This window comes from Lysinibacillus sp. NPDC093216, from assembly GCF_050280325.1.
GTDB lineage: Bacteria > Bacillota > Bacilli > Bacillales_A > Planococcaceae > Lysinibacillus.
The window spans coordinates 122307-179977 of sequence record NZ_JBNNVB010000005.1 but is presented as its reverse complement, the minus strand read 5'-3'; the positions used below and the strand labels follow the sequence as shown (position 1 = coordinate 179977).

The window sequence follows — 57671 nt, the reverse complement described above, 5'->3', positions numbered from 1 at the left end:
AAAATGAAAGATGATTAAGTTCTTTCATGGGAGTTGAATAGCAACAATCTTTTCGAAAACAGCCATTAAAAAAGATAGATTAGACAATTTATCATTCACAAACGAGAAATAACTTGAAAATAAAGGAGTTTTACATTTTCATTTCGCCTAACGTTGCTTCTGGTTCTTCTTCAACTAAAGCACTCCGTTAGTTGAAGAAGAAGGTTGAATAAGAACAGAGACGCTTATTATACTCCGAAAACAACACTACTACCTGAATTTTCAGAATATTAACTTTATTGTGTTAACTCCATGTTATTACTTGCTATCATTTTCGCTTCAGTTCGTGTTATTTTGCCGCCTCGCTACACCCCACTTGAAATAAAATCAGACAGAATAATAGTGATAAAAAAGTTGATTCCTTTTTATTTTCAAAGTTATCCTCCTTTCTACAACTTCTTAATACTTCCTCATTAACTTGCTCTAGAAAAGCAGAAGATTACACAATATGCCATAATTTGTTATAACTAGTTTCTCAAATCGAATACTATTTACACAATATTCAACCGATTTATTTTGATATGATAATTATAGAGGTGATTGATATGGAGCGACATCATAAAATTGGACAAACGATTAAATTCTTCAGGCAATTAAACAATATGAACCAAGATACATTGGCTGTTGGTATTTGTACAACGTCTTATTTAAGTAGAATTGAGAACGGATTAGTAGAACCAAATGAGACATTGTATAGAATGTTATTTGAAAAACTACAGTTGGATTTTACAACTTATGTAGAAGAAGGTAAAAACCAAGAGCAACTGATTGAACAAATTTATGAGAAGTTATTATCAAATGAAAAAATCAATGAAGAAGAGATGGAGCAGCTTCATTTACTTTATGTACAGCGTACTTCGCCAAGTTTACAGATGCAAGTAGACTTAGTTTATTGCCGGTACTTATTGAGTCAAGACTGCATGGAGGAAGCAGGTGGCATTTTAGCCTCATTAGATGACTTACTATCACCTAGTGGCTCAAGAGAGTGGCAATTATTTGTTGCAGTCAAAACATATTATGAACTAATGATCGGAAACTACGATGCGATTTTAAATCGAGAGTTCCAATCAAACAGCAAGTTTCACTTATCCAAAAGCTCTTCTTTTGAACAAGCAAATTATGTCTACCATTTAGCTTTTGCTAGCCATCGCGCTTATCAATTTTCACTCGCAAAACTATATATACAAGAAGCCATTCAGTTATTTAAACATCAATATAAGCCATTATTTCAATTAAAGCTCTATTCAATGTATGGCGTTATTTTAAATGGTTTAGGTCAAGTAGAAGATGCTTTAAAAGAATATCATGCAGCAATTGATTTACTACATCATGTCCCATCAATTGCTACAGATGTTCAGTGGTCATCCATTTATAACAACCTAGCATTTGCATACGAATCAGATAAACAATATACGAAGGCAATTACATATTACGAAAAGGCACTAACATACAAAAAGGATATTCATACGCTAATAAACTATACGCGTACCATATTATTTGGCGGTGAACAGGAACTTTTTTCAGAAAAACTTCATGAGCTTTCAAAAAATGATTTTACTCAAGGTACTCATCAGCAAATGCAATTCTTTTTAATGCAAGCGTTTGAACAAATTGATGGGCTAGAAAGCTTGGAGGAGTTTTACAAGATAGAGAAAAAAGTTTTTAAGTATTTTATAGAAGAACAACATATTGAATTGATTTTGTCTTATGGTCCTCTTGTTGCAAAAATGTATGAAAACTCGAAACAATATAAACGTGCAGTAGAACTTTACCGTCTTTTATTTGAAACAAGTGAGAAAATGCGACAAAGAGTTGCTGGAGGCTATCATTGATGAAGTGGTCGAAGCATTATGTGTATTTATTAACCGGTTTAGGTGTTTCACAGTTAGGTAACTGGATTTACTTAATTGCTTTAAACGTGATGATCTGGAATTTAACACATTCTCCAGCAGCTGTAGCTGGCTTATATATTATAGGTCCTCTTGTTCGAATCATTTGTAATTTTTTCGTTGGATCTTATATTGATCGTTGGAACAAAAAGAAAACAGTTATTACAACGGATTTGATACGAGGATTCTTCGTTTGTCTCATGCCTTTTGTTGACCAACTATGGCTTATTTATGCTCTAGTAGGCGCAACAAATATTGCAAGTACCTTTTTTGGTCCGAGCAGTACGTACTTAATATCTGTGCATGTACAAGAAGGACATAAGCAACGTTTTAATGCGCTTCATTCTACATTAAGTTCAGGTTCGTTTATGGTTGGTCCGGCACTCGCAGGGCTTATTTTAGCAACATTCAGTACAAGTGTGGCAATGTGGGTGAATGGAGTGACATTTTTTATTTGTGCCTATTTATTAAGCTTGCTTCCGTCTGAAAATAAAACGAATACAAGTCAATCATCAAAAATAACTCTGTTAACAATTAAAGAGGATTGGCAAATGACAATCACTTACGCTAAAAAGCTTCACAGTTTTACACGATTAATCGTGATTTATTCAATAGCCCTCATGATTGCTTTTGCATTAGATTCACAGGAAATGACGTTTCTGTTAGCACACCTTGAAATTTCTGAAAGCTTATACGGTATTACCGTAACCGTTGCGGGAATCGGAGCAATTGTTGGTGGGCTATTGGCTACTGCTTTTGCGAAAACTTTTAGTGTCATGGTTTATCTAAAGGTTGGATTTTTTCTTTCTATGCTTAGTTATTTAGGTTTTTATTTAGCAAACTCTTATGTTATAGCTGTCATATGTTTTGTCACATTAGGGATGTTTATGGCTTTCAGTAATACTGGATTTGCTACACTCTATCAATCAACGATACATCCAGATGTGATGGGGCGCTTTAGCAGCATGTTGAATTTAATTCAAAGTATTCTCCAGGTACTATTTACAGTTGTAATAGGGCTTTTAGCTGAATGGTTTTCACTTCAATGGACGGCTGTTATTTTCGCTAGTTTCGCTGTACTTTTAGCGGTAGGTACTTCATTTATAAGTTTAAAAGAACAGCAAACCTCATGATTTTTAATCGAGCATTTTAAAATGGAGGCACAAGATGATTTCATATAAAGTAACATGTATCTTTTGTAAGAAAGATTTTCAGATTCTAGAAGGAACAAATAAATACCGTGTCTACAAGCAGAATATGGCGGGAAGATATTCGTGTGATATTGTGACCGTATTATACAGCATGAAGCAAAGAAAGCTTTAATGGGCAAATTACAATAAGTAAACTAGACAAGTCGTTTTCATTAGCAAATCTAATCGTGTAACTCATTATATCTTTCTTTTTACTAACTTGTTCAACCAAATTACCTGTTAATTTAAGTATATTACTTCATAAACTCAATTGAATTTTAACATCAATATCCAAATACTTTTTATTTAAAGGTATTCAAGAAAATGGCCCGATTGTTGAACAAAAGTTAAACAACGCTCTTCAACTAATCTGCCCCGTTAGCTTAACAACTTCCTATATAGAAAGTTATGGTATAATTTTCTATAACTATAAGGAAATGAGGTTTTTTCTATGCCAGAAATTAAGTGGGGATCCCCATTGAGTTTAGCTTGTTTAGGTGTATTCCTTGCTGGACTAGGAATCTTTTTCAAAGCAATATGGAGTACTTTTTTGTAACAGACTATTTTAGTCTGTTTTTTCATTGAATAAACTGGAAAGATAATAATTCTTTTGTTTAGTAAATGACATAAAAGCTTATTGAGCTAACCTGCTCCGTTAGTATAATAAGAAAAAGAGCTGTCTAAAACAGCTCAATGATCTTCAAGTTAAGCACCCGTTAGCACAATAAGGGGACTCGTCAGATTTATGCGGATTTACAACGATAAGACTTCAATTTTTATACACGATTTTATTCATCAAAGACGATGGTGCAACATTACTTAATACAATTCCTTACCTTTATTAAATCCATCATTCAGCTACTTTTGGATGCAGCATAAATTGGACTGATTTTATCCATTGCTACTCCTTGTTTTTTATATTTAAAAATAAACAAGCCATTGACTAATAAAACCAATGATCCAAATGCCAAGGCTGCCATAGAGTTCCATTCAGAAATCAAACCAGATAGTATAGTCGCTAACATTGCTGCAATTCCACCTAAAACGTATATGGAACTTCGAACCCTGGCGATCAAATGGTCTGGAGTAATGCCCTGTTGAACAGTTATCTGAACAACAAATGCCATAGAAAGTGCCCCATCAAAGATTATCATTCCGAAACACATGACGATAAATGAATTTGATATCAATAATAAGATTCCAAATGAAGATATGATCATTAAAGTACTGAGAAAGTATAACCAGTTTGCATTTTTAAATTTGTTCATTATAAGTACGCCAACGACATTTCCTATACCAGCACAAGATAACAGTATTCCAATATACTCTTCTGAAAAATGGAGAGTATATTTAGAATGAATGATAACACTAAGCACAATAAAACTGGTTGAAAATCCGAGTACCAAAGCCGAAATCGTCGATACAATTTGAGCTCCATTAGCATAGAGGTACTTTACACCTTCTTGGGAATCCCGAATGAAACTCTTCAGTTTCTGTTTTCCCTTCATGGGCTTATCATCCGTTTCCTCACTTATATTTCGGTATTTTATAAGTGAAATAAATAACATTGAAATAAGTAATAAACTACCACAAATAGTTAAGGTAATGTTCGGGCCATATTTCGCAAGTATAATTCCACCTAAGGCTGGACCAATTAAGGTTACAATCGCATCAGCGGCTTCTAATGAATTATTAGCACTTAATAAACGTTGCCTCCCAACAATTTTAGGTACCATAGCTGAAAGGGCAATATTTAACATCAATCCCACTAAACCCATGAAAAATAATATTGGCCCAATAACAAAAAGGCTCGTTATATCGATTGTTATTAAATATGCCAATAGAAACAATAATATAGCATATATTAAATTACAGATCGAAGAAATCAAAACAAGGTTCTTTTTCTCAATCCAAGTACCTATTGGAATAGAAAAAAACACGGAACTAATTCTCTGAAATAAAAGCACTAATGAAGTCATTAATGGCGATCCAGACAGACCCAATATGATAATAGGTATGATTAGCTCGCGAAAACGTTCACTTAGAATTTTAGATATATTATGAAACCATAACTTCCCAAAATCAGCATTAATCATTAAATTATTCAATTTGAACACCTCTATAAAATTTGATTTACCACCTTCCTCTTATTTAAAATCTGAGTAATCAATCTACTATACTCATAGCATATCCTCCTTACAAAACTTCATATATATATTATTACATAGAATATTCCTTAGAATCGATAATACATATTTGGATTTATATTTCCCACTCTTATCCAACAAAATGGCCCGATTGTTGAACAAAAGTTTAACAACACTATTCAACTAATCTGCACCGTTAGTTTAATAAGGTATAATTTAACATCTTAATTGTACTACACTTTAATTTCGCAAATATATCTAAATTTACTTTTAATCACAAATAAAAGCTGAACCAATAAAAAATTAGTTCAGCTTGAAAATAACTATTTATAATGTTGCACATTTCATAAAGAATACTGATGTAACAAGTGCATTACTTTAACTCTTGACTTTTAATAAAATATAGTTGAGAAATCGCTTTTTCCTTTAAAGCTGATACAGCTTTGTATACTTTTCTTGTAAATAGTGTGCTAAATACTTTGCGTTTAGGCCTTCGCCTGTCGCATTCTGTAGCAATTCGAATGGCTTCTTAAGCGCACCGTATTGATGGACTTTGTCTGTTAACCACTCTCGAATTGGAAGAAGCTCACCCTTTTCTAACAGCTCATCAAAGTTTGGAAGATCTTTATCCATTGCATGTTTCCATTGTGCAGCGTAAATCATTCCTAGAGCATAGGATGGGAAATAGCCAAACATGCCCCCTGACCAGTGCATATCTTGAAGTACCCCTTTTGCATCTGTTTCAGGACGAATGCCTAAATATTCTTCGTATTTATCATTCCATACTTGCGGAAGATCTTTCGCTTGAAGATCGCCGTTGAATAGGTCGCGTTCAATTTCATAGCGAATCATAATATGTAGTGGATATGTTAACTCATCTGCTTCGATGCGAATAAACGACGGCTCCACCATATTAATTGCTCGTAGGAAGTCAGCTAATGCTACATCCCCAAATTGTGCAGGTGAATACTTTTGAAGTCGCTCGTAATTATGCTCCCAGAACTTTTCGTTCCTACCTACAAAATTTTCATAAAATAAAGATTGGGATTCATGTATTCCCATAGATGTACCCTTGGCTAACGGTAAACCATCAAGCTTCACATCGATATTTTGTTCATACATGGCATGCCCACACTCATGGATTGTTCCAAAAATTGCTGAGCGGAAATCATTTTCATCATATTTCGTTGTAATACGATTATCTCCATGATTTAAGCCAATCATAAATGGATGTACACTTTCGTCTAAGCGACCTGCATCAAAATCATAGCCAAGTTGCGCTAACATTTCTAATGATAATGCACGCTGAGATTCACGAGGGAAATGCTTAAATAAAATGCTTGTATCTGGTTTATTTGGTGAAGCTGCGATTTTTTGCACAAGAGAAACGATTGTTTCACGTAATTCACCAAAAACTTGATCTAAAACATCCGTTGTCATATCCGGTTCATATAAATCTAGTAATGTATTGTACGGAGAACCGTTTTTAATACCCCAATATTGTATAAATTTCTTCTGCCAGCTTATAATTTCCTCTAAATAAGGTAGGAATAAAGCAAAATTATTAGCTTCCTTTGCTTCTTCCCATGCTGTTTCTGCTTTAGATTGTAGAATGACGAATTTCTTATATTCATCAGCCGGAATTTTTTTATTTTGATCATACTCTTTACGTACTTCCTCAACTAAACGCTGCATAACATCATCGAGATCTGCCTTTTGCCCCTCTAGATCCGTTAGTAATTGCCCTAACTCTTCACTAGTTTGCATGTCAAATAAGGAGGCAGATAATGTTCCAACTACCTCTGAACGCTGAGCTAACCCCTTTTTAGGTGCACCTGTGCGCATGTCCGATACGAAAAACATATACATCTCTTGAAAAATGTAAACATCTCTACTGTGACACAACTTATATCTTCCGACTTTCGTTTTTGTGTCTTCCTTATTCTCCGAGTCTGGTTTCGCAAAAAGCTACTGCCATTTGGTATGACTCTCCAAAGGCTTAAATTCCGCAGTATCGTTGCGTACACATCTAAGGTTAAGTGTCAGTTAAATTCCTTAGATTGAGTAATTTGCTAAGTTAATGCTTGCGTTCAAATCTCTATCCAACTTTAATCCACAAGAACAGATAAATAATCTGTCTTTCAATTTCAAATCGGTTTTGATTTGTCCACAACTAGAACAAGTTTTTGATGATGGAAACCATCTGTCGGCTTCAACAAATTCAATTCTGTATTTTTGACATTTGTATTGAATTTGCCGTTTGAATTCATATAGCTTTTGCCCGGCTACCGCCTTCGCCAGATGTTTGTTTTTCATCATACCTTTTACATTTAAATGTTCCATTACAATACGAGATGGTTTGGTTTTCACAATCTCATTAGAACTCTGATGTAAATGATTTGTTCGGATGTCGTTAAGTCGCTTATATAAATTACGGATTGCAGTGTGTTGTTTTTGAATATTTTTCATATTCTTTAAAGGTGTTTTATAGATTGGCTTTCGGTTTTTAGTATACTCTTTCGTGTTGGCTTCGAGCTTACGAGCTTGTTTTCGTTGCTCTCGTTTTAACTTTTGCTCTAATCGTTTGACTTCTTTGGTTTTGTTGATGTTCTTTTTGAACTTGCCATCAGAACAAACTGCCAATTTTTTGCTCCCTACATCAATTCCTAAACTTTCGCCTGTCAAATCATATTGCTCAAATTCTTGCTCATATCCAATGGATAGGAACCAATTTCGTCCGTCAAATGAGATGCGTGGATTCGAATATTTTTGACCCTTTTTAAGCTTAGGAAGCGCAATGTAAGTTTTTACATTGCCAATCTTTTCACCTCTAAAACCTTCATTTGTTCGTTTTAAACTTTCATAATTTACATAAAAGCTAACTTTACTTCTTCGTCTGCTTTTGAACCTTGGCTTTTCAGTCAAGCCTTCGAACCAACGCTTTCTAGCAATATCGGCATCTTTCACCGCCTGTTTCATCACATTGCTTCCGACTTCCTTTAGCCATTTATGCGTTGATGGTTTCAGTTCGTTATTGATTTTCTTACGAACTTCGCCCTCTTTGACTGTACGCTTCTCATCGTGATAAATACGTTCGCTTTCAGCCAAGAAATAATTGTAAGCCCATCTCGCGGTCCCTGCAGACTTCCAAAACAAAACTTCTTGTTCTTTAGTTGGTTTTAGTCTTATTTTTGTCGCCAATATCATTGTTTTTCCACCTCGTCAATCAATCGTTTAGCTTTCTTTGGCCGAATAATTTTTTGACTTGGTGTACTGACTCGACAATAGCCAATTACCAACTTTTGTGTGTCTAGTGCATAGCCGAACTGTTTTAATTGTACAACAGAGTAATATCTCGTACCGCCAGAAGATACATTCTCGCACTTTGTTTCCATTCTTCTTAGCGTTACAACATTTACACCAACACGTTTAGCAAATTTCTCAATGGACATTAATTCCATGTGTACCACCTCTCTTTCACTATGATAAAATCACATTACCCTGTTTAGAGAGGTTGCTAACATTTTTATATTTACTTTGTATATATTTTTCTTGTTCACACGAAGGCGCAACCCTCAATGCAGTCTTTCTCTCACGAGTAGACCTCTTATGCTTTCACATAAGCGCAGACTATATCTTCATCTTATCTTCTAAATAAGAGCCACATTTTTCTTCCGCCATTCGCTTGCGGTTTTACTCTCCCTCAAGGAGATAGTCGTTGAACGTCTTCCATGTCTCATTAGAGATTTAGGAGTTCGCTGCTAAACATCCATTGCCAAAGCACTTAGCGCTACCGTTTTCCGTTGTCACGATGATCCTTTACGGACACTGAGTAATTTTTTTCAGCTTATGCTATCCTTGTTGTTTTTTCTGCTTTCGCACCGTTACGTCTGCCGTTTCCAGTTCCGCTTTGGTCACAAGGCTTTAGGAGTTAAAAGCAATTAACGTGGAGTTCGCACCAATCGCTTGATACGAAGGGTATTCTGTTATAAATCTATATTTCTATACATATTTGTATAGTTTTATCTAAATTTGTCACGACAGTTTAGTTACCCAATAAATCACACTTAATGCTTCTCCGTAGTGCTGCATTTTTTTTACATAATCAGTAAATTGTTGAACAGTCATACTTCATCCTCCTTTTCACGCTACTATTTTATCATATTTTCGAAAATTTTGTATATTATGGACTTTATAGTATTTTTATAGCAATAATAACTGTTCACAATTTTATATCTACAAAACTATTCTATTGCGAATGGCATATACAACCGCTTGTGTTCGATTCTCTGCACCAATTTTTTGTAAAAAGCGAAAGAAACATTTTAAATCCATATTTATTTCATCCCGTAAGTTGTTTGTATCTCATATAAATAATATACCGGCGAGCACATACACTACCAAGCGGTATAAACATAAGAGCATTCGTTAATGATATGACAGCATGCTCTTTTCCCCATTTTGCTGCAAGTAGACGCAAAAGAAGAATGCCAAGAAATAATATAACTCCAGCTACAGAGCTTTGTGTAGTTACGATTCCACTTTCATGATTAACACGAATTTTTTCTAATTTTCCTCTCCATATCCCGATACCTATGCCAATTATTAAACAAATGAAGTACAAGACAAAGCTTATCGGCGTTAATTTATCTGAATTTAAAACGGAAGTACACGTTATCCCAATTAACAAAATCGGTATTATCCACATTCGAGTTGGTCTAACTTTTTTCTCCCTTAACATAAGAAGAATAATGACTAAAAGGATAACCAAATAACTACTCATTTCTTTCCCTCTCTTTATTTAATAAATTCTTAATAAAAGTATAATTTAATAGAAGATAAAAATAGTCCATTTTTTAGATTATTTTTTGAACTACTGTCCTCTCAAAAAAACCTCCCCGGTTAGGAATGTAAATGACTTTTGCCACCTTTTCATTTCTACTCGGAGAGGATCAACTTAATTGTAAGATTGGGTATAAGAAGTTGTTATTTGGATAATTTATATATCTTCTTTTATGTACAACATAAATATTATAATACTGCTGGAATTATATACTCTTTAATTAATGGCCATCTATCTCGTGGATTCATGATGAATTCTGAACTTATTGCCACAACCATATTCTTCTTCGGTATACAACAAATCATATTGCCTCCATCCCCCATTGCTGAATATGTAGAAAGTCCATTTTCTTGTCGTAGCCACCATAAATAACCGTAATTATTATGGTTCATTTCCGTGGATTCACGAATCCATGTCTCTGAGAGAACTCTATTATCATCCCAAATGCCATTGTTTAAATAAAGGTAGCCAAATCGTGCCATATCACGAGTAGTTAATGTTAGCCCCCATCCACCTGTCGAATGACCGTATGGATCATGTACCCACCCCTTAACGTTTTTCCCGAATAAATCATCAAACCCATATGCGTTCATTTGATAGTCAGGAATTTCCTTCATGCCAAGCGGTGTAAACAAATGTTCATTAGCGAACGCTCGTGCACTCTTACCTGTACTTTCAGTAAGAATAGCTGACAATAAATGTGCGCCAGCTGTAGAATATTTAAATGCGCCTAAATCACCGTTTTCACCCATTATATCAAGTGTATATTTTATCCAATCCTGCTGTTGACATAGAACATCTAGTGGCTCATGCCAATCCTCAAATGGATATGGTACTGTCATCGTGAGAAGATGTCGTATAGTAATCTGTTGTTTCTGCTTATCAGCATCAGAAATATATTTAGGGAAAAAATCTAACACCTTTTCTTCAACGCTTTTAATATACCCTTTATCAATAGCGATGCCTATAAGCGCAGATATTACACTTTTGGTAACAGATGCTACATGGTGACATTTATCAGGACCTTTGCCGTTAAAATATTTTTCATAGGCTAAATGACCATTTCTAATAATTACAATGCCATTTATATTGTGATAATCACTTTTTACCATGTGCTCAAGCTTAGAAAGCTTTTCATTATTCATATATATGCTTTCAGGCTCTACCTTGTGCCAATTTATTGTTGTTTGCATAGGAACCTCCTAATGGTCGTTTTGTCATTTTTTCTTTACAGGAAAATATACCTCAGTAATATAATCCCCAGGGGAGTTTGCTTGATGTGGATCTGTTACATATATTTCATATGGCGGCAATATCAATTCATAACCCTCGTTTTCAATCCACTTCATCAAATTAGCATAGACAGATGTTAATTCGGGATATGCTCCCTTTAAAACGGATTTAGCACAGAGGCTACCAGGCAAATCTCTCGTTCCTTTGATAGACTCAGCTATTGGAATAGCGAACTCAGTATCATTACCAGTAGGATTAAATTCAGGGCTATGGTAAATTGTCATCGGCTTACCGAGTAAAGTGAGCTGCTCCTTCGCAATTTTTTCATATAACTTGCTAAAATAGGTACCGTATCCCGATGAATAGTCATCACTGCTCATTATTAGACGCTTAAAAAGGATATTTATTGGCTTTGTTTCAACCAGCTGTACTTCGATATCGTCAAGGTACGACATAATTGGTATACCCTTTTCTAAGTTTGCAATATCATGACTTAGTTGTTTAACAAGATATTCAAAAGCCTTTAGTTTTTCTTGAATTTCATTTTTCTTTTTGTTAAGGGCTGAACAAAGCATTTCTTCGGATTGATCCTCTTCTAATTCCATCATAGTTCTAATTTCTTCAAGGGAAAAACGATAGGATTTTAAACGGTTGATATAGAGCATCCTTTTTAGTTGTTCAATGGAATAATACCTATAACCGCTTTCAGCATTAATCACATCTGGATTAATTAATCCAATTTCATCGTAATATCGAAGTGTTTTTGTGGAGACACCACATATCTTCGAGAATTCTCCAATTGATAGCACAAAACCACCTCACTCTTTGATTTGTTACTTGCTACAATTCATTTATACACCTTTCCCTTAGGGCAAAGTCAATCAAGACTTATGCTTTACTACCTTTATCTTTAACTTTACTTGACTGAAAAATTTTATTGACCGTTTAGTACAAAAAAGATATTCTATTAATGTAAACGAGAGGTGGATAAATTTGACTAAACGAGGCAGACCCCGAGAGTTTGATTATTCCTCAATTGTAGATGTCGCTATGAAAACTTTTTGGATAAGAGGGTATGAGGGGTGTTCTACACAGGATTTATGCAATGATACTGGACTCGGGAAAGGTAGCTTATACAATACTTTTGGTAGTAAACATGAACTTTATAAACAAGTATTAGAACGTTACCATGAGTTTGGAATTAAGGAACAGCAGGAATTATTAAATGCTCCAATTCCATTGAAAGAGCGGTTTTGTAATTTTTTCGAATGGGCATTAAAGGAAGATTTTGAGAATATCGATCAAAAGGGTTGTTTATTAATTAATGCGAGTGTGGAAAGAGCTAAAAATGACGTAATGGTTCAAGAAATTTTCTCACGGCATGTCGAGCTTCTTAAACTAGCTATTGAAAAAGTAATGGAGGAAGGATTACGAACTGGCGAAATTTCAAAAAAGCAAACAGCTGAGGAATTAGCTAGTCTATTTTTAAGCAGTTATTACGGGTTTCGTGTTCTTAATGTTTCGATGCAAAATCGGATGTTGTCTGAGCAAATTATGAATGGAACATTGGAATCTATTTTTGGCGCTTAGTGCGCTCTTTTTTAGCATCATTTTTGTACCAATCGTTACAATAATAAATTAGGAGTGTTTTTATGCCATCGATTATTTATTTACTAGCTCTAGCAATTTTTTGTATGACTACATCTGAATTTATGGTTGCAGGTATGATGAACGAGCTTGCTCTTGCATTTCAGGTTCCTATATCTTCAATCGGGTATTTAATTACAGCTTATGCAGGAGCAATGGTGATAGGAGGTCCCATTTTAACGGCAATTCTCTTAAGAATACGCAGTAAACAAGCTTTATTATTTTTAATGTTTGTATTTTTAATTGGCCAATCGCTCGGAGCTATCGCTTGGAACTATGATAGTATGATGGTTTCACGCATTATTACCGGTATTGCTTCATCTTCAGCATTTGGTGTTGCCATATCCTTTTCTGCAACATTGGTTCTTCCTAATTCAAGGGGAAAAGCTGCATCTATTGTTCTTGCAGGTTTAATGATCGCAACAGTCCTAGGCTTACCTATAACAACAGTTATCTCGCAAAATTTTGGCTGGCGTACGAGTTTTTGGTTTGTTTCTATTCTCGTACTAGTTTCCGGGATTATGATTCAATTGTTACTACCATCATCGCCAAACAAAGCACGTTTAAACTGGAAAGATGAGCTCATGCGCTTTAAAAATATTCATCTTTGGGCAGCGTACATAACAAGTATGTTTATTATAGGTGGTACGTTTGCAGCATTTAGTTATTTCACGCCAATCTTTACAAATATCACAGGCTTTTCAAGCGCAAGTATTCCCTATTTACTTGCTCTCTATGGTAGTGCAACAGTCATTGGGAATATAATGATTGGCAAATTTGCTGATAAGTATACAATGGAAACACTCTTGTGTGGATTGATTATTTTAATCGTAGCATTGTCTTTATTTGCTTTAGGAGCTGAGAATAAATATGTTGCAGTTATTACTACTGTTTTTATTGGCTTCACTGGAGTGGCAATGAATCCTGCTATGGTGGCGAGGGTGATGAAAACTGCTAATAATGGCACGATGATAAATACCATTCATAGTTCTTTTATTACGCTTGGTATTGTTATTGGTTCATCACTTGGCGGCCTAGGTATTAGTAAAGGATATGGCTATATATCACCACTGTGGATTGGCGTTTGTTTAGCTACCCTAGGATTACTATCATTATTCCCATATTTACATAAAAGGAAGGAAAATTAATGAGTACTGCATCACATGTGTTCCGGTGACTACCAAGCCGTTTTTCAGCAGGTGTGTCTAAACATTCACCCTATCTTAAATTGCTCAATTTGAGTTGTATATACCAAAGAAGCTCTCCTCATCGTTTTCACGATCAAGGAGAGCTTCTACTTTTATATAAATACGGGGAGTTTTACTAGCTTTCAAGTCCAATGTTAGGTTTCCAATCAAACATTTTTAAGAGTTAAAATTTATAACAACAGATATATAGTTGGGGATCCTACATATCAAAGAAGTTAAATGTTTTGACAAATTGTTAACACTTGTTTAACGGCTTCTGCCGATTGATGGAGCGCCGCTTTTTCTTCATTTGTCAGGTGCAATTCAATGACTGATTCAATACCATTGCCACCTAATATTGTCGGCACCCCTAAAAATAATTCGTGGTAACCATACTCTCCTTCTAGTAGGGCGATAGAAGGAATTATTTTACGTTGATCTTTCATGATGATTTCAACCATCTGTGCGCAGGCAGCAGCTGGTGCATAATAAGCACTGCCATTGCCTAATAAACCAACAATTTCTCCGCCACCTTTACGTGTACGTTCTACGATTTGCTGTAGTCTATCTTGAGGAATTAGTTTTTCTAATGGGATCCCTCCAGCATAGGAATATCGAATTAAAGGGACCATTTCGTCGCCATGTCCACCTAAGACGAATCCTGATACATCCTCTGGTGCAATTTGCAGTTCTTGTGCTACAAATGTATTAAAACGCGCTGTATCTAATACACCTGATTGACCGATGATACGATTTTTCGGAAAGCCTGTTTCCTTATAGCAGACATAGGTCATGGCATCGACTGGATTGCTTAATATAAGGACTATGCTGTTTGGAGCATAATGTTTTATTTGTCTAGATACTTGTTGAATAATTTTTGCATTCGTCGTCACTAAGTCATCTCGGCTCATTCCTGGTTTACGAGGAATACCGGCTGTAATAATGACAATATTTGCTCCAGCAATATCCTCATAATTGCTCGTTCCTTTAATAGAAACATTAAACTTTTCGATTGGTCCTGTTTGTAATAAATCCAGCGCCTTTCCTTTTGTCGGATTTTCCGCTTCTGGAATATCTAACAGGACAATATCTCCTAGCTCTTTTTGTGCCAAAAATAAGCTTAAAGTTGCACCAGTATGACCAGCACCGATGACAGCAATTTTACTTTTTCGAAATGTCATTTTGCCTCACCTCGATTGTCAGTGGCTGCTGTTTCCGTCGTTTTTTTAGCACGTGTTGCTGCTGGTGCCGGCTTTTTCTTCAGTGCTTCCGGTCCTTTAATCATCTGAAAAACATCTTCATCAGGTCTCGGAATTACGTGAGCGCCTAATAGTTCTCCAACGCGTTTAGCCGCCTCTTTTCCAGCATCAACAGCTGCTTGAACTGAACCAACATCACCTTTAACTACTACAGTAACGATGCCACCATCAACAAATTCTTGTTTGACGATGGTCACATCTGCCGCCTTTATCATCGCGTCTGCTGCCTCAAAAGAACCAACTAATCCTTTCGTCTCAATCATTCCAATTGCGCTACCCATTTTCCTCACCTCGCATCACTTCCGTAGAATCAATAATACCTATAACGACCGCATCGATAGGCAATGGATTTTCTTTCATAATATATCGGGATGATCCACCACTTGTAATGAGCACATCATCTCCAATTCCTGCCCCGATACGGTCAGCTGCTACAATTTCTGTACGAATCGGCTGTTGATTGGAATCGATTGGTTGAATAATTAATAATTTTAAGCCATTCAACCCTTCTTCTTTACGTGTTGCCCATACACTACCGATCACTCTGCCCATCTGCATGAACTTCACCTCTTTATCCCGTATGGACTATATTTACTCAGAGCGAATTGTTAACGTCTTATTCAGCTCTCGTATTTTGTCATACGCCAATGCTGTCACAATTGTTTTTTTAGGAACCACAATTTCCTGCGCCTCTATTTCAAGCACTTCTACTTGCGAAAGTAGTTTCTTATCAAATTGATAGCTTAATGGTTTTTCAGCCTGACTTACGACTGGCGAAAGTTCTTGAACATTCATTTGTCCCTTAGCTTGAGCATTGACAATTTCCGCAAATGCACCTTGCTGGATTAAACCGGCATTTGCCTCATCTGTATCGATATGCATCTCCAATCGATAACGCTCTGAAACGCGAATCATTACATTTGATAAAATAATCGGTCTTATACCTTCTACTTTAATTTGTACCGATTGTCCGTCCACTACTTGGAACTGAGCACTGTCAGTCGGTGACATATGAATATGTGCTTGTGCAATAATGAGTCCCTCATTTAGCACGACACTGCCCTTTGGACCAATAAGTGTAACGGGGCTAGAGCCTTTAATATCTCCTGATACCCTTAAAGGTGGCTTAACCCCTAATTTCATCGCGTCTGTCCAGCTAATTTCTACTTGAGATAATGAACGAGCAGGGCCTAAAATGCGTACTCGTTCAATAGATCCCTTCGGACCAGCAATAACAACTGTTTCCTCAGCAGCAAATTGTCCTGGCTGCGAAAGCTCAAACTTAGGTGTTAATTGATAGTTTTCACCAAAAAGCTGCTCCACTTCCGCTTGAGCAAGATGAACATGTCGTGCTGATACACCGACAGGGATCTTTCCGTCATGCTGAGAGGAAGGCTGATTTTTTAAAACTTGTTGTAATACTTCTTCAACAATTTCTTGGATTAAATTTTCCTGCATCTAACCTCCTCCTTATGTCAATGATCTAATAATTCTTCCTTGGGCTTGTTGTTCAATAAAGCCAGCATTTGCTTCATCTGTATCGATATGCATCTCTAAACTAAAATCGTTTGATACACGAACTACAACCCCTCGAAATGTCACAGGTCGCTCACTATCAACTTCAACAAATACTAATTCATTATTTTGAACGTCCAATGCTAACGCATCTTCTTCCGTCATATGAATATGTGCCTGTGCAATAATGACTCCCTGCTTAATGATAATTTCTTGTTCTTGATTGATTAATTTGATGCCAGCTGAACTTTCAATATCACCCGATTGTCTCAAAGGAGGGGTTAATCCTAATTTCATTGCATCTGTTCGACTAATTTCCACCTGTGTTGCCGCTCTTACAGGACCTAATACACGTACATTGTGAAGAATACCTTTTGGTCCCTCAATAGAGACACGCTCTTTAGCTGCAAACTGTCCTGGCTGCGAAAGATCAAAATCCTTCGTTAGCGCTGCATTCGGACCAAAAAGTGCCTGTAAATCTTCTTCACTGACATGTATATGACGAGCTGAAATGGCCACAGGAAATGTTTTTGTCGCTGTATTCAAGTTAGCCACCTCTATATCTATTTCGCTATATTGTTATAGGAAATGAAGCAGGATGAGACGCAATGTGTAACATCCTGCCCTTCCGTTTATGATGTTCTATCTGTCGGTTCGAGGATTCTTTCCGTCACCTCGGACCTTCTATCCGTCACTTTGATTTTTATCCGTCGCTCCTGGGATTCTTTCCGTCGCTTCGGACCCTCTTTCCGTCACTTTGACTTATGTCCGTCACTCCTGGGATTCTTTCCGTCGCTTCGGCTTTTCTATCCGTCACTTCGTTGATTCTTTCCGTCGCTTCGGACCCTCTTTCCGTCGCTTTGACTTCCATCCGTCACTTCGGCACTTCTTTCCGTCGCTTCGGCTTTTCTATCCGTCACTTCGTTGATTCTTTCCATCGCTTCGGATCTTCTTTCCGTCGCTTTGACTTCCATCCGTCACTTCGGGGATTCTTTCCGTCGCTTCGGCTTTTCTATCCGTCACTTCGTTGATTCTTTCCGTCGCCTCGGACCTTCTATCCGTCGCTTTGACTTATATCCGTCACTCCTGGGATTCTTTCCGTCGCTTCGGCTTTTCTATCCGTCACTTCGTTGATTCTTTCCGTCGCTTCGGACCCTCTTTCCGTCGCTTTGACTTCCATCCGTCACTCCTGGGATTCTTTCCGTCGCCCCGGATCTTCTTTCCGTCGCTTTGACTTCCATCCGTCACCCCGGGGATTCCTTCCGTCGCTTCGGCTTTTCTATCCGTCACTTCGATGATTCTTTCCGTCGCTTCGGACCCTCTTTCCGTCGCTTTGACTACCTTCCGTCGCCTCGGATCTTCATTCCGTCGCTTTGACTTCTATCCGTCACTCCGACTTTTTCTTTCCGTCGCCCTTGTCTGGACAGAAATAAAATTAAGCTTCTGCTTTTGGTAAAATTAATTCTAATTCATGGTGTGGGCGTGGGATTACATGAACTGATAGAAGTTCTCCAACACGTTGGGCCGCTGCTGCACCTGCGTCTGTAGCTGCTTTTACTGCGCCGACATCACCACGAACTAATACAGTGACAATACCGCCACCAACATGTACTTTTCCTACTAAATTAACGCTAGCAGCCTTCACCATTGCATCTGCTGCTTCAATTGCTCCTACTAATCCTTTTGTTTCTACCATTCCTAATGCTGTACTCATTTGTCATTCCTCCAAATTATTTATTTTGTAATGTTATTTGTTTTAATACTTGATCAACAATTTGTTGAACTACTGCTGTATCCAAAGATGGATCTTGTGCCTTGATATTCTCTACTACTGGTTTTGCTAAAAATTCTGGTTTTGGCACTTCTACATCTTTAATGCCGTAAGCCATACGTTTAATATTCAATAAATGTCTCGCTGTAATGTTATCGGACGTAATATTGCCACCAAACGTACCACACCCTAATGTAAAGGATGGGGCCAATCCAGTAGTTCCACCAACAGCGCCGATGGATGATAATGTATTAACAACAATTCTAGACACCGGTAATTCAACTGAAAACTGCTCAGCTAAAGCTGTATTTTCTGTATGAATCGAGCATGTATGCCCGCGTCCACCTATGTTTAATAAATCAATCATCACCTGTTTTGCCTCTGTACTGTCCTCGACAGTGTATAACGCAAATATCGGTGATAGTTTTTCCAGTGAAAATGGAATGTTTTTGCCAATCATCGTTTCCATACCAACAAGTACTTTTGTATCTTCCGGCACGGTAATACCGATAGAATCAGCTAAGCAAGCTGCTGACTTACCTACAATTTGAGGATTTACCTTCCCAGGGATAGGAGAAATCAACTTCTCCATCTTCACCTTCTCTTCATCACTCAAAATATAAGCGTTGTTTTTCTTTAGCTCTGTTAAAACTTGTTCGGCAATGACTTTATCTACAATAATCGATTGTTCTGTAGCACAAATTGTACCGTTATCAAAAGACTTACTTTGGACAAGCTGGCGAACAGATTTGGATATATTCGCCGATTTTTCAATGTAAGCTGGCACATTTCCTGGTCCTACACCATAAGCAGGTTTGCCTGAACTATAGGCTGCTTTTACTAGTGCACCACCACCAGTCGCTAAAATTAAGTGAATATCTGGGTGCTTCATTAATTGCTGCGTAGCTTCCATAGAAGACATTGTTAAACAGTGTAGCAATCCTTCTGGTGCTCCTGCTTGTTCTGCAACTACTCTACAAATCTCTAAAGCTTCCTTTGTACAATTAACCGCATATGGGTGTGGGCTTAGTACGAGACCATTTCTAGTTTTCAATGAGATAAGTGTTTTAAAGATTGCTGTTGATGTTGGATTTGTCGTTGGTACAATGCCCGCGATGACTCCAAACGGACTAGCAATCTCTGTCACTTTTTTCATTCGATCGACACCAACGACACCAACAGTCTTCAAATCTTTAATATCTTCATAGACATCTCTAGAGGCTACCTCATTTTTCATTTTTTTATGATTAGGTATGCCCATTCCTGTTTCTTGAACGGCCATATTTGCCAAACGTTCTGCCTCTTTAAATGCGGCATCTGCAACAGCCTTGATGATATGATCAACTTGCTGCTGTGAATACTGCATGTAAGCAGCCTGTGCCATATTGGCATGTCTCACGGCGTCTCTCATTTCTTGAATTGCTAATAAATCTTTATCTAGTGTGGCCACTAAAGCCCCTCCTTTCTAAACAACTGGGTTTCTCGCTAAAATTTCAATAGCTTCTCTAAAAGCATTAGCAGCAGCTTGGCAGGAAGATTGGCTACCACTTACTAAACCGCCACCGAAATTGGTTTCAGATGGTGGACCAAAGAAAACCTTTAACTCTACATCTGCCGCTTTTAATGCAGCATCTAAACCAACTACAGCCTCAAGTGGCGGTGCAATTAAATATGCAAGGGCTGTTCCAACCTTTACGTTTGCTAGCTCTGCCAAATACGTACCACAGCTCGCTACAGTATGTGCAAAAAGAGCGTGGCTTTCATTTTGAAGAATGGCTTCAAAATACGTATCAAACTGGATTTTCTGCTGAATCGCATCGAAACCACTGCGTATTTCATCAGGCGAGCTACCAGCAATGATGCCAATGACCTCACCAGATAATGGCCCAGATGCGTGTGCCGCTCCAGCATAGAAGCTTTTTGCATAAACAACATCAACATCTGCTTTTTTCGTAGCCTCGTCCAGCGCTACATATCCAACATCATCTATTGTTAGAGTTACGAGTCCAATGCTATTGTGATATGGCTTTAAATCTAATTGCTCTGCTAATTCATTATTCACTCTTGGAATGATTTGCATTGCCAAAATTTCTGCCATAATTTTTTGAGGATTCATTGTTTGGCCCCCTAACTTTCTTTTGCCACAAGACCTACTCCACTTGCCTTGTAATGCAATATTTTTTGAACGACTGTTCCTAAATATGCACCTGCCTCTAATGGCGGGATACCACCTTTATGAATATTCGAAACGACCATTCGATCTGCTTCTACAGTGCCCATTCTAGGTTGATAGCATATATAGGCACTCATTGACTCAGCAGATACAAGTCCTGGACGCTCACCTATTAAATAAACGATTACTTCTGCTTGTAAAAGCTCGCCAATTTCATCCATAAGAGCAACACGCCCTTTATCAATATAGAAAGTAGTTCCTATTTCAATATTTAAATTACTAAGACTTTGCTGTAACGCTAAGTAAACATCTTGCACATTTTCTTCAATCGCACTTGCACTTAATCCGTTAGAAATAATGATTTGTACCTTTGGGTTTTTTCTACACTTCGATTGAATAAGTGTCTTTGCTTCATCTGATAAACGACGACCTAAATCCGGTCTAGTAATGTATTCTTCCTTATCTGTCACTCTTGATGTTACTTGAAAGACATCGAGCTTTTGTAGTAGCCCTTCTGTCACTTCTCCGTATACTGCATCTACTGCTGCCGCATGATCGAGTCGGAACTTTAGCCAAGTTTTTGTTTTAGGTCTTGTTCCAGCTCTGCCAACACCTATTCTTGCTGGTGTATGCTTTTTTGCAGCTTGAACACTTTCAGACACTTCATCCTCTTCAAATTTAAAAGCTGTGATAGGTACTGAAGTGTAAGTCGATTCATCATTACTTGCACTGTAATATGATTGTTCATGATTACTTGATTCAGTATGATAAAGTCTAATTAGTGGTTCATTAGATTGTTCTGTTACGCTCGGACTTGCTACTTCATCAGCATACTTAGCATTAGCTACTGTATCGTGAAACTTAATAAGTGGTTCCTTTTGGTCTTCTGTTAGCACTTCTATGTCATGAGAAGATTTGTCTAACGCATTATTGCCCATCTTTTCCATTACGAGCTGCGTAATCATCGATACTAGTTGGTCATTCAATTGACTCACCTACCTTTCAAATATAGATAAATCGCCAGCTCTTGCAGATAGACGACCATTTTCATAAATGCCCATTTTTTCTAACCACGCTAGATATTCAGGTGCTGGTTTTTTACCAAATGTTTGAAGTAATGTAGCGACATCATGGAAGCTCATGGACTGATAATTCAGCATGATATCGTCGCCCATAGGTGCAGCGATAATAAAATTGACACCAGCTGCTGTTAGTAAAACACTTAAATCTTCAACATCATTTTGGTCTGCCTTAATATGGTTCGTGTAACAAATATCAACGCCCATTGGGATGCCGTGCATTTTGCCCATAAAGTGATCTTCTAGTCCTGCACGTATAACCTGTTTGTTATTGTATAAATACTCGGGTCCAATAAAGCCAACAACCGTGTTCACAATATACGGATTAAAATGTCTAGCAAAGCCGTAATTGCGCGATTCAAGTGTTACTTGGTCAATACCCCTATGTGCCTCAGCAGATAGCTCCGAACCTTGTCCAGTTTCAAAATAGAATAAGTTCGGACCTGTTCCTGTTCCTTGCTTTTTCACAAGCTCTTCTGCTTCTCTTATTAAGTCAGCAGAAATGCCGAACGAGCGATTGGCAATTTCCGTTCCAGCAATACTTTGGAAAATCATATCGGCTGGTGCCCCTTGTTTAATAGCTTTCATTTGTGTTGTAATATGTGCTAACACACAGTTTTGTGTAGGAATCGACCAATCATTGATAAATTCCTTTGTGGCTTGCAATACTTTTTTCACACTTTCAACTGAGTCATCTACTGGGTTAATTCCAATGACTGCATCGCCAATACCATAGGACAATCCTTCTTTTAATGAGGCAATAATCCCGTCAATATTGTCTGTTGGATGATTCGGCTGTAATCTTGAGGAAAGTGTGCCCTTTTGTCCGATCGTAATATTACAAGTTGACAGTATTTCTACTTTATTGGCAGCATGGACGAGATCTAAGTTAGACATTAGCTTAGTAACGGCCGCAATAATTTCTGAATTCATGCCCTTGCTTAAGCGTTTTAATTCCCGGTCGCCTGTTTCGTTGGATAAAATATATTCTCTTAGTTGCTCGATACTCCAGTTTTTAATTTCTCCATAAATTTGCTCATTGATATCACCTTCAATAATGCGTGATACTTCATCATTTTCAGAAGGAACTAATGGATTTTCTCTTATATCCTTCACTAACAGCTCACTGAGAACGGCCTTTGCCGCAATTCGTTGCTGTACAGATTCAGCCGCGATTCCAGCTAGCTGATCTCCTGATTTTTCTTCATTGGCCTTAGCCATTACATCTTTTAATGAATTAAAATTATATTTTTCTCCACCAAATATCACCGATAGATTCACATTCATCCTCCTTACTTTGAATGGAAAGCAAGTGTTTTTACAACGACTGGGACAACACCAGATGGTAGTACTTCCCCAATGTCAATATAATCACCTGTTTCTACTTTGATTTGATCGATGCAAATGATGGGAACTGTTTGATTGATTGCTCGTATCGTTTGCCCAATAACCTTTGCATAATCTGATTGAATGACTATGATAATTGGTATTTCCTTGGAGCTTCTCATAGCTAAGTGCTTCAAAATGGCCTCACATAATATATGGACATCCTGGAAACTTAAATAGGGTAAATGACTAAAATAAAGTGCAAACGGAGAACGATTCTCCTGTATAGAAAAGAGAGCCTCAGCTCGTGCAACAGCTGTTTTCACCGCATAGTCGAATTCTTTGCTGTGCGTATCCATATGGCAATTGAAAACAGGCACATTTTTCAAAGGCAATACTTCCGCATCTACCTGAATCGTTGCACCACTAATCTCAGTTGTTTGCGTACCCGCACCAGTCACTGTTGCCCTCGCTGTTTCCTCTGGTTTTAACCATAAAAAGGATTGTAGCTGTTCATGCTGTAAAAGCTTTTTTGCCAATTTTTCACCGATATCATCATACTGTCGATTTATACATTCATTTTCATAAATACAGGCAGCTACCCCACCGGAAAAAACGATTGCATCAATTGGTTTATCCCAAGTTGGCAAATGTCCTAGCAATAAAGGATGCTGTTCTTCTGTTAATTGTCCGCTTAGCGTCATCGCTACTATATCCGCCATTTCTTGTATTAGTTGTATGACACGTACATCTTCTGCTGAATCACCAACCGTTAATGGCTTTGACCATTTCTCCATTAGTTTCATAATGGGTGGTGAAATCGATTGAACAATGCCATTCTGAAATTCTATAAGTCTTCCACCGACATGCAATGTACACGTACCCATTACTTCTCCGAATTGCATTACCGCAATATTTGCTGTACCACCACCGATATCGATGTTAGCGATAACTTTGGCAGTATTTTTAGATTGCTGTAATGTACCTGCGCCTTTTGCCGCAATAATCCCTTCCAAATCAGGTCCAGCAGTAGCAACTAAAAAGTGCCCGGCTGTATCTGCAATCGCATGAACAACCTCGCTGGCATTTTCCTTTGTGGCAGATTCGCCTGTTATGATAATGGCACCTGTTGAAATATCTGCCGGTGAAATGTGAGCCAATTGATATTGCTGAAAAATAAATTGCTCGATTTTTTCCATGTCGATAATTTCTTTATTGATAAACGGTGTTCTAATAATTGGACTTTGATGCAAAATCGTTTTTTCAATAATTTCTATGCGTGGCACATGCGTTACACCTGCAACGTTTTTCAACAGAAAACTACTGACAACCATCTTTGTTGTACTTGTACCAATATCAATGCCTGCACTATAAATTTTTTCTGTCTTCAATTTACTCTCCCCTCTCGCCACTACGGGCAATACATGAGATAAGGACTATCACGATCCTTCACAAATTGACGAATTTCTTCCTCAGTACTGAGCTGTATAAGTGGTGCAATAAATTTAATACCTAGCTTTTGCCACGAAGAGGTTTTCACAATAGGACCATGCGTCATGACATTTTGTAATAGCGATACTGCTCTTTCTACATCTGCAAGGGGTGCATCAATTTTTGTAATGACACCAATTTGTATTTTGGGAATTCCTAAGCTAAATTGCGGAGGAAAAACACTCTTTGATGAGGTGGCATCCTGCAAATAAATCACATGTGTCACTTCAAGCGATGTCGCCATAATGTTTCTGTAATACATCGGATTTTCTATATATTCTCCGGGTGTATCAACTATCCAGTCATCATAAACGAGCGCCTGTGTTTTATTGGCTTGTCTATCTTTCCCCAATAACGCATTCATCAGTGTCGACTTACCTGCTTGCACACCACCTATGATCATTACTCGATTTTTCATACAGCACATCCTATGACTTGGTTATTTTTGATGGCGTATAGCCTAGCATCGCTGATAGAAAACGATTAATCTCTAACATCGCCATTTCAACCTCGGAAACACTACCAACAATAACGAGACTGCCAGTAAAGCGATCTAAAAATCCTAGTCTTACATTGGCTGCCTTTGTTGCTAAATCTCCTGCGATAATAACTGTTTCACTCGGTGTACAAGTCATGATGCCTAGTGCACCGGCTTCTTGAATGCCGAGCTTTTGAAACATCTCAGGATCAGGATTTGCTATTAGATGACTCAATGTTAGTTGCTTTCCTGGCACAAACTCCTGAATAAAGCGTTTCTTTTCTTCACTCACACATCATCACTCCTTTCAAGATTTTTATCTGTTAAATATTCACCTTCTTTAATAATGCCTGCCTTGCGATCCTCTTGTTCTAGCCTTAGAGCTGTTGGAACAGATAATTTATAGGCTAAAATAATAGCGATCACACCCGCTAAAAACTTACCAGTAATAACAGGTAAAATAATTGTCGGCTGGAAATTAGCCGTAAACGATAAATGATCTCCTAGTAGGAATGCTGAACAAACACCAAAGGCAATGTTAATAACCTTATCTTTCGGCGGCATATGTCGAACGAGTGTAAACATGGCTAAAATATTGGCAATCGTCGCTAAAAGACCTGCGCTTCCTACTGATGATAAGCCTAATTTTCCACCTACTGCTTCTAGAGGTTTCGATGCATATTTTCTTATTAAGTACACCATTGGGAATGCACCCGATAACATAATACCGATATACCCTGCTGTTTCTAATGCCCGGAATTGATCGATTTCATCTGCCATGATCGGATCAAAGCCCCACGCACCAAAAATTTTGGTGAAAACACCTGTGAATATTTCTACAATCGAGAACACTAGCACAAGCTTGATAGCAGCATCCATCACGCGTCCAAAAATCATGAAACCTTTGATCATGCCATTCGGAATTAGTTTAAGACCTAGCGCAATTAACACTACGAAAATAAATAAAGGCAATAAATTAATTAATATTTGTAAAACAGAAATGGCAAACACGTATGTTGGTGCAGCTGTTGTACTAATCACTTCACGAACATCTGTATTAAACGTCACAATCATGATGGAAGAAATAAATGCTCCAATCGGAATTGTTAAAACACCTGCCATAATACCTAAAGCCATATATTTATGATCACGCTTATCTAACATGGCAAGTCCCATCGGAATAGAGAACACGATTGTTGCGCCTGACATAAATCCGACAACTAGAGCCATAACCCATCCTTCATAAGACTCTTTTAACGCATTCGCTAATTGGTATCCTCCCATGTCCGAGGCTAAAATTGTCGTTGCTGCAATTGCTGGATCTGCACCAATCAATTCAAAAATCGGACTAATAAAATGACTTATAAACCACGTTAAGTAAGGTATAGCAGCCATGATCCCTGCAGCAGGTACAAAAATATGTCCAACCGTATGAATACCATTCATAAACTCTTTCCCGATTCCATATTCAGCATCTCGAATTGCTCCGATTGCCCCTAAAACTGCACAGGTCATAATAATATAAACGATCACCGTTCCTACCATTGCCATCCTACTCATCCCCCCTTTAATTTTTCTATTTATCAATTTCGCCTTGGCGTAATTGTTGCTGTCGCTGCGCTTTCGCACAGAAAACACTTGTGGCTGGCGCTTTGTTTTCGCCACAGAAAACATCTCTGAATGAAGATAAAAAAAGACGCATTAAAGAGGAATTCTCTTTAAAGCGTCTTTGCTTTAACTATTTACTTGTAATGTATTTATAATGCGCCTTGCAATAAGCGCCATTTCCTGTTGAGTCTGCATACTCTCATTGCGAATTTTTTTATAAGCTTCGTCCTCGCTAAGGTTCTCTGACTGCATTAGCAAACCTTTTGCTCGTTCGATTATTTTTCGCTTTTCTAATTCTGTTTGTTTATGCAGCAATTCCCCGTTTAGACGGTTGAACTTATCAATCTGGTGAAATGCCACTTCCAACGCCGGAAGGACATTCCTCTCAGAAAACGGTTTCATAACATAGCCTAAAATATTGTCCTGCTTCATATACAGTAACAATTCTTTTTCACTATAAGCTGATATAAATAGCACCGGTATACCGAGCTGCTGTTCAATAATTTTGCTTGCCTTCAAACCATCTAGCTTTGGCATTTTAATGTCCATTAAGATTAACTGTGGCTTATGTGTAAAAGCCAACTCAATTGCCGATTCTCCATTATTCGCTTGTGCTACCACTTCGTAGCCGTTATCTTCTAGCATAAACTTCAAATCAATGGCAATAAGTGACTCATCTTCGACAATCATAACTTTCCTAGTCATTTAGGATAAATACCTCCTCACTTACAGGGAACTGAATTTGAGTATGTGTACCTTGTTCACTAGGGATAATTGAAAATGTGCCAGCTAAATCATATTCAACAAGCCTTGTAATAATCTCCATTCCAAATGATGCCTTCACCTCTTGCATTCCAACGCCATTGTCAGAAATATAAAGTGAAATAGTGGAAGCATCCTGTTGAAATTGAATATTGATTGTACCCTCCTCACGACCAGTAAAAGCATATTTCAGTGCATTTTGCAGTAGCTCACAAATGATTAACGCGAGCGAAACAGCTTTTTTAGAATGACAAAATAACTGTACATTATCATCATGAAAAGTCAACTGAATAGATGGTGTGTTGGATGTCCCAACCATTTTATGTCCAATTTTTTTAGCCAACGCGATAACGTCTACTTTCTCTTCAGCGTTATCCTCATTTTCTAAAATAAGTTCATAAACTGATGAAATACTATATATTCGATTTAACGCCTCTTGAAAAGCACTTGCACTTGAAGCTGACAAGTCATTTCGCATTTGCAAGCGCAATAGACTTGTAACTGTCTGTAAATTATTTTTCACTCGGTGGTGAATTTCTCGTATAGCAAATGTTTTCATCATTAGTTCATTTTCTTTTAGCTTAAGCTCTGTAAGATCATGAATAATGAGGAGTGTCACTCTATCGTTTTGATCACGAATAGGAATTTTCTTTACAATAAAGGATTTACGATCAATCGTAATTTCTAAGAAAAAGACATCATCGCCTTTATCATAGACCTCCTGTAAAAAAGGTAAAATCTTATTCAATGCAACGTTGTCAAAACGTTCTAGCCCTGTTAGTTCCGATATAAATCGGTAACCTGCAGGATTGCTATAGATCACTTTATTTTCATGATTTGTGAGAATAATTGATTCAACTAGCAAATCAGAAACTACTGGAATCGGTTGAGAATTTGGCTCTACAATATGCTCAATTAATGCAAAAGGCATATGACGAAAATCATCTTTAGGTGTTGTTTGCATTTCCACCTTTTTTTCCTGGATTAACACTGCAATAACCTGTTGGTGGTTATTAAAGAGAGGGACAACGTTTTGTTCAACCGTTATACCTTCCTGTGTGATTGCTCTAGTAATTGATGATTTTTCTTTATTTTTAAAAGCAGCAAATACTGCTGGCTCGAAGCTTTCAAAGACAAATTTGCCAATTACAGATTTTTCGTATAAGCCTCTTTCTGTTTTTGGGAAAGCTTCTGCCACAACAATTGCATGTGGTAAGTTTTCCAGCATGCAATCTATGAACATATAACAATCTGTCAACTCAGCATAATACGATAATGTAGCTTCTATTTCTATTAACTTTTCTACATCTGTTGCAGATAAGCTCGTAAATTTTTGGCACAGCGATTGAATGTTCGACAGGCTCAAACCCCCTATCATAGAATAATCAAAAATTAACGTTGATTATTCTTGAAATTTCTTGTCATCATTATAAACCTTTTGCAAAATTATTTTCAATATAAAAAATAATTTATTTTAATAATTTTCGTTACATTACAAAGAACTATATAGCTTAAAAGAGAAATATTCAACACTTTTTTTCAATCTCATCATTATCTCACGATAAAAATATTATATTAATATATAAAAAAGCGAGATTGCAACAGATGCAAACTCGCTTTTTTCTACTTTATTTCTGGTGTAACGGCTAATATATTTTCAAATGTTTCACGTTGCTTTGCTTCTTCTTCATTTAACAAGATATGAATATCTCCATGGTCGTTTGAAGTACGAATTAAACGCCCCATTCCTTGCTGTAAACGAAGTTGCATAAACGGTAATTCCACTTCTTCATATGGATTTTCTGCAAATGTACGTTTCGCATCAAATAATGGATCATGTGGTGGGAAAGGCAAATCATAAATAATAACTCGTGTTAATGCCTCCTCCGGCAAATCTAGACCTTCCCATAAATGATAGGAGCATAATGTTTTGATGGTGCCTTCTTGGAAATCACGAACAATTCCTGATAGTTCACGGTCCCCCTCAAACGCTACATACATCCGTTCCATAAGAGGTAACTCTGCTTTGAAATCTAACATTGCTTGTTTTGATTTAAACAAAATTAATGTTTTTTCACCGTCACGTAATAGCTGTTGAACACGCGCCGTTTTCCCCTTTTGAGATAGCTCATGTAAATAAATTCGCATAACTTCTTCATAATCGAATGGAGATGGAACAGAAAACGATTGATAATCGCGAATTCCTAAGCTATAAGCAATATAGGAGAAATCTTTGTTGACTGATAAAGTTGCTGAAGAGAATATTATTGGAAGTTTTTTAGAGAATAATTTTTCTTCTAAAACTTCTGTGATGAGACGCGGCATAATTACGAGCGTTTCCTCTCCATCAGTTTCCTCTAACCAATCGACTGCATCTCCCTGCGCTATGAAAATACGTAAGGATGCCTCGTATTGTTCTAAATACTCCTCTGCCATATTTAATTCATACTCTGGAATCATATACATTTCAGATTCAAAGACAAGTTCCTCGAGTAATGTTTCAACATCAGCAATAAGTTGTTTACCGTATTTCAATAAATTTGGCGATTTATTAATACGTTTACGCTCTTCTTCAGAAGCTACTAGATCATCTCGTAGCTGGTCAAAAAATAACTCATGGTCATCTTGTAATTTTTCCATCGCATATAATGTACGTTCTCGCACACCATCTACCATTAAACGCTCTAACAATGTAACAATTGTTGTCGCCTGTACTTTATACGTCATTGCTTTTTGTGCGGCATATTCTAATAAATGGCCTTCATCTAGCACCATCATTGACACTTCAGGTAATAAAGCTAATTGCCCTTCACGTTCACGAGAATCCTTTGTAGCTAAATGCTCCATTAAAAAATCTTGTGAACAAATAATGAGATCCGCCGATTTACGATAATGTGCACGATGTAATGTTTGACCACATCGATTACGTAGGTCACATACTGAACACTGCATAATCGAGTTGTAGTTTACTTTTTGCCAATCTTCATCACTGACAGTTGGATAATCACTACGTTCACCATAAGGTTGTATAGCAATCATCGAGCCTTGTGCATATACTCCATCAGGTATAGAAAACGCAATATCGTCGATCCATTCATCGGACACTACTTTTTCAGCTTCCTCAAAACGCTTTAAACATAAATATTGGTCTCGTGACTTTGCTAAGCGAACATCAATTTCAAGACCTAACGTTTTTTGTAGCTTATAAATATCGCCGCCCTCTTTTACTAGCTGATCGATTAAGGTTTCATCAGCACATGCGATCAGAGCTGGTTTTCCAGTATAGCGTGCATAAGATACTGCAGGTAGTAAATAGGCAATTGTTTTCCCAGTCCCTACACCTGCCTCTGCAAAAAGCACGTTTTTCTCTTTTAAGGCCTGCTCAATTTGATATGCCATAAAAATTTGTTCATCACGGCATTCAAAGCCCTTTTCAGGTAATTCATCGTAAAGGACGTCCCCCATCCAGTCACCTAATGACTCAAAAAATGAGCGGTCCTTCGTTAATACAAATGGTAAAGATTTACGCAATTGACGTTCCCCCTCTAACTATCTGTTCCTATTATACGCGACGAAACGGAAGATAAGAAAAATTCTTATCTTCCGTTACCGTTTGTTAATCTCTTTTAGACTTTTGTCCCCAGAACTGGTAATAATTCGTTTCAATAAAGCCATTGAATAATTTACGCTTCTTCGTCGATTGACGACCGTACAATTCCTCAAAGTTTTTCATTGAAGACAACATGTATACAGACCAAGTCGGATAGTTTTTCATAACTTTTCCTAAATCACGAATTACCTGTTCCACGACTTCGATGTCGCCAATACGCTCTCCATATGGTGGATTACCAATCATAACACCATCTGTTAGCAGTGTTGTAAAATCACGTGCTTGCATTTGCTTGAACGTCATCATATCACCAAAACCTGCTTCTAGTGCATTTTCTTGTGCAATACTCACCATACGATGATCTATATCAGACCCGATAATTTCTAATGGCTGATCATAGTTCGCTAAGCTATCCGCTTCATCTCGCACTGCATCCCAAATTATTGCCTTCATCCATGGCCAATTCTCTGAAATAAATTCACGATTATAGCCCGGTGCAATATTTTGTCCAAACATTGCTGCTTCTAATGCAATTGTACCTGAACCGCAGAATGGATCAACAAATGGTCGATTCGGATTCCACTTTGAAATTTGTACGAGTGCCGCTGCTAATGTTTCTTTTAATGGTGCTTCGCCCTGTGCTTGACGATAACCACGCTTATGCAAGCCCGCACCCGAAGTATCAATAGTAAGTGTAGCCACATCTTTTAAAATTGAAACTTCAATTTTATAAGTTGCACCAGATTCATCTAAAAATCCTAAACGCTTATAATGTTGTTTCATGCGCTCAACAATTGCTTTTTTAGTAATTGCCTGACAATCGGGTACACTAAATAATTTGGATTTAACAGATTTCCCCGATACTGGGAAAGCCGCATCAACTGGTAAGTATTTTTCCCAAGGTAGAGCTTTTACACTTTCAAATAACTGTTCAAAAGATTTAGCAGGAAACTGTCCTACAACGATTTTTACTCGGTCAGCTACACGTAGCCATAAGTTTGTTCGTGCAATGGCCGTCTCGTCACCTTCAAAATACACTTTACCGTTATCGACTGTTGTTTCATAACCTAATGCCTGTACCTCTTGTGCTACAATCGACTCTAATCCCATTGCAGCAGTTGCTACTAATTTATAGTTTGCCATACACTAATTCCTTCCTTGATGTTCAATTTCCCAATACTCCATAAACTCAATAAGTTCGTGAAGTGGCAACGGTTTGCTGTAATAATAACCTTGAATTATATCACAGTTCATTTTACGTAGTATATCCACTTGTTGTGCTTGTTCTACACCTTCAGCAACAACTTTCATTTTTAGGCGATGCGACATTTGAATTATCGCATCCACTACTGCCTGTTTTTCATCGAGTGAGCCAATATGCTGAATGAAGCTGCGATCGATTTTTAAATAATCAAGGGGGAAGCGAACTAAATAACTAAGAGACGAATAACCTGTCCCAAAATCATCAATAGAAATTTTAAAGCCCATTTTCTTCAGTTGCACAAGCTTGCTAACCGTTTCATTGGCACTGTTCATCACAGTACGTTCTGTAACTTCGATTTCAAAATTGTTAGCAGGTGTGTTATAACGCTCTAATATTGACTGAACAGAGTCTAAAAAGTTTTGTTGCTTAAAGTGAATGCTTGAAATATTAATAGCAACTGGCGTTTTGTAGCCACCTTGACGCATCTCTATAACTGCCTCACAAGCTTTTTCTATGATCACTTCACTTAAAGGAATGATTAATCCTGTTTCCTCTGCATAAGGAATAAATTCTGCTGGAGAGACAAATCCTAATCTTTCACTATTCCAACGAACAAGTGCCTCTAATCCTTGAATCTCTTCATTTTCCATAGATATTTTAGGTTGGAAATGCAGCTCAAATTCTCGGTTTTCGATGGCTCTTCGTAGTTCTGAATCTAATAATAAAACACGCTGAGAGTCAGTCTTCAATTCATCAAAATAAAACGCATAGTCGTTAAGCCCATTCTTTTTTGAATAAGTCATTGCCTTGTCAGCGCAATGAATCAATTGCTCCGTTGCTTCACCATCTAATGGATACATACTGATACCAATACTCGTAGAAATAAAAATATCTTGACCATTAATATCCAAAGGCTGTTCAATAATCCCAATAATTTGTTCAGCAAAATTTGCGGCTTCTTTAGCATTCTTCACGTTTGTTAACGTAATAATAAATTCGTCACCGCCATATCTAGCAATGATATCTTTATTTTTTAACAATGTTTTTAAGCGTTTCGCCACTTCGACTAGAATGGTATCTCCGACTGCATGACCTAACGTATCATTAATTTGCTTAAATCGATCTAAATCTAAAAAATAGACTGCATGCTGTACTGAATGAGAAATAGTAGAAGTTGATTCTAATAGATTATCCATTCTTTCAATATATGCAAATCGATTTGATACTTCCGTTAATGAGTCAGTTAATAAACGCTTTTCTAGTTCATTTTCTACTATTTTTCTTTCAGACAAATCTGAGAAAATACCACAGTAATTTGTAATTTCTCCCTCATCATTGGCTACACCAACAATTGTTAACCATTCTGGATATACGTCTCCGGTTTTACGGCGATTCCATATTTCCCCCTGCCAATTGCCTTCTTGTCGTATCTTTTGCCACATATCTAAATAGAATTGCAATTCATGAACACCTGACTGTAGAACGGCTGGCGTTTTTCCAATCACTTCATTACGCTTATAGCCGGTAACAAATTCAAATGCAGGATTGACCAATTCTATTCTTTTCTCTTTATCCGTAATCATGATGCCTTCCGATACATTTTCGAAGATTTTTGTCATTAATGCAGTAGGATATTTGGAAATCGAATTTAGCTTCTCCAGACTATCGTTCACACCGTTCATGTTTCTGCTCCATCCTATCTCTCTTTACTACCCTCATTTTTTAGAAAAGCGCTTTTGCGCCAGTCTACTCGTATGTAGACAATATGTACATCGTTGCGATAACAGTTTATTAGATGTTTATGTTTCGAATCGTAGCGACAGAGGCATGACCAACAGTGTACAGCCTTATTCTCAAACGTATATCGCGCATGCCTAGACATGATTAACAAGTAACTTTTTCTTACTTTATTCAAAAGAAAAGCTCTCCACCAAATTGGAGAGCGCTTGTCATTTCATAAATAAGCATCAAAAAATTCCATAAGCCATGTTTTGTTCCCGAGTACTCAAACAGCTATCGCCTCGTACGGCCGGGTAGTAATCATCTATCTACAGAGCGAACTCTGTCCCTCTATCCGTTCAATTCCTTCAAGAGAGTGCCCCTACCATAATTTGGGTTTCTCACTCGTGGGGTTTACCTCGTTCCACCTTGCATGTTTCCAAGCAAGCTACGTCACTGTGGCACTTTCAGGAAGTTTCAACCATATCATTAAGACTTAGGTTTTCCTTCCGCCGTCAGCCTTTACAGCTGCCTTACCTTATTTTTTCAGTAAGCACGAACACTACGGTCATCTCAGAACCGTGCGAGCATGGACTTTCCTCTACGACGTCTAGCGCCGCAGCGATTACCAGAATTTCATGATGATAAAAAGATTATACTAGAGTTTTATGATAAATACAATATATTTGACAAAAAATTATTCGTACAACTTACTTCCGAATACGTGTTTCTCTAAATTCGAAAGACGTTTTAAAATATCAAAGTTTGTCGTACCAGTAGCCGATGCGACAGGTTGTCTCTTAGGAGTATTATCAATTTCTTCTTTTAACTGTTTATTTTCTTCACGAAGTTGGGCCACCACTTTTTCAAACGCTTCATAGTCTTGTATTATCTCATCAAGAAATGAATCGACTTCTTCTACATTGTAGCCTTTAAAATTTTTCTTAAATTCCTTTTCAAGGATCATTTTTGACGTTAATTTAATATCCATTCACATCGCCCTTCCTCACACTACATGCGTTACATTATAGCATACTTCATCACATTATATCGTCTGAAAACATCAAATGTAAGGCTAAACTTGTCGTTTCTTGCGTTTACCTGGGAAATTATTTCTTATTTCCTAACCTGAGTAACCTCTTTTCCCACGAAATTTCCCATTTCTGCTTTTGTTCTACTCTCCATTGCTCATTCTTAATTAATTTTATGCCCTCTTGCGTATAATAAATGGCCTGATCATAATCTTTCATTTGATGCTCATATATCATAGCGAGCTGTTCTAATACATGCAACTTTTTTCGTAGATCAACGAAATGGAGAGCAGCCACAAATGCATCGATTGCTTCACTAAACTTTTTATTTCTTTTATGCTGGATTGCTAAATAATATTGTGCATTGCCTGCTTCAAGTGCATCAAATTGGGTCGTTACCTTTTCCAAAACTTTTACGCTTTGTGAACCCTCTTTTAAATCAGCATACCATTTCCCGATATTTGTAAACGTTTTTGCCGATTCTTCGCTTGTCTCTTCAAATAGCAAATTTGTAGAATGGACATAAAGCGTAATCAGTGAAAGTAAATCCCATTCATTATGAAGAAGGACTTTCATAAGCGCATCTGGAACACCGCTTTTGATTGCATCTAAATAAATAATTGGTGCAAGATATCCAGGTATATCTCCAATGCGTGAAAAACCAAGCTTCTCTTCTTCCACAGATTTTAATTTCATTCGTTCCATATCATTTTTCCATAAACGCTTTGAACTATGCAACAAATCAATTTGCCGCTGTGTACGCAATTTAGGTAATTCTTTTTGGTGGAGTGTCCAACGTGTTTCAAGTTGCGGCCAGTCAAAGCTTTTTCCATTGTAGGTAATAACCGTTGCTGTTTTTTGCCAAAGCTTTGATTCAAAAAGTAACGCGGTCTCATGTGCGGGATCGGCTAGAATATATTGAGTTAAAATAAAGCTTCCATCTTCTTTTGACACTTCTAAAAAGCCCAGAAGAAAAATTTGTGTACCTACACCCTTTAAGCCAGTAGTTTCTGTATCAAAAAACAATACCTTTTCATTCATTTCTAACGCATATGGATGTTCGAACTTTGCCTCTTGCCATTTTACTAATGCATCAAAATATGACTGCAACTTATAATGACCATGTTGAAAACTAAAAGGATAACGCACTTGTCGTTTAAAAACAATACCGAAATCATTTTCTACAACTGTCAGGCCCGCCTTTTTCCACTGCACAGTATAGCTTGGAGCAATAGGTTTTTGATAAGCAGGTTTTTCCTCTTTTTTTATAGTTGTTGTCGTTTTTTTACCGAGCATTTTTTTCATTTGTAAAATTTTATTTTCGTAAGACATTTACTTCACTCATTTTCTGCATGTAAAATTGCTAAAACTTGTAGTACGTTTTTCTTCGCTTGCTGTAAACTATTTTGAGTTTTTACCACAAGTATAACCTATAGTAATCATAGTGCAACTTTTAGCCATTGCACAAAAAGGAGGCGATTTTCAGAAGGGCTGGACAAGTGCTCTTGTCGCTTTACTTTCGTCGTAGAGTACGGGTGGATTTAGTGGATAAAGTTAATCAACACACCTTATATAATAATTGAAATCTTTTTCTGATAATCGAGAGTATATTTTTCGCTACAAATAGAGCAACCGTAAACTTATACGCATGAAAGAAGAGGGCTTAAAGGAATAGTATTAGACTTTTCCCTATCAAACCCTCTTTGTACTCTAATTTAAAATTTGAAGCAGCTCTATTACTTTTTTCTTCCCCTGCTGCAAGCTATCTTGAGCCCCAATACAAGATGGACAGCCAGACTCACAAGCACAGCTCACTACATGGTGCTGTGTTCTCGATAATAGCTCTTCCCACAGTTCATAAACTTTTTCACTTAGACCAATACCACCAGGATACTTATCATAAACAAAAAACGTCGGTTGCTCATTATGAGTTTCCTTTACCTGTGGAACAACTGCTACATCACTACTATCACATTGAATAAACAAAGGTATGAACGCATTCATCGCATATGCAACTCCTGTCATAGCATCTGTTAGCTCCGCCTCCGACCATTTTTCTAGCGCAGAGAATGATAGCCACGAAGAGCTTGTGTGCATTTCATCTGGTGGTAAATGAATAGGGCCAGAACCAATATTATCGTGTGTACCAAAGCGAATTTTTTTAAATATCGTTGCCTGCGCGACTAAGCCAACATCTCCGAAGCCAATAACTCCACCCTGATAATCTCGGCTCCGATCTTCCTCTAGCACCTTCATCTCGACCGCTAAATTAGCGTCAGTATAGTAATCGACATCTACTTCTCGTACAAAGGCTTTCTTTTCTTCCCAATCTAGCTTTTCGACTTGAAATTGAATGCCCTGATGCAAATAAATAGCCTCTTCATGTAGCAATGTCATCGCACTATGGCGATCCATTTCACCGATAACTTTTGTTTGTGCAGCAACAGTCATATCAATGATCACAACATTTTCTTGTGAAGCAGAACGAAGACTAATGTCATGTGCCGGGAAACGGTCACTCATCCAATGCCACTTCTCACTCGTTTTAAAAACAACGCCTTCTTCCGATAAATATTCCAGTAACTCCTGAATCTCATATTCACCATACGTATCATGTACGGAAAATGGTAGCTCAAACGCTGCACATTTCAAATGATCCATTAAAATCAACATATTTTCAGGATAAATACGCGCTTCCTCTGGTGCACTGCCAAGTAAAAAAAGTGGATGGTTCACTACGTACTGGTCAAGTGCTGCCGATTGTGCTACATAAATGATTAGCGCCTCGTCCTGACGACGGCCAGCACGACCAGCTTGCTGCCAAGCACTAGCGATATTTCCCGGGTATCCTGTCATGATACAAGCTTGTAATTGGCCAATATCAACGCCTAATTCCAGCGCATTTGTACTAACCACAGTTTGAATAGTACCATCACGAAGCCCTCGTTCAATAACACGTCGCTCAGATGGTAAATAACCACCCCGATAACCTCGCACCGATTCATCTAAAAGCTTATTGCGTGTAAGCTCCTTTAAATACGTTACAATCATTTCTACTCGCACACGACTTTTAGCAAAAATAATGGTTTGAATACCTGCTGTATATAATCTTTTCGCGAGATCGCTCACCTCTAAAACAGCACTTCGACGCACGCCAAATGTTTTATGGACGATAGGTGGATTATAAAAAAGAAATGTCTTTTTCCCAACTGGCGCTCCAGAATCGCTGATTAAGGCATGGCTTTCATTCGTTAAAGCTTCTGCTAACTCTTTTGGATTTTTAATGGTTGCTGATGTACAAATGAAAATCGGCTTACTGCCATAAAACTCACAAATACGCTTTAATCTTCGAATAACGTGCGCAACATGCGAGCCAAACACACCTTTATATGTATGCAACTCATCAATGACGATATACTGTAAATTTTCAAATAGCGAAACCCATTTCGTATGATGTGGCAAAATCCCCGAATGAAGCATATCAGGATTTGTCATCACAATATGCCCTGCCTTACGAACCTTTTGGCGAATGCCAGGCGCGGTATCCCCATCGTACGTATAGCTTAAAATTTCCTCACCGCTTTGTTCGATTAGTTCATTTAGGTCATTTTTCTGATCCTGCGCTAAAGCTTTCGTTGGAAATAAATAAATCGCGCGTGAATTTTTATCTTCTAATATTTTTTGTAGTACCGGTAAATGGTAGCAATATGATTTTCCAGACGCTGTTGGTGTAACGGCAGTAAAGGAAACACCCTCCATCGCGTAATCAAACGCCTGGCGTTGATGGGTATACAGTTGTTCTATCCCTCTTGTACGGAGAGCCTTTACAAGTGAAGGATGTAAATTCTCTGGAAAAGGTGCATATTTAGCTTCACGCCCTTCAAGCGTTTGCCAGTGTAAAATACGTTCCTTTAACTCCTCATCATATCTCCACTCGTTTAATAGTTCACTAATGGTCCTTTTTTTCGATAACATCTGTTTCTCTCTCCTTCACTAGCCTTTCAAAAATTTTTAACGTATAAGAGGTTGAATGAATCGCATCTAAAAAACGCTTTTTACTTGTTTCTTTAAAAAAGGATTGCACAACAAATTGCTCCATCGATTCCACTGCTGAAGCAATTTGCTGTGTATGCATATATTTTGGCTTATTTTTTTGAATCCACTCATTCGCCTCCTGCTGCCATTCCTTTAAAAGCTGGTGAATGACATCAGCGTGTGGCTTAACCTCCACAAAAAAGTCAGGAGTACGATTCTCCTCACGCATTTTCCAAAAGCGTGAAACACATTTTTCACATTCATCTATCAATTGGGAAGTTTGCTGCATTAACAACAATTTCGCACCTCATCTCATTAATGAAGGTTCATCACCATAAAGTAGGGTTGACTCCGTTCCGACTGCGCACTTTCCTGAAGGCGTCCAATAAGTCGCTTAGGAACAAAAGGGGTTCTTCTGTGCGAAAGCGGAGCGACAGCAACAAAGGGGGTTCTTCTGTGCGAAAGCGGAGCGACAGCAACAAAGGGGGTTCTTCTGTGCGAAAGCGGAGCGACAGCAACAACTGAGGTCCTTCAAGCCTTAACCTATTACATGTCACACGTTTCAACACAACTTTTGGTGATGAACCTTAAAATTTTATCTTATTTAGGTAACCATCCTTAAAATGAAGATTCATCTGCATTTACATGAAAGCAGCGAACCTACTATTTTAAAATTCGTTCTATCTTAGTCTACAAAATAATTTATATTATATGAGTAATTTTACTACCAATGATGTTTTAAAGCTTGGCTCATCACCTTAACTTGAGATGCATTTCCGTTTCGACTGTGCGAAAGTGCAACGACAGCGTACAATGTTGACCACAAAAGAGTTAGCACAGGACGTAATGCTTTTAGCCTTTGTCCCCACCACTGACTCGTTCTCTGGCCTCACCAGTGACTAGAGCGTTACCCAGTCTTCACACCAATCAGCCCATATAAATGGCATATCTTTCAAGAAAATGACATCCCTAGCTTTTGGTGATGAGTCCTATTCAAGGTACACCACTCATCGTGGTAGATAATGTATGAAAAATACTCATATTGGGTTATTTATATTGCATATGAGTTAAGTGTACCAAAGTCTATCATTTTTCACTACTAATAGGCGAACAAGCATTCTTTACTTGCCAGTTCTTTTCTGCTAAGCTTACTTTCTGGCTAACAGATTTGAGCTGCATAAAAAAATTCATGCTCTGTGCGTTGTTTTCCAAAGACACTCTCGTTAACAGTAATTGATTGACCAGATCCAACTGCGCAACTAATTGTTTTAACTTGTTCAAAATAACGCCTCCTTTGCTTTAATTTATGTATTCCTCGCATGTATAAAATTACCTTCATGCGTGACAAAATAAGCGTAAGTTAGCTGAAAGAAGAAGTATTTCGATAAAATTTAATTGAACTAGTCTATTTTCGTAGTCTTCAAAATCGTCTATCAAGTATAGAAACTAACGTAGAGACCAGTTTTTTCTATAAATTCGTTTGGAAATTTCATCAGTTAATTTGACGATTCGCGGGTTATATCACATGATATTTTTCGACTTTAAGAGGCGAAAATTGCCCAAAGATCAGTTATTTAATGGTAATTTAAACCATAGTTAATCTAGCATCAATCATACTATTAATAGAAGTGGAGAACTGCTACTTAATCATGGTAAACTATTGTATAATAGCAGTATTATAGAGGGTGAACTACGTGACAATTCGTTATCCGAATGGGAAATTATATTCCCCTAATCCAACTGTTCAAAAAACAGCCAAAAAGGGAAAGGACAAGGATTTTTCTTTTAGTAATCGAGGGAAAACACTAGAAGATGAAATTAATGAAGCAAACGATTATTATGTAAAAAGGCGACTTGCTATCATTCATAAGAAACCTGTTCCCGTGCAAATCGTCAAAGTAGAGTACCCATCACGAAGTGCTGCAGTTATTCGTGAGGCTTATTTCCGGACACCGTCGACAACAGATTACAATGGTGTTTGGAATGGGCATTATATTGATTTTGATGCAAAGGAAACTGCTTCAAAGACCAGTTTTCCACTAAAGAATATTCACGTACATCAAATGACACATATGCAGCAAGTGACGGAACAAAATGGTGTGGCTTTTATTATCGTTCGTTTCTCAGCTTTTGAACGATATTTTATCGTGCCATACGATGTTTTACAAAAGGCCTGGCTAGCGATGGAAAACGGTGAACGTAAATCGATTCCCTTTTCAACTATAGAAAAGGAAGCTTTTGAAATTCCTACAAGCTATTATCCACGGATCGATTATTTACCGATTGTCCAAAAGCTAATTGAAGCAAAAAGCCATGGTTCTGAAAGTGAGGAGATAGTAGAATGACTGAACGTCGTCCGACACGCGGTGAGCATCAAAAGGCTCTCGCTCAAAAAAATAAAAAAAGCGCTCCGAAACCATCGAAGAAAAAATGGTTTAAGCGCATTACATTAACAATAGTAGCTGTTATAGCTGCATGTTTTATTGGAGGTGCGGGGTTATTCGCCTATTATGCAAGTAGCGCACCTGAACTAGATGAGAACTTACTGAAGGACCCAGTTTCCTCAGAATTCTATGATAAAAACGGTGATTTATTTGCAACGATTGGTGCAGAAAACCGTAAATATGTAAAATATGAAGATATACCACAGGATATGATTAACGCGATCCTTGCAACGGAAGATGTACGCTTTTTCGAACACGGTGGTATGGATTTTTATCGCCTTGGTGGTGCAATACTCGCTAACTTCCGTGATGGCTTCGGGGCACAAGGGGCTTCGACATTAACACAACAAGTTGTTAAAAACTCATTTTTACAAAATGAAAAAAAATTAAAACGTAAGGCACAGGAAGCTTGGCTTTCCTTCCAATTAGAACGTAAATATACAAAAGAAGAAATTTTTGAAATGTACTTTAACAAAATGCTGATGTCAGGTCGTGTTTATGGCTTCGGTACAGCAGCCCAATATTTCTATGGTAAAGAACTAAAAGATTTAACTTTAGATGAAGAAGCATTACTTGCAGGTTTAGTACAACGTCCAAATGCTTACAATCCATTGAAAAATCCTGAACTTGCAGAAAAACGTCGTAATACAGTTCTAGGATTAATGTATCAACATGGTAAAATTACAAAAGCTCAGATGGAAGAAGCTAAGAAAGTAGACGTTCAAGCTGGCCTAGCTGACGATGCAACACGTCAAAAATTTTCTGGCTCTAAATACGATGCCTTCCTTGATGTCGTTATAAATGAGCTAGAGCAAAACGGTGATGGTAGTGCAATGGCTGAAGGAATTAAAGTATATACAACACTTGATCCAAAAGCACAACAAATTGTTGAAAACATTATGAACGATGACAGTAACTTCCCAACAAAAGAGATTCAATCGGGTGTGTCAGTCATTGATACGAAAACTGGTCAAATTCAAGCAATCGGTGGCGGACGCAATTATGGGACTGAACGCGGTTGGAACTATGCATATGACTTAAAACATCAACCAGGTTCAACTATGAAGCCATTACTAGATTATGGACCAGCAGTTGAAAATTTAAAATGGTCAACTGGTCAAACAATTGTAGATGAACCTATGACCTACTCAGGAGGAAAACAAACGATCAGGAACTGGGATAATAAATATATGGGTGCAATAACAGCACGTAAAGCTTTGTATGCTTCACGCAACGTTCCGGCTGTTAAAGCATTTAAAGAAGTCGGTCCTGATAAAGCTAAAGATTTTGCTAGTCGTTTAGGTATTAATACTGAAAGCGTTATGGAATCAGATGCAATTGGTGGTGGGGATATTACAATGTCTCCTACTCAAATGGCAGCTTCCTTTGCAGCATTTGGGAATAACGGTGTTTACACTGATCCTTATGCAATTACAAAAATCGTTTACCGTGACGGTAAAACAACAAAAGACTACACACCAGAGCCAAATGTAGCAATGAGTGATTATACAGCTTATATGGTGACTGATATGTTACGTGACGTTGTCGGCAATAAGCCTGATGCATCAGGTACTGCAGCAAATGTACCTGGATTAGATATCGCAGGTAAAACAGGTACAACAAACTACGCAGCTGCTGATTTTAGCAAGCATAATTTACCGGATACAAGTGTACCGGATTCATGGTTTGCTGGGTACACTACAAACTATTCAATCGCTATTTGGAGTGGTTATGAAGGACACTTTGATCCTATTACAACTTGGGATGAACGTCGTTTACCACAACATTTATTTAAACAAATTATGAAAGAGATTTCGGCGAACGTTGAAACACCACGTTTCAAAAAACCAAACTCAGTTGTGGAAGCTACAATTGAAGTAGGCACAAAGCCACTTAAATTAGCAAGTAATTTCACTCCAAGTGAGAAACGTCAAACAGAGCTATTTGTACGTGGTACAGAGCCTAAGGAAGTTTCAAATGAATACGCAGTGCCAGAACTATCTACACCTTACAATGTAAGTGCAAGCCTTGATATAGAAGGTCAATCTATCAATATTTCTTGGGAGCATGATGCCATGCTTAATCCGGAAACAGATGAACCACTACCAACTACCTTCGAGGTATCTGCTAAACGAGAAGGTGGAGAGACTATTTCTCTTGGTAAAACGGATAAAAAAGGCTTAACAGTTAGTAGCAAACAACTGGAAGATGGCAATTACACGATTTCTGTCGTAGCAGTTGTTGATGGTACACGCAGTAAACCAGGTACAGCTACCTTCCAAGTAACCGGTACGACTGATGAAGAAGATAAAGATAAAGATAAAGAGCCAGATACTCCGGATCAACCTGATGTTGAGGAGCCAACAGCACCTGATCAAAATGGCAACAACGGGGACAACGGTAACCACAATGGTAACGGAAATGGTAACAATGGCAATAACAGCAACAATGGTAATGATAATGGCAATGCTAACACTGGTGGGAATGGTAACACTGGTGGGAATGGTAACGCTGGTGGGAATGGTAACAACGGTAATACAGGAAATAACGGTACCCCCCCAGGTAACAATGGCAACAATAATGGTAGTAAGCCACCAACAACGCCAACTGAACCAACCGCACCGGATGATGGTACCGGTAGTACTGAATAAAAAAAAGCAGAGTAGCATAACGCTACTCTGCTTTTTTGTTGTTGGAAAACTATATGTCTATAAGTCAAAGTGTCATAATAAAGTATGACTCTTCGGCAAAACGAGAGGTTGATTTCCGTTCCGGCCTGGGCGCTTTGTCGCTGACGCTTCGCTTTCGCACAGAGCAAAGCTTCCTGGGGGCGTCCGATGAGCCGCTTCGCTCCAGGGTCTCGGGCCAACAGATGTTTTTTGCGCGAAAGCGAAGCGGCAGCAGCACCGATGTTGGTCACGAAGGCGTTATCACAGTACGTGATGGTTTTAGCCTTCGTTCCCCTATTGCTAATCCCCAAGGAGTCGCCCAGCCTCCACTCCAATCAACCACATCACATAGAATGTTTCTTTGGCATGGCTAGTGATAATTTGAAACTTCAAAAGTTACTTTTTTTTGCGCGAAAACGTAGCGATAGACTGTGGAAATGGCTCAACACTTTGACCACAGAAAAGCGCGAGAAATTCAACATTAATTGATTTCTCGCGCTTTTAAGGTTTTGACCAGTTATGTACCAGCCTCTTTTTATATTTCTGTGTTTATTTGTTGTATTACTTTTTTGCAGCCTGCAAGCGTAGCCGTGCTGCTCGTTTTTTTGTTTCCTTAAATAATTCATCGAGCTGACGATAACAGGCATATTGGCCAGGCTTTGCTTTTATAAAGGTTAATCGTTCGACACCGTTAATAGGCAACACTTCATCCCCTACTTCTTGCACTAAGCGTTCAAACAATAGAATGGCCATGTCCATCAATCCTTTTGCTTCACCATTTCTTGCATCATGAGCTGCATGAATTTTGCCTTCGAGTTCCACCCACTCTGCAAACCAGGCATCTACTTTTTCCTTTTCAAGTGCCTCTACATTCACGCTTCCTTCACCAACCCTTTCTTTAAACGCTTTTGCCCTTCTCTACAGTCATTAAGTAAAGGGCAAGTGTGACAGTTAGGGTTTTGAGCTTTACAATGATAACGACCGAAGAAAATTAGTTGATGATGTGTTTTCGACCACTTGTCCATCGGTGTTTTTTTCATAATTGTTTCTTCGACTTCAAGCACTGAATCCTTCCAGCGACATAGCCCTAATCGTTTAGAGACGCGCTCTACATGTGTATCCACTGCAAGGGCAGGAATTTCAAAAGCAACAGACAACACGACATTAGCCGTCTTACGACCAACTCCAGGCAATGTGACTAGCGCTTCTCGACTTGCAGGTATTTCTCCCTCGTATTCCTCTAATAGCCTTTGACATAATGCTTGAATATTCTTTGCCTTATTTCGATACAAACCAATGGAGCGAATGTCCTGTTGCAGCTCTTCTAAAGATACAGCTAAGTAATCTTCCGGCTTTTTATATTTTTGAAACAATGTTTTCGTTACTTTGTTTACAAGTACATCTGTACACTGTGCCGATAATAACGTGGCAATAGTTAGTTCAAACGGATTGTCATGTACTAACTCACAATGTGCATCAGGAAACATACGATCCATTTCCGCTAGACAATGCTCCCATTGTTTTTTTGTTAACATGTTGGAAGCCCCCTATTCTCTTTCTTCTAACCAATTATAAAATGGTACTTTATTTGTCGACTGCGTTTCTTGCTGCACTGTTCGGACTGGCGGTCGGTTAAATGTTTGTTTTTCACGGAACTGCTCGCTTTGCTTCTGTGCAGCCTGTGGTGTCGAAATATTTTTCTTTTTCCACTCCAGTAATATTCGATCTATATAACGAATACTTAGCTTGCCAGCAAACACAGCCTCCTTAAGCGCCTCCTTAATAAGCGCCGGACTGTGCTTATCCTCATCTAACCAAAATCCGATTTTTTCTAGCTCTAAAGGAGATAAAAGACGCCCCATTTCCTCTTCAAATAATCGGAAAACCTCCCCCTCTTCTTGTCGAAGTGATGTTGCGGATTTTTGATGTTCCTTCATTTCAATTATCTGCATAATACGCTCCCACAGTGGGTATACCGAGTATTTTTCATATAGTTTGCCACTTGCATCGACGTCGCTTGTTATTTCTAGGAAACCTTTTTGCATTAATCGCTGTAGACGTGAAGTAATGTCATTGCTAGGCATTGTTAGACGATTCATTAGATCATTAGGCGTTGGAAAATCATTCCCCTCTATATTGAATGCAAGTAAATGCATAACAATAAGTGCCTCATCATCCTCAATATTTAACTCCTTATAAAACTGAAAAAAAAGCTGAGGAATTTGAATCATTCTCTGCTCAGTCCATGTACGGAGTCGATTATTATTTGCGCTCATATTATACTTGACTCCTTTTCCATCGTAAGTAGAAAAGCCGCGTAGACATATCACTACGCGACTTTTTTAATTTTGCACTTTCAAAACCTAAATTGCTTAAGGGTATAAGCGGTTTAATAAACGTGGGAATGGGATTGTTTCACGAATATGCTCCGTGCCAGAAATCCATGCTACTGTACGTTCTAATCCAAGACCGAAGCCTGAATGTGGCACAGAGCCTTGTTTACGTAACTCTAAATACCATGCATAAGCATCTAAAGATAAATGATGTTCTTCAAGACGAGATTTTAATAAATCAAAGTCATGGATACGCTCAGAACCACCAATTATTTCACCATAACCTTCTGGTGCAATTAAATCTGCACATAATACTACATCATCGCGGTCAGGATGTGGTTGCATGTAGAACGGCTTAATGCCTACTGGGTAGCATGTGATGAATACAGGTTTGTCATATGAATTAGCAATTGCTGTTTCATGTGGTGCACCGAAATCATCGCCCCATTCAATATCGTCAAATCCTTGTTCATGTAATAAGTTAATGGCATCGTCATAAGAAATACGAGGGAATGGTGCTTTAATATTTTCAAGTTTAGATGTATCACGGCCAAGACGCTCTAAATCTAATTTGCAATTTGCCAGAACTGATTGCACGATATGCTCCACGTATTGTTCTTGCATTTCTAAGTTTTCTTCAAATTCAACAAACGCCATTTCCAGCTCAATCATCCAAAACTCGATTAAGTGACGACGTGTTTTAGATTTTTCAGCACGGAATGTTGGGCCGAATGAGAACACTTTACCTAAAGCCATCGCAGCCGCTTCCAAGTAAAGCTGACCAGATTGTGAAAGGAATGCATCTTCATCAAAATATTTTGTATGGAATAACTCAGAAGTACCTTCAGGAGATGATCCAGTTAAAATTGGCGGGTCCATTTTTGTAAAGCTAGTGTTGTTAAGAAACTCATAAGTTGCACGAATAATTTCGTTACGGATTTTCATGATCGCATGTTGCTTACGAGAACGTAGCCATAAGTGACGGTTATCCATTAAAAACTCAGGACCGTGTTCTTTTGGCGTAATCGGAAAATCTGTTGCAGCGTGAAGCACTTCAATACCAGTTACAACAAGCTCACAACCAAAGCTTGAACGCTCATCTGCTTTAACCTCTCCTGTAATGTACATAGAAGTTTCTTGGGACATACCTTTTGCAATGGCAAAAATTTCTTCGCCTACTTCTTCTTTTACAACAACGCCCTGTACAAAGCCAGAACCATCACGTAGTTGTAAAAAGGCAATTTTACCACTTGATCGTTTGTTCGCTAACCAAGCACCTAGCTTGATTGTTTCGCCGATATGCTTTGGCATATCTTGAATCATAATTTTTTTCATAGAAATCCTCCAAAGTTGGTTAAAAGGATTAGTCTTGCCATTTTGATTTTACAAATGTATCAATTCGACGGACTGCCTCTTCTAATAAGTCTAAAGATGTAGCATAAGATAATCGCATTGTAGTTGGTGCACCAAATCCAGAACCTGGAATCACTGCTACGTTTGCTTCCGTTAAAATATCCGAAGCGAATGCATCTACTGAATCATAGCCAGTATGAGCCATAGCTTCCGCTACATCTGGTAATAAATAGAATGCACCCTGAGGTTTTAAAACGTTGAAGCCAGGAATTGCACTTACCTGTGGATAAATTTTTTCAAGACGAGATTCGAATGCTTGACGCATTTCTTCTACAGCGTCTTGTGGTCCATTATACGCTTCCACTGTTGCATATTGTGCAGTTGTTGTTGCATTTGATGTAGAGTGTGATGCAAGATCGGTCATTGATTTAATAATGTCCGCATCCCCTGCAGCATACCCGATACGCCAACCTGTCATAGAGTGAGATTTTGCAACACCATTTACAACGATTGTACGTGCTTTCACTGCATCAGATAGCTGTGCAATTGAAAAATGCTCAATACCATTGTATACAAGCTTCTCATAAATTTCATCTGACACGATTAAAATATCTTTTTCTTCTGCAACAGCAGCAATTTCAGCAATCTCTTCACGAGAATAAATCATACCTGATGGGTTGCTAGGAGAGTTAATAATAACTGCTTTTGTTTTATCTGTCACAGCAGCTCTTAATTGATCCGCAGTAATTTTATAGCCTTGCTCACGTGTGCCTTCCACATAAACAGGTACACCGCCTGCTAATTTTACTTGCTCAGGATAAGATACCCAATAAGGAATTGGAATAATAACTTCATCGCCCTCGTTTAAAATAACTTGGAATAAAGTATAAAGAATATGTTTTGCTCCAACACCTACAATTACTTCATTCGGCTTGTATGTAAGATTGTTGTCGCGTTGAAGTTTATCGATAATCGCTTTCTTAAGTACTGGAAGACCGCCAGCAGGTGTATATTTTGTTAAACCTTTTTCCATCGAGTCAATAGCAGCATTTAAAATATTTTGTGGCGTGTTGAAGTCAGGCTCACCAGCACCTAGACCAATAACATCAATACCTTGCTCTTTTAATTCCTTTGCTTTCGCAGTAATTGCTAAAGTTGAAGAAGGTGTTAAAGTTTTTACACGGTTTGCTAATAAATTTTTCATACGGGATCTACTCCTCTTATAAATTCGTAATGCGCTTCCACCAGTCGCCGTCCTTAAACATAATATAGACATAGTTGAGCTTATCGTGATCGTTTAGGTATGTAATTTCCCAAACAGCACCTGGCTCCTCATAGCCTAATTTGATATTAAGGACTTTTTGTACATTGCCTTCTTTTTTCAAAACCGATAATGCCTGCTTTTCCGTAATACCATCTTTTAAAAGTACTTCCTTAATAGAATCAGCTTTTAGATTCGTCGGAACAAAGACAGCTTTTTTATCACCATATTCATCTACCCCGAACACAGTGACATACGAATGTTTGCCATTATATGTGTAAGACTCCGAGACAATTGCGAGGGCTTTGGCATCGAGTGCCAACTGTTCAGCCTGATCTTCAATTGAATGGAATGGAGCCTCGGCTTTCCAGAGTACTAAAATACTAATGACAAGTGACAACGAAACCATAAAGACAGAAATGAAAATCAACCAGTTTTTCATATATTCACCTTATGTTTCACATCTAGCATATTCTTTAACCCCAATGCCTGATGCTTTTGTATGTTTATAACTGCGTATACATTCATTTTGCTTTCCATTTTTGTCAACCTGCTTTCTTTCCTCATACCACAACATTATACAACAATTTTGTGCTGTCGTGTTTCTTAATTTCATATATTGTACGTTGATAGAATAACGTTTTCAAATGATTCGGGTAGTAATTTTTTTCTTTTTAGTGCAACCCATAAAAATAATAACCCTTTCAATTTAAAAATTCCTATTCACAATTGCAAAGAGGAAGTAAAATTTGCCACTAAAAAACCTATAATAATTCACAAATAGCACAGTTAAATGTAGATATTTTTTTATTAAGTACAATTATCTCCATTATTGTCCTAGTTGCCTATTGTTTTTACCCATATGATAAGGTAATGAGCAATTTTAAGAATTGAAAAGGGACGTGATGTTTTGACTAAAGAAGTTAATCCTACAGATCCAGCAACAATACCTAAATTTGTGGATGAGCTGCCAAAACCGGTTACCGCTAAACCTAAATATTATAAAGGTCAACAGAGAAAAAACTATTATGAACTTAAAATGATGCAAGCAGAGCATTCTTTCCATAAAGATTTCCCAAAATCAATCATATGGGGCTATAACGGGCTTTATCCCGGACCGACAATTGAGGCTACAAAAGACAAAAGCATTTATGTTAGATATAAAAATCAATTGCCCTTAAACCACTTTTTACCCGTTGATTTTTCACTTCATGTGGCAAACGATTCAAAGGAAGTAAGAACTGTTACACATTTACATGGCGCAAATGTAGATTGGGAGAGTGACGGCCATCCCGATGCATGGTATACAAGAGATTATGCGCAAACAGGTCCAAAGTTCAATAAAGAAATACATGAATATACTAATCATCAACCAGGCACAACACTGTGGTATCATGATCATGCAATGGCGCTAACTCGTTTAAATGTGTATGCTGGATTAGCCGGTTTTTATTTACTTCGAGATTCGCTTGAGGAGCGTTCTAACCTACCTTGTGGTGACTATGAGTATCCTATCTTAATACAAGATAAATCGTTTAATGAAGACGGCTCACTTTTCTATCCTGATGAACCACCATTTCCAGTTCCCGTTCATCCATCTATTACACCTGGTTTTGTTGGTAATACCATCGTTGTAAACGGCAAGGTCTGGCCTTATTTAAATGTCGAGCCTCGTAAGTATAGATTTCGTTTTCTCAATGGTTCCAATAGAAGAGGTTATGTCATTAGCCTTTCAAACGATGAGCCTATGATACAAATCGGAACAGACGGAGGCTTTTTAACAGCCCCTCAAGAAATTCAATCTGTAGAATTATTGCCGGCAGAACGAACAGATGTTATTGTCGATTTTTCATCATGTGAAGGTCAGGAAATAACGTTAGTCAATTCTGATGAAGATTTCATTGATGAACATACACGAGTAATCATGCAGTTTAACGTGTGTCTTCCTCTAAAATGTGAGGATGCTAGTGAAATACCAGAAAGACTCGCAGTATCAATGGATTTACATTCACACGATGCACATATCGAGAGACACTTACCATTAACTGCTACGACAGACGATTTTGGTCGACCAATGTTATTATTAAATAATCGTATGTATCATGATCCTACTACCGAAAAGCCTGCACTTGATAGTATAGAGATTTGGAATTTTATCAATGCCACGCAGTTTGTTCACCCTATTCATCTACATTTAATTCAATTTAAAATACTAGAACGACGCCCTTTCGATATGGAGCTATATCAAAATGAAGGTAGACTGGAATTTACAGGTCCCCCTGAAAAACCGCATAACTATGAGCAAGGTTGGAAGGATACTGTAAAAGCGGAAGCAGGGAAAGTTACGAAAATTATTATGCATTGGAAAGATCATGCCGGTCATTATATGTGGCATTGCCATTTCCTAGAGCATGAAGATCATGACATGATGCGACCAATACTTGTCATGGAGGATGTTCACCCTGTGCAAGAGCCACATGCTGAAATCCAACATGAAATAGAGCATTCGCAAGAACAGCATCATGACGACTCTACTATTGTTATGGGCAATAATGAGCACACTGTACCACTCTTGAACACTACTGCACACATCACGCCAACTGAATACTCTCAAGCTTCAATGCAAACAACGTATTTAGAAGACGAAATAGAATATACTCCGCAAACTATCCCTCTCTTAACTAGTACTCAAAACACTACTCACTCTACTGAAACAACTCATTTAGAAGACAATGTGGAATATAATCAGCTATCTTCTCCACTCTTGAACAATACTCAAAATATCACTTTTTCAAAAGTAGAACCCCCGGAACACCAAATTGTTCGTTCTGATATTGAAAGCATCCCTCAACCAATCTTCCCGTCTGCTGAGTCTCTGCCTCGGCAAAGGATACCTGTTAGGCGTCGGAGAAGATGGTACTAATGTTAAAAAGGCTGGGACAAAACTGGGCAACTCTTAAAAAGCGCGAGAAATCAATTTTAGAAACATTGATTTCTCGCGCTTTTCTGATGTAAAGAAATTCTTTTCTTGAAAATATACTTATGTCCCTACCTCTCTATGATTTTAATTCTTTTTAAATAGACTATAAAGAATAGGTACGATAAACAATGTTAAAAAAGTAGAAGTAGATAGCCCTCCTATAACTACAACAGAAAGAGACTTCGATATCATCCCAGTTTCATTCGAAATAGCCATCGGGATTAATGCACCCATTGTTGCAATTGCAGTCATCAAAATTGGGCGAATACGTACGACCCCTGCTTCAATTAAAGCTTTTTGCTTGGTCATTCCACATCTTTCAAATTGCTTCACCTTATCAACTAGAACGATAGCATTCGTTACGACAATTCCATTTAGCATTAGTAAACCGATCATTGCTGGCATACCGATTGGTTCCTTCATAATATAAAGTCCAATTAATGCACCTATAATAGAAAATGGAATAGCGAACAAGATAACAAACGGTGCTTTTCCTTCTTTGAAGGTAAAAACCATAACCAAATAAACTAAGATAACACTAATTGCTATGGCAATCGACAAATCTTTGAAACCATCATCCATCGATGCAGATACACCTTCCTTATAATAGCTAATATTTTCAGGAAGCCGTAAGTTATTAATTACCTTATCTGCTTTTGCAGTTACATCTCCTACTTTTTCATCAGTAATAGTTCCATACACCATGATATATTCATTGCCATTTAGATGAGTAATTGAAGTTACATTATTAACCCTCTTCAGTTCTCCTATTTCATGAAGAAAGACAGGCATTCCCATTGCATTACTGATTTGGAGCTGTCCTAAATCTTTAAGAGATGTAACCTCATCCATTTTCAAACCTAGGTTCACTTCTCTCGTTTCCTCTTCAAGTCTCATGGTCGTTACTACATCACCATTAATGAGTGTTCGAAGGCTTTGTGCAACTATAGCTGGAGTTAATCCTTTTGCAGCAAGTTTTTTATCATCCAAATCGAAAACGATTTCAGGTACTTCTCCTTCTAAAGATGTTGTCACATCCTTCATCCCTTGTACTTCTTTTAAAGCCGTTGTAATCTGCTCACTTGCTTTTTTAATATCCTCAAAATCCGCCCCGTTTACAACTAGGGTGTATCTGCTTTCTTCCCCTCCTATAATTCCACCGATACCTGATACTGTCATTTCCTCTGGTTCAGAGATCGTTGTTAATTGTAGGCGAACGTCATTTACATAGTCGGTCAAATTTCCAACAGAATCATTGACAACGAATGAAATCGTCGAACTTCCAGAGTGTCCGTCAATATTAGTATTTATAAGGTTGATGTCCTTTCGATCTAATAATATATTTTCTACTCTACTTACGACATCAGCTGTTTTCATTGGAGCAGTTCCTTTTGCCATTGTGATGTCGACCTTGAAATCATTCACTTTCTCTTGTGGCAAGAAGGTTGTCCCTAGCCTCGGTGCAATAATGAAAATAGAACCTATCAAAATTAATATTGCGATGGTTAGAGTAACTAAACGATGATGTAAAACCCAAGTCAAACTGTTGCGATACCAAGTTTGAAGTCTATTTTCACTTGATTCTTTAGGCGTAATTTTTAATAAAAAGATCTTGGACAATATTGGAACAACGGTTACAGCAACAATTAATGAAATCAACAATGAAATAACAATAGTCCATGCAAGTGGCTTAAAAAAACCTCCTACAATTCCTGGCACAAAGGCAAGTGGTAAGAAAACAGCAACTGTTGTGATCGTTGAGGAAGTAATCGCAGATGCTACTTCACTTGTAGCCTGCTCTATTAATTCTACATTTCTTTCTTTTGAAGCTCTTACTCTTCTAAATATATTTTCAATGACGACAATTGAATCATCTACAACTCGCCCAACTGCTACAGCAATACCAGCAAGTGTCATAATATTTAATGTATATCCCATTGCTTTCAACAAAAGAAAAGATGCAAAAATTGAGACCGGAATGGAAATGACGGCAATAATGGTCGAACGGATATTTTTTAAAAATAATAAGGTGATGATGATTGTCATTAATGCCCCTAAAAATACTTCACGTAGCATTGAATGGACCGATTGATTAATTTCGATGGATTGATCACGTAAGATTTCGACTTTATAATCTTCTGGAATAGCTAAATTATTTATTTCTTTTTTCACTTGATCAACGATTGCTACTGTATTAGCACCACCTTCAGGGATAATGCTGAAACTTACGCCAGGTTTTCCGTTAATGCGTGTCATATTGTTTGTGTAATCACTTTTATATGAAATTTCAGCTATTTCGCCTAAATTCGTGGTTGTAATATTTTGCGAATTTACTTCTTTAGTAAAAAGCTTTATGTCTTTAATGTCCTCAATAGATTTTAGCTCGCTATTTATTCGTACTGGCAATACTTCATTTGAAATGGAGATGTCTCCAGTCGGCGTTGAAAGATTATTTGCCAAAATAACTTCTCGAACATCGTTAAAAGAAATTTCTCTTGTCATCAATTGATGTGGCAGGAGTCGAATAATGACAAACTTTTCCGTTGTTCCACTAATTTCTATATCACTTATACCTTCTATTACAGAAAGTTGTGGAATTATAGTATTCTTTACATAAGTTTCAACTTCGTCATTTTTATCTGAAGCATATATACCCATTGAGAAAATTATTGGGTTTCCACCAGGTTTAGTTAATTCATACCTCGGTTCCCCTGCAAATTTAGGCAACTGTAATTTATCTACACTTCTCCTTACGAGCTGCTCCGCTTCCTTCATATTCATTGTCATTTCAAATTCAATAGTTGAATATACGGCATTGGCTACACCGTTTGTATAAACATTTTTTCTCCCTTCTAGCTTCTTAAATTCCCTTTCCATTTGCTCCCCTATATCATTCATCGCTTGTTCAGGTGAAGCTCCTTGATAAGGAATAACTACTGTTAAATATGGAATATCAATATTCGGGTACTTCTCACTATGTAATGTTTGTAATGAATAAATTCCTCCTACAATAATAAGAGGTATTACTAATATCATTGTTAAAGCATTTTTCATACAAAAGCGGATGAATCGTTTCATATTGCTCCTCCCTCAAACTATCCCCAGTCCTTTTATCCCTACTCAATTTGTATAACAGGTAACAATAAATCTAGTTGAGTAAAATCATCACCTCGATACCACTCAAGAATGGAGCGTGTCGGTACCCATTTATGTTGAAGCGCGTATTGAAGTAATTTAACGTATCCATCCTTGATCGTTGACATTTGTTCTTTAAATGGCAATGCCAGACATATACAAGAAGGCATATGTTCAATAAAATCACTTTCAGCTATATCATTTATGTTTGTATTTGCTGGAACACCAAAGCCAATTTGAGCTTTGATTACATCTTGGCCTGATAAATAATTTAAATAATAACTTTTAATGCTAATATTTAATTGTTTTAATTCATTTGCTCTGTTTTCAAAATGAGCTCCAAATTTACCCGTTGTGGATTGAGCTGTATACCAAATAATTTTTTCATCATTTTTATCAATCAAATAGATATCATCTCGAATGGGGTCACTTTCTAAATAGCGTAAGCTAATATCCAACAGTTCTCGTTTTTGTTTCATATTTTGAATCCACGTTTTCATCATTTCCTGGCGAGTCGTTTCATCCTGCTCGTGTAAATAATTTTGAATTTCATGTATAGGTACATCTGCTAATCGCAAAGTGGATATTAACTTTACAGTTGCAATTTGACTATCCGCATAAACTCGATAGCCATTTGAACTTCTTTCCTCCGGTAACAGTAAATTTTTAGTTTCATAAAATCGTAATGTACTTTTGGCTATACCTGTTCTTTCAGAGAATTCTTGAATTGTCATATATTTTTTCAAATCATCACACCTCTCTTAACTCCAATGTAAACCTTCAACCAACTTGAAGGTCAAGTATTATTTACCATATCAATATATTATTAGGGGTTTAAAGTAACCATTTTTATCCACTTTTAAATTGATTAGAATACGCTGATTTCCGCTACAATCAACTAAAAATAGGTACACATAAGTAAAATATCAACAAAAAGATCCTTTAATCGGTCAATAATAAGCCTATATTTCCTCAAAGCAATACACCTATTTTTTTATCTATAAAAAAGAGCCCCTTTTGCTGTGCTTTAAGGGACTCAAAGGTTAATCATTTGAAAATGATCGTCAGTATTTAATTTTGTTTAGAATTATTGAAGAGTAAAACATAGAGTAGCAGATTTCTTTTCAATCATTCTGCTACCTCGCTCTTTTCAAATCGTAAAATTCTCTTTGTTACAATTGCCATCACTACCATGGCCATACTAATCATTAAAATAGGAACGTAGACTTTAACACTAAACGCTTCAAATAATAAACCATACAATATTTGCCCAATTGGTGCCATACATTGTGAAACGGCAATGATAATAGCCATGACCTTCCCTAAGTTTTCATTAGGCGTTTCTTTTTGTACAAGTGTAATAACATATATTGAAATAACGGTCAGAATCATAGCGATGATAAGCGCACTACAAACAAATAAAGTATAAGACGGATAGAAACCTAGATGAAGCATGAGTGGCGTAACTGCTAGAGCCATTGGAACAATCAATAAAGCGGTGATAAACACCCAAAAGTATAAATTATTGATACCCATTTTTTTCGCAAAGTATCCCATAGATAAAGCTCCTAAAATTGTAGCAAAATCGATTAGCCCCATCCCTACACCATACAGAGTATCACTACTTTGCATTGTAACACGGAGAATAATCGGTACCCCCACGACAAACAACGGTGTTAATAATAAATTTAATAATGCCGCTAAAATCATACATTTGAATATAAAAGATTTCTTCACTACATAGCTAAAGCCCTCTTTCAAATCATTTACAAGCGTCGGAATAATATGTCCGCTCTTCTCTCGTCGGATAAATGGTATATGAATAAACATTTCTAATATGGCAGAAAGGAAAAAGAACACACCACTTGCCAAGACAAGTACTTTTAAGCCAATCATACCGTACAGTATTCCACCTAATACAGGAGCAGCTACATTAGACAATGATTGAATACCATTGACAATTCCATTTGCTTGCTCAAGCTTTTCCTCTTCTACAAGTACTGGAATACTTGCCATCACTGCAGGTGCATACATAGCACTAACAAAGGAAAGCAGTACCATCACAACACCAATAAGCCAAACGGAACTATTACCAATCGCTAGCATTGCGAAGAAACTAAACACAATTATGCTACTCGTAAAATCGAAAATCACCATCAAATTGCGTCGATTAAACCTATCAGCTATTGCTCCTCCAAGAGGTGCTAGTAAAATCGGGACACTCGATATCGCAAATAGTACTGCAAAAAGATCTGCACGT

At 37.6% G+C, this 57671-nt stretch carries 47 protein-coding genes, 1 other RNA gene and 1 pseudogene (1 of these 49 only partly in view); 8 read left to right on the top strand and 41 right to left on the bottom strand.

Annotated elements, in window-relative coordinates; genetic code table 11:
* The first annotated feature begins 584 nt into the window (after positions 1-584).
* Positions 585-1871, top strand: coding sequence for a helix-turn-helix domain-containing protein (locus ACQKOG_RS08500; RefSeq protein WP_402868940.1), 1287 nt, complete (start codon positions 585-587; stop codon positions 1869-1871).
* Positions 1871-3061, top strand: a complete 1191-nt coding sequence (locus ACQKOG_RS08495; protein ID WP_370083733.1) for an MFS transporter — start codon at positions 1871-1873, stop codon at positions 3059-3061. The genes ACQKOG_RS08500 and ACQKOG_RS08495 overlap by 1 nt, the downstream gene beginning before the upstream one ends.
* 911 nt (positions 3062-3972) lie before the next feature.
* Here the strand turns inward: ACQKOG_RS08495 and ACQKOG_RS08490 are convergent.
* The 7 genes and pseudogenes from ACQKOG_RS08490 to ACQKOG_RS08460 form a co-directional block, all read right to left on the bottom strand.
* Positions 3973-5226 carry an MFS transporter gene (locus tag ACQKOG_RS08490; RefSeq protein WP_427445977.1) on the bottom strand — a complete coding sequence of 418 codons (1254 nt, stop codon included), beginning with the start codon at positions 5224-5226 and terminating at the stop codon, positions 3973-3975.
* A gap of 465 nt (positions 5227-5691) precedes the next feature.
* The gene (locus tag ACQKOG_RS08485; protein ID WP_427445975.1) at positions 5692-7128 is read right to left on the bottom strand and encodes a carboxypeptidase M32; all 1437 of its coding nucleotides are present in this window, start codon (positions 7126-7128) and stop codon (positions 5692-5694) included.
* 192 nt (positions 7129-7320) lie between these two features.
* A complete protein-coding gene (locus ACQKOG_RS08480; RefSeq protein WP_427445973.1) occupies positions 7321-8472 on the bottom strand; it encodes an RNA-guided endonuclease InsQ/TnpB family protein in 1152 nt (383 codons plus the stop codon).
* Positions 8473-8522: 50 nt separating this feature from the next.
* A pseudogene (locus ACQKOG_RS08475) lies at positions 8523-8726 on the bottom strand (IS607 family transposase); the annotation flags it as partial.
* Positions 8727-9607: 881 nt separating this feature from the next.
* On the bottom strand, positions 9608-10048 hold the full coding sequence (locus tag ACQKOG_RS08470) for a hypothetical protein (RefSeq protein WP_370082155.1): 441 nt from the start codon (positions 10046-10048) through the stop codon (positions 9608-9610).
* A 248-nt stretch (positions 10049-10296) separates the two neighbouring features.
* Positions 10297-11301, bottom strand: coding sequence for a serine hydrolase domain-containing protein (locus ACQKOG_RS08465; RefSeq protein WP_427445971.1), 1005 nt, complete (start codon positions 11299-11301; stop codon positions 10297-10299).
* A gap of 24 nt (positions 11302-11325) precedes the next feature.
* The gene (locus tag ACQKOG_RS08460; RefSeq protein ID WP_370082159.1) at positions 11326-12150 is read right to left on the bottom strand and encodes a MerR family transcriptional regulator; all 825 of its coding nucleotides are present in this window, start codon (positions 12148-12150) and stop codon (positions 11326-11328) included.
* A gap of 184 nt (positions 12151-12334) precedes the next feature.
* Here ACQKOG_RS08460 and ACQKOG_RS08455 point away from each other — a divergent pair, with 184 nt between their 5' ends.
* Both ACQKOG_RS08455 and ACQKOG_RS08450 read left to right on the top strand, forming a co-directional pair.
* The gene (locus ACQKOG_RS08455) at positions 12335-12931 is read left to right on the top strand and encodes a TetR/AcrR family transcriptional regulator (RefSeq protein ID WP_427445968.1); all 597 of its coding nucleotides are present in this window, start codon (positions 12335-12337) and stop codon (positions 12929-12931) included.
* Positions 12932-12993: 62 nt separating this feature from the next.
* On the top strand, positions 12994-14136 hold the full coding sequence (locus tag ACQKOG_RS08450; RefSeq protein WP_427445966.1) for an MFS transporter: 1143 nt from the start codon (positions 12994-12996) through the stop codon (positions 14134-14136).
* A 275-nt stretch (positions 14137-14411) separates the two neighbouring features.
* On the opposite strand, the gene mdh is transcribed toward ACQKOG_RS08450, so the two are convergent.
* The 25 genes from mdh to ACQKOG_RS08325 all read right to left on the bottom strand — a co-directional run bounded on the left by mdh (position 14412) and on the right by ACQKOG_RS08325 (position 40517).
* The gene (mdh, locus tag ACQKOG_RS08445; protein WP_370082165.1) at positions 14412-15356 is read right to left on the bottom strand and encodes a malate dehydrogenase; all 945 of its coding nucleotides are present in this window, start codon (positions 15354-15356) and stop codon (positions 14412-14414) included.
* The gene (locus ACQKOG_RS08440; RefSeq protein WP_370082167.1) at positions 15353-15715 is read right to left on the bottom strand and encodes a BMC domain-containing protein; all 363 of its coding nucleotides are present in this window, start codon (positions 15713-15715) and stop codon (positions 15353-15355) included. Before ACQKOG_RS08440 ends, mdh begins: the two co-directional genes overlap by 4 nt.
* The gene (locus ACQKOG_RS08435) at positions 15708-15992 is read right to left on the bottom strand and encodes a EutN/CcmL family microcompartment protein (protein ID WP_132359031.1); all 285 of its coding nucleotides are present in this window, start codon (positions 15990-15992) and stop codon (positions 15708-15710) included. The genes ACQKOG_RS08440 and ACQKOG_RS08435 overlap by 8 nt, the downstream gene beginning before the upstream one ends.
* A gap of 33 nt (positions 15993-16025) precedes the next feature.
* Positions 16026-16892, bottom strand: coding sequence for a phosphate propanoyltransferase (locus tag ACQKOG_RS08430; RefSeq protein WP_370082169.1), 867 nt, complete (start codon positions 16890-16892; stop codon positions 16026-16028).
* Positions 16893-16904: 12 nt separating this feature from the next.
* Positions 16905-17495 (bottom strand): phosphate propanoyltransferase, encoded by a 591-nt coding sequence (gene pduL, locus ACQKOG_RS08425; RefSeq protein ID WP_370082170.1) that lies wholly within the window; start codon positions 17493-17495, stop codon positions 16905-16907.
* A gap of 889 nt (positions 17496-18384) precedes the next feature.
* Positions 18385-18663 carry a BMC domain-containing protein gene (locus ACQKOG_RS08420; protein WP_053482447.1) on the bottom strand — a complete coding sequence of 93 codons (279 nt, stop codon included), beginning with the start codon at positions 18661-18663 and terminating at the stop codon, positions 18385-18387.
* A 16-nt stretch (positions 18664-18679) separates the two neighbouring features.
* Positions 18680-20170, bottom strand: a complete 1491-nt coding sequence (locus tag ACQKOG_RS08415) for an aldehyde dehydrogenase family protein (protein WP_427445962.1) — start codon at positions 20168-20170, stop codon at positions 18680-18682.
* Between the two features lie 15 nt (positions 20171-20185).
* Positions 20186-20836 (bottom strand): ethanolamine utilization microcompartment protein EutL, encoded by a 651-nt coding sequence (gene eutL, locus ACQKOG_RS08410; protein ID WP_370082183.1) that lies wholly within the window; start codon positions 20834-20836, stop codon positions 20186-20188.
* 11 nt (positions 20837-20847) lie between these two features.
* On the bottom strand, positions 20848-21879 hold the full coding sequence (gene eutC, locus ACQKOG_RS08405; protein ID WP_370082184.1) for an ethanolamine ammonia-lyase subunit EutC: 1032 nt from the start codon (positions 21877-21879) through the stop codon (positions 20848-20850).
* 9 nt (positions 21880-21888) lie between these two features.
* Positions 21889-23259, bottom strand: a complete 1371-nt coding sequence (locus ACQKOG_RS08400) for an ethanolamine ammonia-lyase subunit EutB (RefSeq protein ID WP_402868913.1) — start codon at positions 23257-23259, stop codon at positions 21889-21891.
* 5 nt (positions 23260-23264) lie between these two features.
* Positions 23265-24689 carry an ethanolamine ammonia-lyase reactivating factor EutA gene (locus tag ACQKOG_RS08395; protein ID WP_370082188.1) on the bottom strand — a complete coding sequence of 475 codons (1425 nt, stop codon included), beginning with the start codon at positions 24687-24689 and terminating at the stop codon, positions 23265-23267.
* Between the two features lie 20 nt (positions 24690-24709).
* Positions 24710-25207: a EutP/PduV family microcompartment system protein gene (locus ACQKOG_RS08390; protein ID WP_370082190.1), complete on the bottom strand. Its 498-nt coding sequence runs from the start codon at positions 25205-25207 to the stop codon at positions 24710-24712.
* A 10-nt stretch (positions 25208-25217) separates the two neighbouring features.
* Positions 25218-25559, bottom strand: a complete 342-nt coding sequence (gene eutS, locus ACQKOG_RS08385; RefSeq protein WP_427445959.1) for an ethanolamine utilization microcompartment protein EutS — start codon at positions 25557-25559, stop codon at positions 25218-25220.
* Positions 25556-26818 (bottom strand): ethanolamine utilization protein EutH, encoded by a 1263-nt coding sequence (eutH, locus tag ACQKOG_RS08380; RefSeq protein WP_370082192.1) that lies wholly within the window; start codon positions 26816-26818, stop codon positions 25556-25558. The genes eutS and eutH overlap by 4 nt, the downstream gene beginning before the upstream one ends.
* Positions 26819-27001: 183 nt before the next feature.
* The gene (locus ACQKOG_RS08375) at positions 27002-27580 is read right to left on the bottom strand and encodes an ANTAR domain-containing response regulator (protein WP_370082194.1); all 579 of its coding nucleotides are present in this window, start codon (positions 27578-27580) and stop codon (positions 27002-27004) included.
* Positions 27573-29003, bottom strand: coding sequence for a sensor histidine kinase (locus tag ACQKOG_RS08370; protein ID WP_370082196.1), 1431 nt, complete (start codon positions 29001-29003; stop codon positions 27573-27575). The genes ACQKOG_RS08375 and ACQKOG_RS08370 overlap by 8 nt, the downstream gene beginning before the upstream one ends.
* 257 nt (positions 29004-29260) lie before the next feature.
* Positions 29261-31168 (bottom strand): ATP-dependent DNA helicase, encoded by a 1908-nt coding sequence (locus ACQKOG_RS08365; RefSeq protein WP_370082198.1) that lies wholly within the window; start codon positions 31166-31168, stop codon positions 29261-29263.
* 85 nt (positions 31169-31253) lie between these two features.
* Positions 31254-32390, bottom strand: coding sequence for a THUMP domain-containing class I SAM-dependent RNA methyltransferase (locus ACQKOG_RS08360; protein ID WP_370082200.1), 1137 nt, complete (start codon positions 32388-32390; stop codon positions 31254-31256).
* Positions 32391-32393: 3 nt separating this feature from the next.
* A complete protein-coding gene (locus tag ACQKOG_RS08355; protein ID WP_370082202.1) occupies positions 32394-34133 on the bottom strand; it encodes an EAL domain-containing protein in 1740 nt (579 codons plus the stop codon).
* A 293-nt stretch (positions 34134-34426) separates the two neighbouring features.
* Positions 34427-34807: RNase P RNA component class B (gene rnpB, locus ACQKOG_RS08350), an RNA gene on the bottom strand.
* Positions 34808-34867: 60 nt separating this feature from the next.
* Positions 34868-35161: a cell division regulator GpsB gene (gpsB, locus tag ACQKOG_RS08345; protein WP_370082204.1), complete on the bottom strand. Its 294-nt coding sequence runs from the start codon at positions 35159-35161 to the stop codon at positions 34868-34870.
* A 118-nt stretch (positions 35162-35279) separates the two neighbouring features.
* Positions 35280-36533: a ribonuclease H-like domain-containing protein gene (locus ACQKOG_RS08340; RefSeq protein WP_402868906.1), complete on the bottom strand. Its 1254-nt coding sequence runs from the start codon at positions 36531-36533 to the stop codon at positions 35280-35282.
* A 378-nt stretch (positions 36534-36911) separates the two neighbouring features.
* Positions 36912-39176: a DEAD/DEAH box helicase gene (locus tag ACQKOG_RS08335; RefSeq protein WP_427445954.1), complete on the bottom strand. Its 2265-nt coding sequence runs from the start codon at positions 39174-39176 to the stop codon at positions 36912-36914.
* Complete coding sequence (locus ACQKOG_RS08330) at positions 39151-39525, bottom strand: YppE family protein (protein ID WP_402868933.1); 375 nt, start codon at positions 39523-39525, stop codon at positions 39151-39153. The genes ACQKOG_RS08335 and ACQKOG_RS08330 overlap by 26 nt, the downstream gene beginning before the upstream one ends.
* Before the next feature lie 797 nt (positions 39526-40322).
* On the bottom strand, positions 40323-40517 hold the full coding sequence (locus ACQKOG_RS08325; RefSeq protein ID WP_053482465.1) for a hypothetical protein: 195 nt from the start codon (positions 40515-40517) through the stop codon (positions 40323-40325).
* Positions 40518-40930: 413 nt separating this feature from the next.
* On the opposite strand from ACQKOG_RS08325, the gene recU reads away from it, so the two are divergent.
* The 3 genes from recU (at position 40931) to ACQKOG_RS08310 (ending at position 44838) form a co-directional block, all read left to right on the top strand.
* Positions 40931-41581 carry a Holliday junction resolvase RecU gene (gene recU, locus ACQKOG_RS08320; RefSeq protein ID WP_370082210.1) on the top strand — a complete coding sequence of 217 codons (651 nt, stop codon included), beginning with the start codon at positions 40931-40933 and terminating at the stop codon, positions 41579-41581.
* Complete coding sequence (locus ACQKOG_RS08315) at positions 41578-44331, top strand: PBP1A family penicillin-binding protein (RefSeq protein ID WP_402868902.1); 2754 nt, start codon at positions 41578-41580, stop codon at positions 44329-44331. The genes recU and ACQKOG_RS08315 overlap by 4 nt, the downstream gene beginning before the upstream one ends.
* Before the next feature lie 186 nt (positions 44332-44517).
* Positions 44518-44838: a hypothetical protein gene (locus tag ACQKOG_RS08310; protein ID WP_427445951.1), complete on the top strand. Its 321-nt coding sequence runs from the start codon at positions 44518-44520 to the stop codon at positions 44836-44838.
* A gap of 72 nt (positions 44839-44910) precedes the next feature.
* On the opposite strand, the gene ACQKOG_RS08305 is transcribed toward ACQKOG_RS08310, so the two are convergent.
* From ACQKOG_RS08305 to ACQKOG_RS08280, 6 genes are all read right to left on the bottom strand, one after another.
* Complete coding sequence (locus ACQKOG_RS08305) at positions 44911-45225, bottom strand: YpoC family protein (protein ID WP_370082214.1); 315 nt, start codon at positions 45223-45225, stop codon at positions 44911-44913.
* Positions 45222-45884, bottom strand: coding sequence for an endonuclease III (gene nth, locus ACQKOG_RS08300; protein WP_370082216.1), 663 nt, complete (start codon positions 45882-45884; stop codon positions 45222-45224). Before nth ends, ACQKOG_RS08305 begins: the two co-directional genes overlap by 4 nt.
* Positions 45885-45896: 12 nt before the next feature.
* Positions 45897-46625, bottom strand: coding sequence for a DnaD domain-containing protein (locus ACQKOG_RS08295; RefSeq protein ID WP_402868900.1), 729 nt, complete (start codon positions 46623-46625; stop codon positions 45897-45899).
* A 96-nt stretch (positions 46626-46721) separates the two neighbouring features.
* Positions 46722-48017 (bottom strand): asparagine--tRNA ligase, encoded by a 1296-nt coding sequence (gene asnS / locus ACQKOG_RS08290; protein WP_402868898.1) that lies wholly within the window; start codon positions 48015-48017, stop codon positions 46722-46724.
* A 28-nt stretch (positions 48018-48045) separates the two neighbouring features.
* Positions 48046-49239 (bottom strand): pyridoxal phosphate-dependent aminotransferase, encoded by a 1194-nt coding sequence (locus tag ACQKOG_RS08285; RefSeq protein WP_370082222.1) that lies wholly within the window; start codon positions 49237-49239, stop codon positions 48046-48048.
* A gap of 16 nt (positions 49240-49255) precedes the next feature.
* Positions 49256-49738 (bottom strand): DUF5590 domain-containing protein, encoded by a 483-nt coding sequence (locus tag ACQKOG_RS08280; RefSeq protein ID WP_370082224.1) that lies wholly within the window; start codon positions 49736-49738, stop codon positions 49256-49258.
* A 468-nt stretch (positions 49739-50206) separates the two neighbouring features.
* Between ACQKOG_RS08280 and ACQKOG_RS08275 the strand changes: the two genes are divergently transcribed.
* Positions 50207-52219: a multicopper oxidase family protein gene (locus tag ACQKOG_RS08275; RefSeq protein ID WP_370082226.1), complete on the top strand. Its 2013-nt coding sequence runs from the start codon at positions 50207-50209 to the stop codon at positions 52217-52219.
* Positions 52220-52360: 141 nt separating this feature from the next.
* Here ACQKOG_RS08275 and ACQKOG_RS08270 read toward each other — a convergent pair whose 3' ends face one another.
* The 3 genes from ACQKOG_RS08270 to ACQKOG_RS08260 all read right to left on the bottom strand — a co-directional run.
* Positions 52361-55354: an efflux RND transporter permease subunit gene (locus ACQKOG_RS08270; RefSeq protein WP_427445946.1), complete on the bottom strand. Its 2994-nt coding sequence runs from the start codon at positions 55352-55354 to the stop codon at positions 52361-52363.
* Positions 55355-55392: 38 nt separating this feature from the next.
* Entirely contained in the window at positions 55393-56157 is a 765-nt protein-coding gene (locus ACQKOG_RS08265; RefSeq protein ID WP_427445944.1) for a MerR family transcriptional regulator, read from the bottom strand.
* A 382-nt stretch (positions 56158-56539) separates the two neighbouring features.
* On the bottom strand, positions 56540-57671 hold the 3' portion of the coding sequence (locus ACQKOG_RS08260) for an MFS transporter (RefSeq protein ID WP_427445942.1). It continues 131 nt past the right edge of the window; 1132 of the gene's 1263 nt are visible here — the last part of the coding sequence; the start codon falls outside the window, past its right edge; it ends in the stop codon at positions 56540-56542.

Coding starts and splice junctions, on each gene's coding strand:
- ACQKOG_RS08500 (WP_402868940.1), top strand. CDS start 585: ATGGAGCGACATCATAAAATTGGACAAACGATTAAATTCTTCAGGCAA.
- ACQKOG_RS08495 (WP_370083733.1), top strand. CDS start 1,871: ATGAAGTGGTCGAAGCATTATGTGTATTTATTAACCGGTTTAGGTGTT.
- ACQKOG_RS08485 (WP_427445975.1), bottom strand. CDS start 7,128: ATGTTTTTCGTATCGGACATGCGCACAGGTGCACCTAAAAAGGGGTTA.
- ACQKOG_RS08480 (WP_427445973.1), bottom strand. CDS start 8,472: ATGATATTGGCGACAAAAATAAGACTAAAACCAACTAAAGAACAAGAA.
- ACQKOG_RS08470 (WP_370082155.1), bottom strand. CDS start 10,048: ATGAGTAGTTATTTGGTTATCCTTTTAGTCATTATTCTTCTTATGTTA.
- ACQKOG_RS08465 (WP_427445971.1), bottom strand. CDS start 11,301: ATGCAAACAACAATAAATTGGCACAAGGTAGAGCCTGAAAGCATATAT.
- ACQKOG_RS08450 (WP_427445966.1), top strand. CDS start 12,994: ATGCCATCGATTATTTATTTACTAGCTCTAGCAATTTTTTGTATGACT.
- mdh (WP_370082165.1), bottom strand. CDS start 15,356: ATGACATTTCGAAAAAGTAAAATTGCTGTCATCGGTGCTGGTCATACT.
- ACQKOG_RS08440 (WP_370082167.1), bottom strand. CDS start 15,715: ATGGGTAGCGCAATTGGAATGATTGAGACGAAAGGATTAGTTGGTTCT.
- ACQKOG_RS08435 (WP_132359031.1), bottom strand. CDS start 15,992: ATGCAGATGGGCAGAGTGATCGGTAGTGTATGGGCAACACGTAAAGAA.
- ACQKOG_RS08430 (WP_370082169.1), bottom strand. CDS start 16,892: ATGCAGGAAAATTTAATCCAAGAAATTGTTGAAGAAGTATTACAACAA.
- ACQKOG_RS08420 (WP_053482447.1), bottom strand. CDS start 18,663: ATGAGTACAGCATTAGGAATGGTAGAAACAAAAGGATTAGTAGGAGCA.
- eutL (WP_370082183.1), bottom strand. CDS start 20,836: ATGAATCCTCAAAAAATTATGGCAGAAATTTTGGCAATGCAAATCATT.
- ACQKOG_RS08400 (WP_402868913.1), bottom strand. CDS start 23,259: ATGAATGTGAATCTATCGGTGATATTTGGTGGAGAAAAATATAATTTT.
- ACQKOG_RS08390 (WP_370082190.1), bottom strand. CDS start 25,207: ATGAAAAATCGAGTAATGATCATAGGTGGTGTGCAAGCAGGTAAGTCG.
- eutH (WP_370082192.1), bottom strand. CDS start 26,818: ATGGCAATGGTAGGAACGGTGATCGTTTATATTATTATGACCTGTGCA.
- ACQKOG_RS08375 (WP_370082194.1), bottom strand. CDS start 27,580: ATGACTAGGAAAGTTATGATTGTCGAAGATGAGTCACTTATTGCCATT.
- ACQKOG_RS08360 (WP_370082200.1), bottom strand. CDS start 32,390: ATGGCAAACTATAAATTAGTAGCAACTGCTGCAATGGGATTAGAGTCG.
- ACQKOG_RS08355 (WP_370082202.1), bottom strand. CDS start 34,133: ATGAACGGTGTGAACGATAGTCTGGAGAAGCTAAATTCGATTTCCAAA.
- gpsB (WP_370082204.1), bottom strand. CDS start 35,161: ATGGATATTAAATTAACGTCAAAAATGATCCTTGAAAAGGAATTTAAG.
- ACQKOG_RS08340 (WP_402868906.1), bottom strand. CDS start 36,533: ATGTCTTACGAAAATAAAATTTTACAAATGAAAAAAATGCTCGGTAAA.
- ACQKOG_RS08335 (WP_427445954.1), bottom strand. CDS start 39,176: ATGTTATCGAAAAAAAGGACCATTAGTGAACTATTAAACGAGTGGAGA.
- ACQKOG_RS08330 (WP_402868933.1), bottom strand. CDS start 39,525: ATGCAGCAAACTTCCCAATTGATAGATGAATGTGAAAAATGTGTTTCA.
- ACQKOG_RS08315 (WP_402868902.1), top strand. CDS start 41,578: ATGACTGAACGTCGTCCGACACGCGGTGAGCATCAAAAGGCTCTCGCT.
- ACQKOG_RS08310 (WP_427445951.1), top strand. CDS start 44,518: ATGAGCCGCTTCGCTCCAGGGTCTCGGGCCAACAGATGTTTTTTGCGC.
- nth (WP_370082216.1), bottom strand. CDS start 45,884: ATGTTAACAAAAAAACAATGGGAGCATTGTCTAGCGGAAATGGATCGT.
- ACQKOG_RS08295 (WP_402868900.1), bottom strand. CDS start 46,625: ATGAGCGCAAATAATAATCGACTCCGTACATGGACTGAGCAGAGAATG.
- asnS (WP_402868898.1), bottom strand. CDS start 48,017: ATGAAAAAAATTATGATTCAAGATATGCCAAAGCATATCGGCGAAACA.
- ACQKOG_RS08285 (WP_370082222.1), bottom strand. CDS start 49,239: ATGAAAAATTTATTAGCAAACCGTGTAAAAACTTTAACACCTTCTTCA.
- ACQKOG_RS08280 (WP_370082224.1), bottom strand. CDS start 49,738: ATGAAAAACTGGTTGATTTTCATTTCTGTCTTTATGGTTTCGTTGTCA.
- ACQKOG_RS08270 (WP_427445946.1), bottom strand. CDS start 55,354: ATGAAACGATTCATCCGCTTTTGTATGAAAAATGCTTTAACAATGATA.